Origin of the sequence: Paenibacillus sp. P36 (genome assembly GCF_045866505.1) — a bacterium.
GTDB lineage: Bacteria > Bacillota > Bacilli > Paenibacillales > NBRC-103111 > Paenibacillus_E > Paenibacillus_E chondroitinus.
On record NZ_AP038372.1, the window covers coordinates 7,001,795 to 7,059,465 of the forward strand.

A 57,671-nucleotide genomic window follows, 5' to 3' on the forward strand; every position below is an offset into this window, starting at 1 on the left:
TGCCGCCTGCCTAGCTGCCTGCTCTTGAATGAGCTCGTTAATCTTCAGAATGAGCTTATGGTAATGCAAGCCCAGCTCTCCTACCTCATCGGTACCAGTTATCGGGGGCAGCTCGATGTTGAAGTTACCGCTTCTTACCTGTTGCATCGATTCTCTTAACGCCTTAAGCCTGCGCAAAATTATCGCCTGCATCGAGTAAGATAGCAGTACGAGAAATGCCACTAATAACGAAATGAGTACAATATAAAGAACTCTCGAATGGTTAATGCCTTCCATCGTGTCCGAAAGACTAACCATATTGACCAGATGCACGTCGATCGAAGGAATGTAGCTCTGAAATGCCAAGTAGGACTGCCCATTAATCTTGAACTGTACCGTCTCGATATCTGTATTACTCGTCAGCTTCACGCTGTTCATCAATTGCTCCACACTGTGCTGTTCGAACACAGGTGATTCCTTCAAGCTGAATACCCGTCCGCTCCTTGCTACTACAATCAGCTGGGAGTTCTTGTCCTGCACACTACTGAACGTTCGAGAGAAGAAATCCGACAGCTTCATCGATATCTCTAGAATCCCGTTATGTGTTGCGTTGTCTGCATATTTAAATTCCTGCAAGTACGTCATGAAGGGCTCATTCGGCGATGGTTCGGATGGCATACCGGTGAGGGAGACGTTCTCCTGTATCTCCCACCAGGGCAAACCGCGCTGCTTCATCACCTCATCATGCCAAGGCTTGTCCTTAATACGTGATTCCTGTAGAATGACTGGCCAAATCTCGTTCACATAAGGGTTGCCCGTGAACAACCGGACATTCGCAATTCGTGGATTGTTGAACAAAAAATATTGAAAGTTGTTGACAACATCAAGCTTAATATGAAGAACACGCGCTGTATCCTGAATTTGTTCAATTTGCAGATAATTGTTCATTTCCCGATTGGATAACGCAAGCTGATCGGTCCATCCCATCAGCTCCATGTTATTCTCAATGTTTATTTTCTCGAACTCCAGCACATTCTCGTTGTTCTTCGTCAATTCTTCCATTGCCTTGGTGGACTCTTCATTGAGGGTATACCAGGAGAACAGAATAACCGGTATGAAGATAACGAACACAAATGACAGAATCAGTTTGACTTGAAGCGAAAGCTTAAACGTAAATACACGTATCCCCAATAACCAACGGATTGCCGCGAATCCCATTTTCCTGTCTCACATCCTGCTGCTTCCTCTATAAAATTATTGATTGAGCGCCGACTTCAGCTTCTGTACATTTCGTTCATAGGCTGCTTGGCGGCTAGCTACAAGGGCTCCATACTCTGGATCCTTGGTAATACTTTTCATGAATTCGGTGAATAGCTGATCGAATTCAGCATCCGACTTGGACATCAGCAGCTTCGGCAGTGTCTCGGCCCAGAGCCTCACGTTTCGGTCTTCCGCAATACCTTCCTTTGTCGTCGGGTCCGGGTCCAGATTGTCGAACTCAGTCATGCTGATCGTCTTGCCCCTCGTCCAATCGGCAATTTGTTTGGTAGGCTCAGCATCCATTCCCGTCATCCATGCTAGATTCATGTTCGTATCCATTAACATCCAGTACATATAAGAACCGCCATATTTGCTATCGAATGCTTTGCGGTCGGTGTTGAGCAGATGCATGACCTCCGGCAGGAACTGATCTTTGCCGTCTATCGTATCGTAGGTAATGCCCTTCTCTCCTAAGTACAGATCCTTGTTTCCCTCTTCGCTGAGCAAATAGCTGAGAAAGGCAATTGCCCGTTTCTTATCCTTGACATTCTTCGAGATGAGCGTCACCGTCCAACCGGAGACGCCATTTCCTGCAAGTGTTGGCGCATCATGCACATCATTCGCAGGACCATCAATCGCAATATACACCTTATTCGGGTCCTTCTGATACAACGCTTGATTAATCTCTGTAAAATCAGACCACTGATACAGCATGGCAAAATAGCGCCCTTGCGATATTTTTTCATCCTTTTCCAATCGTTTTTCGTCAATGTAGACATCTGTCGGCATCAGTCCGTCCTCATTCGCTTGGCGGAACACCTTCAGCCATTTCAGATAGGTTGGATCGCTTCGGCGGTCGTAAAGTTTGCCGTTTTTCTGCTGCGGAATGGCTAGGAAGTTCTGAAGATACGTATCCAGCGAAAAGTTGCCGGTCTCCGTAAATTCATGCAGGCCGATCGGAATGAGCGGCTTGCCGTCCACTTTCGGAAACTTCTCCTTCGCAGCCTTCAGCGCGCCGAGAAACCCTTCCGGCGTGCTCATATCCGGCTTCCCAAGTGCTTCATACATGTCTTTCCGAACAACAAAGGTCTGATTAGACGTAATAAACTGACCATATTTCTGATAATCCGTAGGGGATGAAGATGCATTCGGATAGCCATAAACATTGCCATCAGCCTGTGTATACCAGCTAAGCTTTGCAGGGTCTGCAACTTTAATGAAATAAGGATCATACTGATCCGCTAGCTTATTCAATGGAAGCACCATATCTCCCTTGATCATCTTCAACACGGCATCTTCGTACCAGCCTAACGTGATGAAGTCAGGGAGCGTCCTTGCTGCCATCATCGTGTTGAGCTTCTCGCTGGCGTCACCAGCAGGCATGATAAAGTTCAAGCTGACGCCCGTCTTCTTGGTTATATAATCAGAAACGACGTTCCCTCCCCATTTGCTGGTGAACCAATCAAAATTTATGTACCAGTCAAACGTAATCGGTGTCGTGTCCAGCTTCCAGGCAGGCTCATCCGGAGAAGGCTTCGTTTGAGAAGCAGCACCTGCCTGCATAAGATTGGCGTTCGATTTCGTATGATTCTCAGGAGTGTCATTGCTCGATGTGCCAGTGTTCCCATAACAAGCCGCTAATGTCCAACACATCATCAGAGCAAGTAACAGCATTGCTGATTTACGCATTTTATCCATTCATAATTCTCCTTCGTCTGTGCAGTGGTGTACTTATTATCCTATATAGGAAAGTGGTGATCTTGTTAAACGCAAACAAGCTCTCAGCTGCGCAAAACCCTCCTGCTAGTATAAAGGTTACTGAAAGAAAAAGAAAGAAAGCTTACATTTTAGGTAAGGTTATTTAGGTTTCCTAAACCGCCAACGCAATAAGCGAGCACGACAAGGAAATATTCCTTCGTCTTGCTCGCGTTCGTTAGCTATGATGTTCTAATTCTTGTCCTACTTCTTCATTATTGCAGCACTGCTTGGGCATATGGATTCATCTCTTGAATGAATTTGCGTACAGTGGGCCTCATAGTAACGGAATTAAGATATGCAAGAGATATATCCCAACATGGAACATTGCCTTCTAATTTTACAATTCGCAAAGAATCGTCCCTTAGACTTTCGAGCAAAGATGTTGGTATAAGAGCTGCTCCAAGCCCATGACGAACCCCATGAATCAATACTGAAATGGAGGACGTTTCTATTATCGACTTCAAGGTAAACCCATAAGAGAAACAATACATTTCAATTAATGATTTGTTTTGTTCTCGAAACATGATCGAATTCATTTGATTCAAGGATCGAAAAGGAATCGAAGATTTATCGGCCAAAGGATGTTCTGAGTGAATCAATAGCGCCATTTCTTGTCTATACAAATGAGTCGAAATGACCGAAGCATCAGAAATCGGATTTGCAGTGATTCCAATGTCCACCCTTTGCTCCAAAACTTTATTCTCGGCATCCTCTGCAGCGATAATTTCCAATAAAATATCCGGGTACTTTTCGCGAAATCTCATGAAATAAGGAGCTAGATATCCAAACTCAGCAGGACAACATCCAATAGAAATTGTTTCTCTAGATATATTATTTCGGCCATATATTTCATTTCGCGCCTCTTCAAGAAGATTCATAATAGCGTTCCCCTTATTCAAGAGAATTTTACCCGCTTCCGTTACTTCAACTCCCCTACTTACCCGATCGAACAATGGAATATTATACTCATCTTCCAAAACTCGAATTTGCTGGCTTAGTGTAGGCTGAGTCACACCTAATTCTTCTTTAGCTTTGGTGAAACTTCCCGATTTGCATATTTGAATAAAATATTCAAGCTGGCGAAGCTCTATATAAACCACCCCGATCATCCCACTTGCGTATTTTGCTTACTGGACTTTATAAATATTATATCAAGTAACCTGTCATGTGATATATCCGCTAGATTTCAGGTGAAGGTTACTAGATTTTAGGGTTGGTGCGTTGGGAACATTATCTGTGTAGTCTGAAAATATGAAGAGCCCGCTTCTCGATACGAAGCAGGCTCTTCTTTTACTAGTTTTTTTATAAAATCGGATTACTTCTGAAACATCGCTCGCGCAAACGCTGCTTCGAACAATGCTGTTACTTCGAAACGATGCCGCGATACACCCATGGCTTGAACGGCTCCAATTCGCGTACTTGAATAGGAGACAAGTTCTTTTCTATTTCAGCACGATTGCTTTCGAACCATTCTGGCAGCATTAATGCCTCGCCTAAGCGATCTTGAGGCTCATCCTTAGCAAAACCTGGCGGGTCTGTCGCGATTTCAAACAAGATCCCGCCTTCTTCCCTAAAATAAATGGCATGGAAATACTGCCGATCAATGATCGGTGTAGGGTGGAAGCCCCAATTCTCAACATGGCTTCTCCATGCTTCGTGTTCTTCATAATCCTTGGCTCGCCATGCAATATGATGAACCGTACCGGCTCCACTTATGCCCCACCCCATTGCCGCAATGTTTACGTCAATAATATTACCAATTCTCCCCTTTGATTTATAGCGAATAAAGTCTTCTGTTTGTTCCACCTTTTGAAGACCTAAAACCTGCTCTAGTACTTTCATCGTTTTTTCAGGAGCGGTACTATAGAGGACAGCGCCGCCAAAACCTTTGATTGCTTTATCTATTGAAACACCACCGAATGACCACTGACTCAAATCCCCTTCCTCGCGCTCCACAATCTCAAGCTGTAAGCCATCCGGATCTGTAAATGTTAAGTAATACTCATTAAACCTCGTCTCCAAAGAATAAGGAACATGAAAGCTTTCAAGGCGCTCTTTCCAAAAATCGAGTGCACCTAAAGGAACGACATATATTGTTACACCTACCTGCCCTCCACCAATACGCCCTTTATGACCTTCATACGGAAAGAATGTAATTATGGTGCCTGGACTTCCTGCTTCATTACCGAAATATAAATGGTAAACTTCCGGAGCGTCAAAGTTGATCGTTTTTTTTACAAGTCTCAGACCTAGCACCCCTGCATAAAAGTCCACATTTTTTTGTGCATTCTTTACAAAAGCCGTTATATGGTGGATCCCTTCTGTATGTTTTTCCATTTTGCAAACACTCCTCGCATAATCCTTAACTGTTTATGTTTTAGCATATTGAAATTATTATCAATGAACAATTCCATTATTTCTATATCATGCATAGTCATTAGCTATATCTTCAAGGGCAAAGCTAATATAAACAATTTCTATATTAGATATAGTCAGATTCATATTGATAGTTGCCTATCTGTGCTTATAAGATGTTGTATAAACTTCCAATTGAAAGAAGTTTAAGTTTTAGGATAATTCCCGGCCGGATGAATTGTTCTTATAACATTAACAAGGGGGAAATTCTATGGGCGTACGTTTTTTAAAAATGGCAGTCGTTTATATTTTGATTGGTATTTGCATCGGTATTTACATGGGTGCAACACTTAACTTTGCACTAACAAGCGTACACGCTCATACAAATCTTTTCGGGTGGGCAACATTGGCTCTTTGCGGATTTACGTATCTTCGTTTTCCAAAAGCAGCAGAATCTCCTCTAGCGAGGTGGCACTTCTGGTTGCAAGGCATCGGCCTGCCCATCATGCTTATTACCCTCGCTTTAATGGCTCATGGTTACGCTCCAGATTGGGTTACAACGTTAAAGCGTATTGGAGAATCTGTAGCTGGAATCGGTATCTTGATATTTGCTGTCAACGTTTTTACTAACGTGAAAGCAATGGACATTCATAATAACCATACGCATGATGTTTCCAAGTAATACTCAGATACGTTCTTATATAAGGCGGAGAGGTGATAATTAATGAAGGTAAAATGTCTGGCTATTTTGTTTTCCACTATATCTATGCTCTTGGTATCTGCTTGCTCAAAACAAGAAACCCTTGCTTCAAATTCGAGCGCTTTGAGCACCTCAATAAATGACGGTGAACTGCTGTACAAAAAAAGCTGCATTGCATGTCATGGCAACAATTTAGAAGGTGGAGTTGGACCGAAATTACAAAAAATTGGTTCAAAACTGAGTGTTGATCAAATAAAAAACCAAATTATAAATGGTGGCGGTGGTATGCCTGCTGGAATCCTCAAAGGGGACGATGCTCAAAAAGTAGCCGTTTGGTTAGCTGAACATAAATAATCCAATTAAAAAATCTGAAGAACAAGGGGGTAGGATCTTGGTTAACGAACCGTTGTCCAACTCGTCAAATTTCTCATTCATTACCGCCGTCCTTTTCTGGTGTTCATTAGTTGTAGTATCTTGTGTGTATTTAACAATCCCGTTAATAACGGTTTTTGCAGACGTATTCAAGGTGTCGTCTTCTCAAGCTGCTTGGGCTGGCAGTGCCTTTTCGTTTGCTTTTGCAGGTGGAGGTCTGTTCTTTGGAGTTTTATCCGATCGTTTTGGGCGAAAAAAAATGATGTTGTCAGGGTTACTATTGCTAACTGTCATAACTCCTCTAATCGGAAGTGTCAGCAGCTTTTCTTGGCTTGTTGCCCTTCGAGCCATCCAGGGTTTAGCTGCATCCATGTTCCCTCCGTCTGTCTTAGCCTACGCCATGGAAATGTTTCCGATAAAAAGAAGAATAACCATTATTGGGTTCATCAGTACGGCATTTTTAATGGCAAGTATCGTTGGACAAATATATAGCAGCTATATTGTTTTATTCTTTAGTTGGTCTTATATTTTCTATATTCTTTTTGCGGTGTATTTAATATCGTTTATCTTGATTACCTTTATTGCAAAAGATGCAACACTGCAATCCGATGGCAGCTTCTTTTCTGCCTTTTTGCGAATAGGCCATATTTTTAAAAAGAAGGGTTTGCCACTTTGCTACATTATTTCTGCTACGCTCTTTATTTCGCTTGTCGGTTTTTTTACGACACTTGGAAGTTACCTAAACAGTTCGCTCTTCGGATTAAGTCATCAAGATATTCTATGGGTACGTGTGGTTTGTATTATCGGAATGCTAATAGCACCATTTGATGGAAGATTGGTTGCGAAATTTGGAATCAAAAACGTTTTATGGTGTGGATTGATCTTTGCTGGAATCGGCTTGGGATTGTTAGGCCTCTGGCCTAACCTCATTTTTTTAGTTTCGATGAGTGTCGTGTTTATTATTGGAATTGCTGTGGCTCTTCCCGCACTGATCTCACTAATTGGTCACATTGCGGGGGAAATCCGGGCGATCGCGGTTTCGTTCCACATGTTTATGGTGTTCATAGGTGCATCACTTGGGCCGATTCTCTCAATTTATCTGATCAATCATGGAGGCTATTTATTCTCTTTTGAAATATTAGCTGGACTGTTGTGTTTGAGCTTGATTGTCCCCTTTTTTATTCGTTTAGAAGAAACTCGCAGTTAACCAGCATCGTCCCAAACAAGACCAACGCGAACTCTGAGAATTGATTCGGTATCGTATCCGGTAATTCCGGTTCACCATGGCTCATCGTTTGTAAACATATATTACTTTGGAGGTTTGTACATGGAAACCAAAAATGGCCATTTAACTACAAGTTGGGGCGCTCCCGTTGGAGATAACCAGAACTCCATGACTGCCGGCTCACGCGGTCCAACCCTTATTCAAGACGTCCACCTTCTGGAAAAGCTTGCTCATTTCAACCGGGAACGCGTCCCCGAACGTGTTGTGCATGCCAAAGGTGCCGGCGCACACGGATATTTTGAAGTAACGGGCGATATTTCCGCCTATACAAAGGCCAGCTTTTTGTCTGAGGTTGGCAAACGTACACCCGTATTTATACGCTTCTCCACGGTAGCAGGTGAGCTGGGATCGGCAGATACCGTACGTGACCCGCGTGGCTTTGCTGTAAAGTTTTATACGGAAGAAGGAAACTATGATTTGGTGGGCAATAACACGCCTGTCTTCTTCATTCGGGATGCCATTAAATTTCCGGATTTCATTCATACCCAGAAACGCCACCCTCAAACTCATCTAAAAAACCCCAATGCTGTTTGGGATTTCTGGTCCTTATCTCCCGAATCCTTGCATCAAGTCACTATCTTGATGTCCGATCGTGGTATTCCTGCGACTCTGCGTCATATGCATGGCTTCGGAAGCCATACGTTTAAGTGGGTCAATGTGGACGGTCAAAGCATTTGGGTCAAATATCATTTTAAAACGGAACAAGGCGTGAAGAACCTGAATGTCGAGCTGGCCGCCAAGCTGGCCGGTGAAAACCCAGATTATCATATCGAGGATTTATTTAATGCCATTGACAAAGGCGACTTCCCCGCATGGAAGCTGTATGTACAAATGATGCCGATGGAAGATGCCAAGACCTATCGTTTCGATCCTTTCGATGTAACGAAAGTGTGGTCGCAGAAAGATTACCCTCTTATCGAGGTTGGACGCATGGTCCTCAACCGAAACCCTGACAATTATTTTACCGAAGTTGAGCAAGCAACCTTCTCCCCTGGGGCGTTCGTACCCGGTATTGAGGCTTCGCCGGATAAAATGCTTCAAGGCCGTTTATTCGCCTATGCCGATGCTCATCGCTATCGGGTCGGCACGAACCATAATACACTGCCTATCAATAAACCTATCGTAGAAGTGAATAACAACCAGCGTGACGGACAGATGCGTTCCGATCGTAATGGGGGAAATTTGATAAACTATGAACCAAATAGTTATGGCGGAGCTGCCGAATCTGAAACGTACAAGACAGCCCCGTTTGAGATAACCGGTTCAGCTGATAGCGTCCCATATGACCAAGATGATCATTACACACAAGCCGGCGACCTGTATCGATTACTTAGTGTAGAAGAACGCGGACGATTAGTATATAACATAGTAAATGCTATGAAGCCGGTGGAGAAGGATGAAATTAAACTCCGCCAAATCTCTCACTTTTTTCAAGCAGATCCCGAATGGGGGCAAGCCATCGCCAATGGGCTTGGTTTGAGAGTTCCACAACTGACTTAATACGATCCGTCAAAAATAGAGCAGTTCACACAGCAAATGATAGCTGGGGAACTGCTCTTTTTTTACTGAAGGAATTCTCCATTAAACGAGCCAGCTAAATGTTCGGCTCTTCTTTCTCGTGCACCAACTTTAATGGAGTTACGTCATTACCTTCAGGGTCGACAACAGATAAGCTTAACATGGTAGACAAAGCTTGGCCTCTAATAAGCTGCAAATACTCTTGACGCAATGCTGCTTGTTCAGATTTCTCCTCTTTTGTCAAACCAATTTCGCGTTGTTTCCTGCTTAGCTGGTTGATACGATCAAGAATAGGGATCATTTTCTTCACCTCAATGACAAAAGTTTCTAATATTATAGGAAAAGACCTTCAAGAATCGTAGCTTTTTAAGGCCGCTCTCTTTCAGGTCTTCCGTTAATCCATTATTCTTTAGAAAGATTACAATTATCCTAAGTAAGATTTTAACATCCATACATGCTTTTCCAGGGAGCTATGAATCGACAATAGCATATCACTAGTTGTCTCATCACCTTCACGGTCAGCAGTATTCATGCCCTCTTTCAGCTCACTCACTATAATCCCAAAATCAGCTACAAGCGTGCGGACCATCTCATTTGCATTCTCATTGCCTGCTGCATCTTTTAATGAAGTTTTTTCGATAATTTCATGAAGTGTCGCTACCGGACTACCGCCTAATGCCAGCAGACGCTCGGCAAGATTGTCCACATGAAGTGCAGCTTCCGTATAAAGTTCTTCGAACTTTAGATGTAAAGTGAAGAACTGCGCCCCTTTAACATACCAGTGATAGTTATGAAGTTTGGTGAACAACAGACTCCAGTTAGCGATTTGAATGTTAAGCACTTCCGTTAGTTTTTCAGTCATCAAAAAACTCCTTTCGAATTTAGCAACATTACCAACTATTCGCTTAGGCTATACGAAATATAGAATGATCGATATTGATCTTTTAATCTAAGCTCGAGGAGCGCTTTCAAACTTACCTTTATGAGTCAAATCGCAGAACGGTTTTTGACTGGATAAACCGCACCGGCAAAGAATAAAACTTTCCTTGGTTTCAAAACGGTTGCCCACCGCATCCACCATTTCTACTTTGCCTGTAATACGCAATGGCCCATTATCGTTTACTTTGATCGTAACTTCAGACATGATGATCTCGCCCCTATTGGATTATTTTGGTGAAACATACTTAGAAAACGAAGCAATCCAGGTCACAGAAGCCACTGCCATGGTGATGGTTGCATCCATGATGATGGTGTGCCTTTTGAGGTGCCTGAACCCCCGCTCCGCCTCCTCCGTAATTTGTTCCATTGTAGTAGCCTCCAAAGATATTATGCGGAGACCAGTCTGGACTTGCTTGGGGAGCCGGCGGCGACAAAGGCTGAAATTCATTAGTACCATAGACAATTTTGCCTCCTACAACAGTGAAGACAGCTTCAATTTTTTTAATAGCTTCTTCGGAAACAAGAAAGAAGTTATCAGAAAGTATCGAAAAATCGGCATATTGACCTTCTTTAATTTGCCCTTTCACATCTTCCTCTTTTGAAAACCATGCATTTCCTGCTGTATACATGCGAAGCGCTTCATGCCTCTCTACACGATTGGAAGCAGGGTACAAGATTAGCCCACCAAGTGTCTTGCCCGTTACTAACCAGTATAAGGCAACCCATGGATTATAACTGGCTACTCTGGTTGCATCTGTCCCTACTCCAACACGCAAGCCAGCTTTAATCATCTTGGTGATCGGAGGCGCATTTTCTGCTGCTTCGGCCCCGTATCGATCGACGAAATATTCCCCCTGAAAAGCCATTCGGCTTTGAACAGCGATCGAACCGCCTAATGCGATGACGCGCTCCAAATCCTTCTCCTGGATTGTTTCAGCATGGTCCAGAATCCAGCGTAAGTCTTTAAAGGGAACCTCTTTGTTCACGCGTTCAAATACATCGAGAAAACGTGTGATAGATTCTCCGTAAGTGGCATGAAGACGAAATGGCCAACGCTGCTCTACGAGATGCTGGGTTACTTCGAATAGTTCATCTTCCAGTACAACGGGAAGTTCCGGACGGGGTTCAACAAAATCTTCGAAGTCCGCTGCGCTATAAACAAGCATTTCACCAGCACCATTATGACGATAGTAGGAACTGCCTGTGTACGGCTGCGTCGTAGCGGTCCATGCTTTAAAATCACTCAGTTCATTCTTGGGATGCTGGGTGAATAAATTATACGCCGTGCGAACCGTAATTTCTCCACGTCTATCAAGCTCATCAAATACCTGATAATCGTCAGGGTAGTTTTGAAAGCCCCCACCAGCGTCAATAACGCTTGTAACTCCGAATCGATTCAATTCCCTCATAAACAATCGGGTTGAATTGATTTGATCCTCGTATGAAAGCTTCGGTCCCTTCGCTAGGGTCGCATACAAAATAGTAGCATTAGGCCTAGCGATGAGCATTCCTGTCGGATTCCCTTGGCTATCCCTTTGGATTTCTCCACCTGGCGGATTCGGCGTATCTTTCGTATATCCGATGACTCGTAATGCTGCTTTATTCAAAAAAGCCTGACGGTAAAGATTGAGAATAAATACCGGCGTATGCGGAGCAATTCGATTGATTTCATCCAAAGTTGGCATTCGACGTTCCGCGAATTGAAATTCTGTCCAACCGCCAACAACACGAACCCAGTGGGGTGCTGGCGTACGATCCACCTGCTTTTTCAGCATCCGCAAGGCATCCGCAACGGATGGCACGCCATCCCATCGAAGCTCGAGATTATAATTGAGGCCGCCTCGAATAAGATGAATATGAGAATCATTCAAACCTGGAATCAACATTCGTTTATTCGCGTCCACAACCTGCGTGGTAGGTCCAGCATATTTCATGATCTCGGCATCGTCCCCCACGGCCAGGAATTGGCCGTTCTTCACTGCAATGGCTGTTGCAGTTGGATTAGAATCGTCCATGGTCACGATATTGGCATTATGAATGACTAAACTTGCTTCAACAATCCTTGATTTCTCAGACATGATTATGTTCTCCTTTGTTATTTAATGGGAACTAGGCTTGCTTCAACAATCGTCGGTTTCACAGACATTATTTTGTTCTCCTTTGTCATATATTGGGTTTACTTACGGCTTAACCAAAGTTGTATCCAAGGCATCAAACGTTGTCCTAAAAACATTCCTAAGAGACCAAGTAATCCCAAAAAAGGCGGCGCTGGAGAGGGGATCTTCAGCGATTGAAAAACAACGCCAATGACGATACCCGTAGCTAAAGCGAGAAGCATTGAACCCCACATACTAACTTTCCTCCTTCAATCCAGTCATTAATGATGTTTTTTGTTCAATCATTTACTTTCTATTTAAGTTTATAAGTCAGGATTTTTTCTATCAATAAGGCTTTCTCTATACCAGCCATAGAAATCACTTATACATTATTTTTATTTTTTCTTTATAATCTATAGTTTTCACCTATGGGATTTATAGAAAAATGAAGATTGTTCATCCTTTTACATTTCAATAGACTTGTTACATGCAGCAGGTTCGGGTTCTCATATTTGTGGATCTGTTGTAATCAATCATAAATAGAAAGTAGGGATTTTTACATGTTTAACGACAAGTCCGATTTACTAACTGCTGAGAACTCCGCTATCATTCTAGTAGACCATCAGCCTCAAATGCTTTTTGGTGTACAAAGTGCCGATCGCCAAACGATTATTAACAATACGGTTGGACTGGCTAAAACAGCTAAAGTTTTCAATGCGCCAATTATTCTTACAACAGTTGCTGCTGAATCGTTTTCTGGTCCTATTCATCCGCACATTCAAGCTGTATTTCCTGATCAAAAGCCGATTGACCGAACAACAATGAACTCCTGGGAAGACAAAAACTTCGTGGAGGCCGTGAAGAAAACAGGTCGCAAGAAGCTGATTATGGCAGCTCTGTGGACAGAAGTTTGTCTTGCTTTTCCTGTAGTTTCAGCCATCAAAGATGGATATGAAGTATATATCGTAACGGATGCTTCAGGCGGGACGACGACGGAAGCACATGACATGTCCGTTCAACGCATGATTCAAGCAGGAGCCATTCCCGTGACCTGGCTGTCTGTTCTTCTTGAGTATCAGCGCGATTGGGCGCGTCAAGAAACGTATGATGCCGTTTTGGAGATTGCTTTGCAACACAGTGGCGCCTACGGTGCGGGTATTGTTTATGCTCAAACGATGTTTGGCGGCCATGGAGGGTAACCTATCCATTCCAAAAAAAGATAGTCAATTCATTTTGACTGTCTCAGCCTAACCAAAACCAATTCGAAAGGAAATATGAAACATGGCTAAATTAACAGTAGGAACAGAAAACGGGCAACCCATTGAACTATATTTTGAGGATCTTGGTGCAGGCAAACCTGTCGTTTTGATCCATGGCTGGCCGTTGAGCGGGCGCTCGTGGGAGAGTCAAGTTCCAGCGCTCATTGATGCAGGTTACCGCGTTATTACATATGACCGCCGTGGATTCGGGCAATCCTCCCAACCGTGGACCGGTTACGACTATGATACGTTTGCGACGGATCTCCATAAGCTGATCGAGTATCTGGACCTTAAGGACGTGACACTGGTCGGATTTTCGATGGGTGGCGGAGAGGTTGCCCGTTACGTTGGCACATACGGAACAAGCCGTGTCAAAAAAGCCGTGTTGGCCGCTGCAGTTCCGCCGTTCTTCTACAAATCCGCTGAGCATCCGGAAGGTGGTCTGGATGAAGGCACCATTCAGGACTTCCAAGACGGTTTGAAAAAAGACCGTATCGCCTTCCTTGACGGCTTCACTCACAATTTCTTTAAAGCAGGGGATAGAACCGACCTGGTCAGCGAGTCCTTCCGTGTTTACAACCTTGATATTGCTACTTACGCTTCGCCAAAGGGGACGCTAGATTGCGTTGATGCCTTCGGCCGGACGGATTTCCGTGGCGATTTGGCCAAATTTGATATTCCATTACTTGTTATCCATGGCGATTCCGATGCGATTGTGCCGCTTGAAGTAAGCGGTCAACTTTCATACGAAGCTGTTTCAGGCAGTCAACTCGTCGTAATTGAAGGTGGACCGCATGGCTTGAACGCGACTCACCCTGAACAATTCAATACCGCTTTGATTAACTTCCTTAAAAACTAAATTATATGAAGAGGCTATCCCAAAAGTAATAATTATAGATATTCGGGACAGATCTCATTGTAAAAAAAGTGAATATTTGAAATGAAAAAGGGAGCTAAGCGGCTATTTGCGCTTAGCTCTTTCGTTTTTGGCATCCACTACTGCTTTCTTCATCAGATTGTAGGCAATCGAAAGTCCCCCGACCTCCAGACTTACTTTGGGTAAACCTCGAAGCAGAAACCTTCTGAATCCACGGTTATTCTAGTTGTGGTGCAAAGCTCTAATTCATGATAACGTTATAAAAGCACATTCTGGATGCTATGCTCAGTATCGGGTCATGTCTTAAGTCCAGTAGATTTTTTAGTTTCTTAACTCGCTCACTTTGCATGTAATGATTCCGTTAGGTTCTATAGCTGGTAGAATAAATCAAACAATTTGAAAATAAAATAGCCGGAACCCTTATTTGGAGTCCCGGTCTTATAAACACTAAACAACTTCATTCAACCGCCCATCCTGAAACCGCACTACCCGCTTCGCCTGCTGCGCAATCGATATATCATGCGTAATCAAAACAATCGTCCTGCCTTGCTGATTCAACCTCTTAAAAATCTCCAAAATCTCAACACCCGTCTTCGAATCCAGCGCTCCCGTCGGCTCATCCGCCAGTATTATCGCCGGATCTCCGGCCAAAGTCCGGGCAATCGCAACTCGCTGCTGTTGACCGCCAGAAAGCTCCGAAGGCACATGCTTCCTGCGATCCACCAAGTCAACTGCTTCCAATGCCTGCATGACAAGCGGCTCCCGCTCCCTCCTGCTCATGCCCCTGTAGATCAGCGGAAGCTCCACATTTTCATACGCATTCAGCCGTGGCAGCAGGTTAAAGTTCTGGAAGACGAAGCCGATCTTCCGGTTCCTTATTTCAGCTAACTGTGCATCTTTAAGCCGATTAATCGCTTTTCCGTCCAGCACATAGTCCCCATCATCCGCAACATCCAAGCAGCCCAAAATGTTCATCAACGTCGATTTCCCCGACCCCGACGGGCCCATGATCGCCACGAACTCGCCGTTATCGATCTCTAACGAAACATCATCCAACGCACGAATCGTTTCCCCGCCCATCACATAACTCTTGCTCACATGCTCAATCTGGATTAAGGTCATCCTCTTCGCCTCCATTATCTGAAACCAAATAAATGAAGTATGCGATTCTTTAGACACGCTCGACCGACCTTACCGCTTACCGCTTCGCCTTATAAAACTCATGATATAGCTTCATCAGCGCTCGCTTCTCAATCCGTGATACATAGCTGCGGCTAATGCCCAGCTCCTTCGCTATCTCCCGCTGCGTCCGCTCTTCCCCGCCAAGCTCCAAACCAAACCGCCCGACAACGACTTCCTTCTCGCGATCATCCAAAATCTCTAGGTTCCGATAAATCTTGCTCTTCTCTATCTTGAGCTGCACTTTATCTACGACATCGTCGGCTTCCGTACCGAGGATGTCAATCAAAGTAATTTCATTCCCCTCTTTGTCCGTTCCGATGGGATCATGCAAGGACACATCCTTGCGCGTTTTCTTCAGTGACCGAAGATGCATAAGTATTTCGTTCTCGATACAACGCGCTGCGAAAGTCGCCAGCTTTGTCCCTTTGTTCGGGGAAAACGACTCGATGGCTTTGATCAAGCCGATCGTTCCGATCGAGATCAAGTCCTCTAGATCTTCTCCGGTGTTGTCGAATTTTTTGAGGTTGTGGACACGAAGCAACGTAAATCCCTCTGCATCGCAATAAAGAGCCGCCAATTGGCAGCTCCTTACTCATTATACTGCTCGAATATAGGTCAGATTATCTGGACGCAGTTACCTTACAAACACCATGATAAGCTAGCAAATGATAATATGGACCATTCATATCACTACTTAATCGCCATTTGATGTCACTAATTAACGCATAGGCATGTTTGGCCTGTACCTGATCATATGCCTGAAGCAACGTGACTTCCTGCTCACACCTTTTCATACACTCCATCAGCAGCGCATGTCTATTTTCCAACTTCGTCATCATTAGCATTCGATACCTAAAGAACATCTCCGTATGCACTTTGAAGACCTTAACTACCTGTATCTGAAAATCTAGACAAGTCCTCAAAGTCGTATAGTCCGCTTCAACAAGCTCACATTTGCATTGCTCCAGGATTTCACTCATTTTTAAAATATGAATAAGGGCCTGTTCTTTCTCAGCAAGGATAAGCGATAAATTTTCTTCCGTAGGCTCTAAAATCCATTTCCGTTCCTGACCCGCTGTATTATAAGGATGATCCATATAGGCCAATTGCCATTCATATCTTTCTATAGAGCCAATAAAGGAGGAATGGAAATTATTCACGACAGATTCATTGGCATACTGCGCTTGTTCCGCGACTTTCTCTGACAATTGGAAAAATTCCAACATCTGATCAGGGAATCCCTTTCTCTTACACATTTTCCATACATCGGCGAGCTCTATATTCATATCCCAACAGGTTTTGAAATAGACGTCATATTTAATTGACTGTACGCCCTTCAATACGGCATAATCCCCGATAAATCTGGTGTTCGGTCCTAGGGCATATCCCCGTATCCTGCACATGAATCCGCCTATTCCCTTGTCATAGTAATGCCTCATGCGATCTGGTATGAATTGCAGCGCACAAGTGATCCATCCAGCCCAATCCCCTCTGTACTCGCCTCCGAGATCGAACTCTACCCATTCCCTGCCTGGAGAAAGCCTGCCTGGGAGTGTTGCTGGAGAATGAAACCGATAAAAATCCTCAACCTGCATTTTACTTCTTGAGTCACAACGTTCAGGTAATCTACCCAGAATATCTTCATATACTTTCTCACAGTCAGGATGATGGGTAAAGCTGGAACAAATAATCCTCGCATCACTTCTGCCTGCTTCATCCATAGCCTCAAGGGCTTTATCATACATCTCAAGGAAAAGCTCCCCAATCGACCTTGTATCAGACTCAGGACGATAGCATTGCCATATTTCCATAGCTTCGCCTGTCCATAGTTCAATACCGGAAAGGGATGGGAAATCCTCCATAACTTCTTTGATTTTGGATTTGTAGAATAACCAAGTATCCTCACTATCTAGCCGCAGCACACATAGACCTGTGTCCGGATTGCGATAAAACATGTCAGGGTGTATCTTTAGAAGATCTTCAGGGATGTTAAACTCGGTGCAGGACAGGTAAAAATCCATCCCCCAATTTTTTGCCTCATTAATAATCGTACAAAGGCATTCCTTAGCAAGCTTAATCTTGCCCAGCTGATCCTCTCTTTTCAGAATCGGAAAATATCTAAAATCAAGGAATTGGTACCAGCTCATGCTGATCCAACTATCGATCCACATCAAATGATTCACGCGTTTTCTGACTAAAAGTTTAATTAGGTTGAGATTCTCTTCCAAGTTTTCCACCGATGTCATTGAAGGACCCCAATGCCGCTCGACGCCTCTTTTTTTAATATCAGGTGATGAGGTCATATTTAATCGAGGTAACCGCACTTCACCATTCAGAACATAGGTTTGATCAAGAATTTCACATATGCCATATAGGATAGCTTGTTCACTTGCACCGGATAGATTGATATGATAATAGCCATCTTTCATTACCGTAAAAATCACAAACGTCTGTTCACAATGATCTTCTATTACTTGTGGTTCAAGAATACGAATTCGGTTACCTTCACTCGATTCCGTACACATTGTAAGGTTGTCTACTCGATACTCGTCTCGCCATTCTTCGATCAACAACCCCACTGCATTGTTCGTAATGATGCCGCTGTTATAGCAAATCTCAATACCTAACTGACAATCACCATGTTTTGTAATATGCAAATCCATCTTGCCGTTTCTCCATCCTTTCGAAGCTAACTATCCGGCAATAAGATAATTTTACCTGTAGGTTCAATTACAGGCAGCCTGACGGTAACTTTGGTTCCTTTACCCGCTTCACTAACGACATCCAGACCATAGGGCGATCCAAATTGTAGTTTTAAGCGCTTATTAATATTGCCTAGTCCTATGCTTTGTTTGTCCGTTCCTGACAGTTCTACATTCTCGTCTTCTCGAATCCCTTTACGTAGTTCGGATAACTGCTTGTCCGTCATTCCGACGCCATTATCCTCAATATCAATTTGCATATAACCGTGTTCAGAAATATGACCGCAAATAAACAGACGTCCAACCCCTGATTTCATTTCCAGGCCATGATACATCGCATTTTCAACGATCGGTTGAAGAATCATTTTCAATGATTTCATTTCTAAGAAAGCCTCATCCATCTCGATTACAATATCAAATTTTCCCTTGTACCTGATGTCCATAATTAACAGGTAATCTTTAATACAGCTCATTTCGTCCTTGATACTTACGATTTCTTGGCCCTTAATGCTATATCTGAATATGCGCGACATCGCAGACGATATACTGACGACCTCACTCACATCATAGGCCAAGCCGATACTGCTCAAGCAGTTCAACGTATTATATAGAAAATGAGGATTAATTTGGCTTTGCAGCGCCGACAGTTTCGCTTGTTTTTTAGATAACTCAGCTTCATAGAGGGACGTTTGATTCTCAACAACTTCTCGCGTCATCGTCTCTACGTTATCTAGCATTTGATTAATATGTGTTGCAATAATTCCGACTTCGTTTGTAGACGGAATTTTTAACCTTTGCTTTAAATTCCTTTCACCGACATGCGATAGGAATCTCACGATCAACATGATAGGACGTGTCGTATTGTACATAAACATACTGCCAATAACCGTCAACAAGATAATCATAAGAATGCCCAGCCAGATACCTAAGGAAACGATCGGCTTCATATCACTTGTTAGCTCAGCAATCGGGAGAACGCTGATGACCTTCCAATTCACACTATCAATTCTCTTATATTGGACAAGCGATTTTTTACCCTCATAAACAATTTCATCTTTGGCTGTACTACTTATGCCTTCCTGCCAAAAAACAGGCTCGTAATAGTCACCTGCTTTAAGACCTTTATTGCTTACAATCACCCGATTGTCAGAATCAAGGATCAGAAAGAGTGAATTCTTCGTTAATTCCGTTGTGTTTACTAATTTCTCTAATTCCCTTGTATCAAGAAGAAAAATACAATTGCCGATTTTTGAATAATCCCCCGTAGCGTCAAATGAAGAAAAAATAGGTGAAATATACGAATAATAATAGAACGCATCACTGTTATCTCTCACAATCGATGAAAACACAGGTTTAATAAACTCTTTGCTTCGAAAATTGTACATGTTCCCCAAAGTTTTCAATATATCATTGTTGTAATGAAGATTGTCCGAGATCTGCCTGTCATTATTATTTAAGAGAAGAATGCTATAAATATTTTGATTGGATGACCTTGTATGCGTGAAAATTTCAGAGACATATTCATTTAATTCCGCACTCCGAATGCTATTCGTCGACACCAATAATTCCTGTACATACTTACTATAACTAACCGTGATTGAATCTCTCTCTACACTCTTAGCAATCGTATCTACATTTAGCGCTACCTGTTCCATCATATTACTCGCGTACTTAGCCGCACGTTCCCGAGTAAGCGAATTGAAGAAAACATTATACATGCTTTGCATCAAGATCATCATAATGAGTGCAATCAGGATTAACAGCGATATTTGGTGCTTAAGCTTCAGATTACTAATTAAGCGCATTCAAATCCCCACTCGTTTTACGATATTTGGCAGGTGTACACCCTAAATTCCGTTTAAACACTTTATTAAAATAGAAATAATCACTATAGCCTACACTTTTGCATACATCTGCAATAGACAAGCTACTATTCTGGAGCAATTCAGAAGCTTTTTTCATACGCAAATCCGTCATATATTGGGAAAATGTCATACCTGTAACCTTTTTAAACAACTCACAACAATAGCTCACATTAATGAAAAACTTCGCAGATAAATCCTTTAGAAACAATTCTTCATGAAAGTGTTTATTGGTATAATGCAGCAGTTCCATAAATTTATTATTGGCATCACCAAGCTGCTCTAGGTCTGGATAAGAGAGTTGTTCATACACGTATTCACTTAATGATTCTAAATTCATGAATTTTTCTTTCATTTCACTATAATCTAGAAATTCAAAGTCCAGTAAGCGACTGCTGTTTTCATCCTCTTTTAGCGAAAGCATAACAATCTCATTCCATAAAAACACAGCATCTTCAATGCCTAATTGGTTTACGCTAAAAAAAGTCTTTATATCGGATGACATATCCTTCATGTTCTTGTAATGAACACGTTCAAGTGCTTCAATCATGCCTTCAGCAAATTGTTTAACGAGACTTTTCTTACTCTTGCCATATTGTGAAATTCGCTTTGACGGGTCTACAAAACAATCATTACTCGCGATATCCGACGTTTTCAGAAGCATGGATACATGATCAGACCCGTCACTGGATAAACTAATCCCAGCCCTGTCAACGACATGTTCTTGCGAGGTCAGACTGCGATAGACCATCTCACTTTTATCTTCATCACTATTAATAATAAGCACACATTTTTTAGGGCCTAACTTCAAGGATGTGAGCTGCGACTTACTCCCTAATTCTAATAAAACCACATCATCATATTCCGCATTTTTAAAATAAACCGTTACAACCTGATATCTTTTGTAGGCTCTATGGCGCAAACGGGTACTCAAAATTGCCTGATTATCCTTGAATTCTTCCAGCAAGGACATATAGAAGTTTAAATCATTTGTGCTGCGTTTGTTCTCTAACTTTCTATAAAGCTTGTCTAACATTTCCTCGGCCTTTTGCATATCCAGCGGCTTTAATTGATAATCCATCGCACCTTCTTGAAGTGCATGCTGCACATAGGAGAACTCCGCAAACCCACTAATCACTATAAAATCAGTGTCTATACCTTGTTCTCTCGTCTTTTGCATCAGTTCAATCCCTGTCATGTCAGGCATTCGAATATCCGTAAAAACAACATCAGGATGTTCTTCATAAATCACTTCTAAAGCTCTTGCTGGTTCTGTCGTTTCACAAATAATTTTAAATCGCTTCCCGTTGCGCTCGATTAATTTACGAATACCGATCAAAGCCCAAGGTTCATCATCAACAATGACCACACGATACATACAGGATTCACCACATTTCTGCCAGTAATAATCTGTAAAGGGAACTCTTTATCCGTGGACAAAGAGTTCCCTTTTCTTGACTTATACTAATAATAGCATAACCAGTTTTATTTAATTTTAGAATTTTTCTTCGCAGAAGGTAGCAATTCTGGTGCCATTTTCAGTTGTTTAAAATCTTCTGGAGATAACATCTTGTCTTTATTTTTTTGGTAGTAGTCGTTGTAGAACGCATCCACATCTTCACCGCCGGCTTTTTTCCAAAGCTCTTTCGCATCTGCTATAGCTTTCTCAGCTGTCAGATTTGGTTGAGCAAGTGCTTTTAAGAGATAATCGTCTACAGCTTTGGTTCCATTCGCTTTCTTCAAAAGCGTATCAGAGGCAAGTGCAGGCAGTGTTTGTTGCCATTTTCTTGGATCAATCGCATCTGGCTTATTAACAACTTGCGCCATCTTAAAGTACAAATCTCCAAACTCCTGTAGGACAGGGTCGCTCGATTTGAGATACGAATTGTAATATTCATTGGCTAAAGGACTGATTCCAGAACCTAAGTTAAAATCGAAGGTTCTAATGATACTGTAGTCTGCAGCATAATCATACTCAATTTTATTCTTGGCCGGATCTACAACAACAACAGTTCCTTCTGCATCCCTTTTTTTGTAAACGCCATCAGGTCCATTAACTAAATAGTCGGAGACTTTCGGATCGTTTAGCCAGTTAATGTACCTAGCAGCAGCATCAGGATCCTTGGTTGCTGCATTAATAAAACCTACAATGGAAGGACCTCCATTGATATAGCCTTCAAAAGTTCCATACTTTGTCGCAGGCAAATCAAAGGTATCCAGTTTAGCATTCGGGTTAGCCTTTTTGAAATTCGCAAATGTTGGTGAATTCAGTTGACTAAATTTCCCTGTCAAGAAAATACCGATCTTTCCATTCGTGAAATCCGTTAGTGCTTTGTCGCCTTTATCAAGTAAGAAGTCCGGATCTACAACCTTTGCATCGACAATTTGTTTCGTGAACTTCAACCAATCCTGGATTCGATCCCATACGAATGTCAGCTTGCCATCCTCAACAGCATATTTCTCCGGATTACCGAAGCCAAACATGTGAGAAAGCACTCTTTGGGAATCCGCGTTTAACGTCAATCCATAGGTATCATTTTTGCCATTCCCATCAGGATCTTTCTCTGTAAACGCTTTGGCTACAGCAAGCAAGTCTTCTGGTGTCTTTGGCATAGGAAGATTTAACTTCTCTAACCAATCTGCTCGAATGATTGCAGCATGATTAGGCGATACAGGTGATACAGTTCCGACCGTGTATCGTTTCCCATTAACTGTCGTGAGTTTTTGAAGTGCTGGATATTTATCTAAAGTCTTTTTATAATTGGGCATTTTCGCAAGCAATTCATCTGTGATTTCTAAAGCTTGTCCCTTTGAAATAAAAGGCGTCATATCTTCATAGTTGGCAACAACATCTGGACCTTCGCCCGCAGCAAACAGCATGTTCATTTTCTGTGGAGCTTCTGTTCTAGGTACTACGATGAATTTCACTTCTTCAAACGGCGCATTTTCTTGAATCCACTTTGTCCAACGGTTATTATCATACGTTCCTTCGGAAGCTGGAATAAGTCCGCGATCATAAACCATCACCGAAACTTTACCTTTTTTCACCTGACCACTAGGCGTTACACTTGCAGTGCTGCCCTTTTTAGGCTCATCTTTCGTAGAGCTACATGCCGTGATTGCGATAGAAGCTGCCATAACCAGCGATAATGCAACAAGACCTCGTGATTTTCTTTTCATACACTTATTACCTCCCCTTTTTTTCAAAAAAAAGATCGAATCGAAATGAAATCGCTTTCGATATATGTGAAGAATACGAAATAAATATCGTACCCTTTACAATCAACAAGTATTCCTCAATCATAGCCACAATACCCTTGACCTAACCTTTAACCGACCCTAGCATAACACCTTTAACAAAATACTTTTGCAAGAATGGGTAGACAGCAAGCATAGGCAATATCAACACAACAACACCTGCGGACTTTACGGATTCCGAAATGACCTCACCTGAACCCGCTACCGCACTTAGATCTTGACTCGTACCAAGTTTTATCTGCTCTAATTGGAAAACCATCTGCTGTATGAGCACTGGTAAGGTATATCCCTTCGAATCATTGATAAACATCAGTACTTTCAAGAAACTATTCCAGTACGTAACTCCATAAAAGAGACACAATGTGGCTATTACAGCTTTGGAAAGCGGAAGATACATCTGAAGTAAAATCCGCCATTCGGAGCAACCATCGATTCTAGCTGCTTCTTCTAACTCTTCGGATATATTCTCAAAGAAAGACTTCATAATCAACATATTGTAGGGACTAATCAGTGTTGTTAACCAAATAGACCAATAGGAGTTCATTAATCCAAGCGATTTCACCAATAGATACGTTGGAATCAAACCGCCGCTAAACAACATCGTAAAGACGATTAGAAAGGTTACTTTCCTTCTAGCAAACAATTTCCTTTTGGATAATGGATACGCACAGAGGATCGTGAAAATCATACTAAGCGCAGTCCCAACTACCGTAACAATGACGCTATTCTTAAAATATTTAAATAGATCTGTGGATACAATCAATACTTTATAAGCTGCTGGTGTAAATTCAACCGGCCACAAGAATACTTTGCCTGCTTCAATAGCCGAACCGCTGCTGAATGAAGTCGCAATAATATAAATGAGCGGAAGTAAACACGACAGCGATATGATAAAAAGCACAATGTTATTAATTTTGTAAAAGGCTTTTTCTCCCGTCGATATTTTCATGTCCTGCCCCTCCTTCATAAGTCTAATTTGTTAGTTGATTAAAATAGTGCGTTCCCTGACATTTTGGCTAATCGATTCGCCACAAGGACAAGGATCAGACTAATCACAGAATCGAACAATCCCATGGCCGTCGTTACACTAAATTCGCCTTGTTGAATACCCATTTCATAAATAAAGGTGGGCACGACATCCGTCATATTTTTCACAACAGGATTCTGCAGAACGAAAATACGATCAAATCCAACTTCCATAATTTTTCCCGTTGCTAAGATAAACGTTAGGACAATGGTTGGGTACAAACTAGGAAGGGTAACTTTCGTAATCTGCTTCCACTTATTAGCGCCATCGACAACCGCCGCCTCGTAATACGTAGGATCTATGCTCGAAAGCGCTGCCAGATAGATGATGGCATTAAAACCTGCATCCTTCCAAATTCCGCTTCCCAGGAAGATGGTCATCCATGCGGTGTGATTAAACAAAAACTGAATGGGTTCCCCGCCAAAATATGCAATAATAAAATTAATTGGACCATTTTTAACAGAGAAAACGTTAATAATAATACCACCTACGATGACCCATGAGAAAAAGTGAGGCAAATAAAGAACCGTTTGTGAGGCTTTTTTGAACCATTTCATTCTTATCTCATTGAGCAGAATAGCCAATACGATTGGAAATGGGAATGAAACAAGGACGGATAATAGACTTATCACTAACGTATTTCTGATAATTTCAAGCGTATGCGGCTGTGCAAATATCATCTTGAAATTTCGAAGCCCTACCCAATCACTTCCGATAATGCCGTCCATAAATCGATAATCCTTAAAGGCAATCACCGTGCCAAACATGGGCACATAGCTAAAGATTATAAAAAACAATAGTGGCAGAGACAACATGGTGTACAAGGGTACGTTTTCTTTTATTCTGATTCTCCTGTGTAGTTTCTCACTATTTGTCATTCGGTTTCCTCCTGAAGCTGCTTCACAATGTCATTTGATGTTTTTATTGTAGGGCATTCATGCATCAAGAAAAATGTAATAATCTCGTCTCTTTTATGTAATATGTTCGTAAATGGTATTCCCGACAAAAAAAAGAGCCAGCTAGGCTCTGTCTTTTTTTAGTTATTTACACGTCACACGCTTAGCAAGTTGTGCAGGAGAAACCAACCCGGAGGTCATTGGTGTGAGGTGGACTTGGAAGTGAAAATCCTCCGCCTTCAACACATACTGCGGAAGAACACCAGGACCACAGCTGGCACTGCCGATGCCGTTCTGCGCTAGATCGAGATGCAAGAAGATGCGGTCACGTTCCTTTAAATCAAACGTATGCTTCGCTTTCTCTAGGTCTTCACTGGTATAGCGACGAGCTGTGAATTCGAACTGCGGCGAACCTGTCGCCAACAGACCAACTCCTTGTTCATTCGTCATTGCGAGCCAGCGTGTATCCGAGCGGTTGCCATTTTCCTGCGGTACGATGTATTCGGTGAACAGCTCGCGTACAGTTCGTCGATAGATTCCAAACTTCGCGGCTTGCTTCGAATCCGCATACGTTTCACCGGGGCCGCGGCCGTACCACTCCGCCTGCTCATAATCGTTCGGCAGCGCCATACGAAGTCCGATGCGTGGAAGCGTCTCTGGAGCGCCGCTGCCCTCGATCGATCCGTTTACGGAGATCGCCACGTCCCCATTGGCAAAAATCGTATACGTGTACAACGTGTCTACCGACCATTTTAGGATCGGTGGCGCAACACGTACTTTGCAGGTAATCGTGACAACCGTTGAGCTGTCATTTTGATTCCAGTCCACACTCATGACGCGGTGCTGCAGCCAGTGCAGCCCACTCTTCTTCCACACGACCGTCGCGCGTTGGTCATTGTCGATGTAGGTCCTCCAGTCGCCGATGGGTCGCATATCATTGTCCGTGGGAGCCCGCCATAGATCTAGCCTCGGTCCTTCCTCCAACAGGCGGAATCCTGCATGTCTCCAGTTAGCAATAACGCCATAAACACAATCAAACTGAAGTTCAAAATCACTTCCCTGTACGTCCAACATCACACCGTTCTTAGTAACAGATAATGGCGCGTAGTCAGACAATTCAACGGTATGATTAAGCTCCGACTTGTTGGGAAGTTCAAACTGAGCCCACGCAACCTCAAAACCAGCTTTAGCCCAAGCTGTATCCGCAGCAAGTAAAATGCTGACATTCAACCAGTAATCGGTTGCAGGCTGCAATCGCTCCGGCAGCGTATAGTTGATGTTCACGTTGCCCTTACAGCCCGGCGCAATCTCGGGCAGTTCTCCTTTACCCGAACATACAACTTCGCCGTCGACCACGACATCCCATACCAATTGTAGATGCGCCAAATTCACGAAATCGTATCGATTCGTCAGCATAACCTTCCCAGCCTGCAAGTCCATCGCTTCGATGATAACGGGTTCCATCACTTTCTTGAGTTCAAGCAGGCCTGCAGAAGGCACACGGTCTGGGTTAACAAGACCATCAATGACAAAATTCATATCGTTCGGAGTTTCTTCAAAATCTCCTCCATAGGCGAAAAATTCCCTACCGTCAGCTGTCCGCTGCCGGATGCCTTGATCAACCCATTCCCACACGAAGCCACCCTGTAACCGCTTGTAGGTATAGAAGACATCCCAATATTCCTTCAAGCCGCCCGGCCCATTGCCCATGGCATGCGCATATTCGCATACAATATGAGGTTTATCCAGACCTTCACGCGCGCCAAGCTCGTGAAGCTGCCAAATCCTGTTGTACATCGTGCTGTAGACGTCTGCACTCACGGCTTCTCTATCTTCCGCATAGTGCACCAGACGTGTTGGATCGTGCTCCTTGGCCCAGTTGTACATCGCTACGTGATTACAACCGTAGTATGACTCATTGCCCAGTGACCAGAGGATAATGGAAGGATGATTTTTGTCCCGCTCCATCATCCGTTCGATTCGATCCAGATAAGCCGCTTCCCACTCAGGGTCATCACTTAATTGATTCGAATTGTCTGTCCGATGGAAGCCGTGACACTCCAAATCGGCTTCATCAATAACGTATAGTCCGTATTCGTCACACAAATCATAGAAGCGTGGATCGTTTGGATAATGGGAGGTACGGACCGCGTTAATATTGTGCTGCTTCATCAGAAGTACATCTTGTAGCATCGAATCAAAAGGTATGGTTCGCCCAAGGTCTGGATGATGATCATGTCGATTGACCCCCTTGAACTTAATTGGCTTCCCATTTACTAATAGTAAGCCGCCACTCAATTCAACACACCGGAATCCAACGCGTGCGGACGAAATCTGTGTAGTTTCACCAGTAACTCGGATCAATAGCTTGTATAAGTATGGATCTTCCGCAGTCCATTTCCTAGGATTAACGATAGGAAGCTTATACACAGTCTCTTGCTCCTGCTTCAGCAAACCGCCTGTTACGACTCCCTCTGCATAGCCGCCTTCTACTGCTTTCCCGTCCGCATCAAGTAGTTGGAGCTCGATACGAACAGCTTCTTTGGCTTCGTTTCTACTTCGCAACTTCAATTTAACTTCAAGAGAGGCATCGCAATATTCGCTGTCAAGTATCGTACGAATAGAATAATCGTATAAGTGTGTCTGTGGTGCAGCTGTCATATACACGTCGCGGAAAATACCACTTAGCCACCACATATCCTGATCCTCAATATAAGAGCCGTCCGACCACTGCATGACACGAACCGCAAGAACGTTCGTCCCCTCGTGAATGATGTCCGTGATATCGAACTGCGAAGGCATACGGCTGCCCTTACTGAAGCCAACTTCCTTGCCGTTTACCCAAACGAAGAAAGCACTGTCCACGCCTTCAAAATGTAGCGTAATCTGCTGTCCGCTCCAGCCAGCCGGTACTGCAAATTCTCGGCGGTAGGAGCCTGTTGGATTTTCGGTCGGCACTAGCGGCGGGATAACCGGGAACGGATACACAACGTTCGTATAATGCGGTTTGCCATAGCCGTGCATCTGCCAACAAGATGGTACTGTAAGATCATCCCAGTCGCTCGCATCGAACTCTTCTAGGTGGAAGCTCGAAGGAGCATGTGCAGGTGTCGGAGCGTAATGAAATTTCCAATTTCCATTTAACGGCGCATAATAAGGAGATAACTCCCGTTCATTACATAAAGCACTCTCATCATCTGCGAACGGTATGAATGCAGTTCTTGCTGGCAGCCGATTCCGCTGCATCAGTTTGTGATTTTCCCAATCGTTCCTCATATTCAGTACTCCCATCTAAGTTGAACTATTTGGTTTCAAAGACTTAATATCTCTTCAATTTCCCTCAACTCTTCCTGACTAAAATCCAGATTATTTAAAGCAGCAACGTTATCTTCGATCTGACTTACTCTACTTGCTCCTATTAGAGCCGATGTGACACTTCCTTCTCTAAGCACCCAAGCGATGACCATTTGAGAGAGGCTTTGATCACGTTCTTGCGCAATAGCGTTCAAGCGTATGATCTTAACCATGACCTCTTCCGTGATAGCATTGACACTTAAAGCTCGACTTGCGCTTGCAGCCCTTGAATCGGCAGGAATTCCGGTGAGATATCGACTGGTCAACAATCCCTTTGCCAAAGGTGAAAAGGCTATGGAACCCATGCCTTCCTCTTTCAGTACATTCTGCAGCTCGTTTTCTATCCATCGATCAAACATATTGTACTTGGGTTGGTGAATCAAACAAGGTGTACCCAGTTCCTTCAAAATGCTAGCAGCCTGTTTGGTCTGATCCGCGTTGTAATTAGAGATACCTACATACAAGGCTTTTCCCTGTCTTACTGCCAAATCAAGCGCACGCATCGTTTCTTCCATAGGTGTCTCTGGATCACATCTGTGAGAGTAGAAAATATCAACATAATCAAGTCCCATTCGCTTAAGACTTTGGTCAAGACTGGTTATCATATGTTTCTTCGAGCCACCGTCTCCATATGGGCCTTCCCACATTAGATGGCCTGCTTTAGTTGATAGGATCAACTCATCCCGGTAAGGTTTGAAGTCAGCTTTATATAAGCTGCCGAAATTCTCTTCGGCAGATCCTGGAGGCGGTCCGTAATTATTTGCTAAGTCAAAGTGGGTAATGCCTAGATCGAATGCACGGCGCAGCATTTCACGTTGGGTCTCTAGGGCATTTACACCGCCATAATTTTGCCAAAGTCCGAGGGAAATAGCAGGCAATTTGAGGCCTGAGTTCCCACACCTTGTATACTTCATGTTGGAATATCGTTCATTTTTAGGTACATAATACATACAATAACCCCCCCATTTGGGGTAGGGAACTCTTTGTCCTAAGACGAAGAGTTCCCTATCCCATTTCTTATTCCGTTTATAAGACAAATTCATTCTATGGTATACTTTCATCAATAAAAATGTACTAATCTCGTATCTTTTATGTCATATATTCGTAATTTAAATAAGGTGCAGGCAAAAAACGATCAACCGCTCTTCACCCACACCCAACACATCACTACATGTCTATTTCACTCCATAATCTTCCATTTTTGATTATCTCCGCCATTATCTGTCCACTGGGTAAGCTGAGCTCCATCTGCCGTCGTCCCACCACTATCCAATGCTTTACCGCTCTTACGATTAATGAGTTTCGAGTATCCATCTCCAACGTCAACGATCTGCCATTGTTGATTGGTTCCTCCGTTATCTGTCCATTGAGCGACTAGAGCTCCATTGGTTGTTAAACCGCCAGTCACTTCCAGAACTTTTCCACTTTTGAGGTTGATGATCTTATAATACCCGCCGCCAACATCGACAAGCTGCCACCGTTGATTCTTGCCACCACTATAATCCCATTGCGATATTTTTGCTCCATCCGTTGTAGAACCACCGAAAACTTCAACAGCTTTACTTGAATCTACGTTCATAATCTTCTTAGTAGTAGGATTGGTGTTAAAAGTAATATTCGAAGTGTTCGCACCGATATCAATTAGCCCCTGGGAAGCATTCGTGATTAAGTTACCATTCATTTTTAAATCGGTGATGCTTACATTGGAAACTTTGCTAGAACTGTCGTAACCTTGGATAAAGGAATGAAAATTTCTGGTATCCTCAAAGCTAACGCGAGTCAGTTCTATATTGCTGACGGGGCCAACCTCGCTACCACTATATTTGGCCGTCCAGACAAGGAGTGGAGATGTTCTAAATTGACCACTGGTTCCATTATTAAAAATCCTTTCCGTACGGATGTCGATAAAATGAATATCATCCCATACACCATTTCCTTGGTCATGATCCACACTGACGCCACGATACCCCTGAATCACGTCAATATTGATAAACCAAACATCGCTAATCGATGCATTTCCTTGCATACCTACCTTCGTACCTGCAGATTCGGTAAAAGCAACCGAATTCTTGTATACAACATCGGTCATTGGTTCTTCCGTTGATGCTTTCGCATCAAATACGTCATCACCGGTATAGGCGAAGCATTGATCCACAACTGCATGGGAAGTATTAACAAGATCGAAGCCATCACCATGAATCCAGTTGACGTTATTGATAATCTTCACATTATTGATTTTGACATTCGTAGCGTCCTGAATTCTAAAATTCCATGTTGTTCCATCTCTTAGTGTGATACCCTCGAAGGTCAGGTTATCTGGCTTTGTACCCGATGCGTCTTTGTAAGAATGGATGATATATTCTCGATTCGGTCCACTATCGCCCGTTGTAAGTGTAGTCCCGTTTGAATCAATCATCCCTCTTCCTTTAATAGCTACATTAGATGCCCCTACGATACGGATGTTCGCATTGGTAAAAATGGTGTTAGTGAAATCATAATCATTTACATCTGATGACCCGCGAAGGATGGCACCAGCAGCTAAATAGAGTGTGACGTTACTTTTAAGTTCAATTTGGGAAAATTTATAAATACCGGCTGGGAAATAAACGGTTCCGCCTCCGGAACGAGCATTCGCATCATTGATGGCTTGTTGGATTTTGGACGTCATTAAATTGCCGCCTGTGTTATCTACGCCTGCGTAATCCATCATGCTTTTCACGCTGCTTCCATTAGGCGTTGGCGCATCTGTTTCCACAGGATCAGCCATGATCACAAGATTCTCCAGGTTGTTGATCTTGATCACTAAGTACCGCGATCCAGCTTGGGGAAGTGTGAAAGTTAAATCCTTTCCGCTTACCGTTGCCTCGATGCCGTAGCTATGAGGACTAATATTATAGGAAGTGATATTTTCCGAAGCGGTTACTTTAAATGTGCCAGTTCCGGAATAAGACAACTGAGCAAAGGAATAATCAAACTGTCTGGCAACCCTGATCGTAGTCGAATCAACCTTCAACGTGTAGGCCGAGCTTGTACCGAAGTGAGAAGGATAAGTCACGACGTTAGCCGCCGCCGATGCAGGCTGAGACATATTAACAGTGAAGCCAAACATTAGAGCAACAACCAAGATAACCTTCGCTAACAAATTTCCGATTCGGCTTTTACTAAAATACATGATTACTTCGCCTCCAGATGATGCTAGATGTATTCGTTCATCTTTAAAAATAAGTGTGGTGTGGTCTACTGCGCAAATAACTGGAACTTCTGATTGTCTCCGCCATTATCTGTCCACTGAGTGAGTTGCGCTCCGTCATCTATCGACCCACTGCTATCTAATGCTTTACCGCTCTTGCGATTAATAAGTTTAGAGTATCCATTGCCTACATCAACGATCTGCCATTGTTGATTGGTTCCGCCGTTATCTGTCCATTGAGCGACTAGAGCTCCATTGGCTGTAGATCCGCCAGTCACTTCTAGAACTTTTCCACTTTTAACGTTTTTAATTTTATAGTAACCACCGCCAGCATCGACAAGCTCCCACCGTTGATTAGTTCCAGCATGATAATTCCATTGCACGATCTTTGTACCGTCCGTCGTACCACCACCGAAAACTTCCACAGTTTTACCTGAGTTTGCGTTGGTAATCTTGTAATTCGTGACCGCCGTGTTAAACGTAATGTTAGTTGTGTTTGGCCCCATATCAATGATCCCCTGTGTAGGGTTTGTGATCATGGTACCGTTCATCTTCAAATTCGTGAAGTTTACATTGGAAACCTTACTTGTGCTGTCATAACCTTGGATGAAGGAGTGGAAATTACCGAGATCCTCATAGGTAATACGAGTCAATTCTACATTGCTGATAGGGCCAACCTCCGTTTTATACTTGGCCGTCCAGATGAGAAGCGGAGCCGTCCTATATTGGCCGGAAGTTCCATTATTAAATATCTTTTCCGTCCGGATATCGATAAAATGAATATCGTCCCATACCCCATTGCCTTCGTCATGACTCAAACTAATGCCCCTATAGCCTAAGATCACGTCGATATTAATAAACCAGAGATCCGTCAACGAGGCATTGCCTGCAACCCCTGCCTTCGTACCTGCAGATTCCGTATAGGCAACCGAATTTTTGTAAACGACATCCGTCATTGGTTCTTCTGTCGATGATTTCGCATCGAATACGTCATCCCCTGTATAAGCAAAGCATTGATCCACGACAGCGTGGGACGTATTGACGAGATCGAAGCCGTCTCCATGGATCCAGTGGACATTATTAATAATCTTTACATTCGTGATAGTCACGTTCGTCGATTCCTCAATATTCATGTTCCAGGTTGTTCCATCTCTGAGGGTAATACCTTCGAACGTGAGACCACTCGGCTTTGTTCCCGACGAATTCTTATAAGAACGGATGATATTTTCACGGTTCGGTCCACTATCGCCTGTTGTAAGCGAGGTTCCATTGGAGTCAATCATCCCTCTTCCTTTGATTGCTACATTCGATGCCCCTACGATACGGATGTTAGCCTGTTTAAAATTAGTGTCAGTGAAATCGTAATCGCTTAACGTCGTTGACCCGCGAAGTATCGCACCTGCTGCTAAGTAGAGCGTGACATTACTTTTGAGCTCAACCTGAGAGAATTTATAGATACCAGCTGGAAAATACACCGTACCTCCGCCAGTACGGGCATTGGCATCATTGATAGCCTGTTGAATTTTGGACGTCATGAGATTGCCGCCCGTATTGTCTATGCCTGAATAATCCATGATGTTTTTCACGCTGCCGCCATTGGGTACTGGGGCCCCGGTTTCCACGGGATCTGCCATGATCACAAGGTTCTCCAAGTTATTAATCTTGATGACTAAGTACCGCGATCCAGCTTGGGGAAGTGTGAACGTTAGATCCTTGCCGCTTACACTTGCGGTAATGCCGTAACTATGAGGACTGATATTGTAGGAAGTAATATCATCTTTGGCTGTTACTTTGAATGTCGCCGTACCGTTATACGATAACTGAGCAAAGGAATAATCGAACTGCCTAGCAACCCTGATCGTAGTCGAATCAACCATCAAAGAGTAGGCCGAGCTTGTACCGAAGTAAGAAGGATAAGTCACGACGGTAGCAGCCGATGCAGGCTGAGCCATTGTAAATGTGAAACTGAAAATGAGGGCAGCAGCAACAATCATTTTCGTGAGCAAATATCCAATTCGCCAATTCTTGATTTTACTAACACGCATTCTTATTTCGCCTCCAGTTTACTTGTAGTTGCGTTCATTCATCACGTACACGCTAAGCTGCGAATCTGTCATCCATGATGGTTAACAGAAACCACCTCCTTCTACAAAGTAAGCGCTTGCAAACAACTCTATTTTATGTCCAATTTTTACGAATAAAAAGGGAATAATATCGTTTCTTTTATGCACAAAATTCGGTGATCGTAGGGCATATAAAAAAGAGAGCCCGCAATGTATGCGTGGCCCTCTTTGATCTAAGACAAAGAAACAACCTTTTTCGAATCCTGCGATTCGAAAGCAGCTAGAATAACCGCGAGCGACTTCAATCCTTCTTCACCGGAAATACTTGGTGGAGTATTCGTTACGATGCTTTCCACGAAAGCATCCATGATACCGCTAGACACTTGCTTCTCATTCGTCGCCATCGCGCCAACCTGATACTTCTGGGCGGTGCCGTCACGAAGTTGCACAATCACTTGATCAACCGGATGCGTTCCGATGTGCATAGCGCCATTCTCGCACCACAATATGGTGCTATTATCGCCGCCTTTATAATACGTCCAGCTGGCAACCAACGTGCCGATTATTCCACTCTTCATACGCAAAACGCAGGTCGCGTTATCGTCTACATCGGTTCCTGCTTTGTGCAGCGTGCTGACGAAGGCAGCAACTTCCGCCACTTCGTCGTCAAGCAGCCAACGAATCAAATCGGATTTGTGCACACCGAGGTCGCCCATCGCACCCATGATCGCATCTTCCTTGCGGAAGAACCAACTGTCGCGACCATCGATACTCCAACCTTCAGGTCCCCCATGACCGAAGGACGTACGGAAGGAAAGGACTTTACCCATTTTACCTGATTGTAAAATTTCCTTAGCCTTTTGATGAGGCGGCATCAGACGTTGGTTTTGACCCACCATCAAAAACACACCGTTCTTTCTTGCCGCTTCAATCATAGACAAAGCATCGACTTCGTTTGTTGCCATCGGCTTTTCCACAAGCACATGTGCTCCTGCATTCGCTGCGGCAATTGCATAGGGAGCGTGAAGCACGTTCGGCGTACATACGCTAACGGCATCCGGCTTTTCCACCTTCAGCATTTCTTCATAGCTTGTGTAGGCTCTACCGCCGTGCTCTTGTGCATAGCCTTCGGCTCTCTCTAGAATCAGATCGCAAAAGCCTACCAATTCAACGTTCGGATTCGCTGCATATTCTGGAATATGTCTCTTCTTGGCAATGGACCCGCAGCCCACAACCGCTACTTTAATTTTGCTCATGTCTGGTTCGACTCCTTAAATGTGTTTATTTTCAATTAAAATTTGGATAAATAGTTTTGTTTCAACCAGTTGTAGCTGGTAGCAACACTTTCAAGCGGAGGGTTCGCGCAACGATCCTGCTCAACAACAATCCATTCTACACCAGCGTCTGAGCCGGCTTGGATGACAGATGGCAAATCGATTTCCCCTTCACCCAATTCAACCGTGTTGATTTGCCCGTTCACTTCCCCTTTGAAGTCTTTCAGATGAAGCAGCGGAAGGCGGCCTGCATAATTCGCAATATATTGCAGTGCGTCCAAACCCGCGAATTGAATCCAGCCTGCATCCAGCTCCACTTGCAGAGCCGCTGGCGTAGCGGATGCATACATGGCATCGAATACGTATTGATCGTTTATTTTCATCTCAAATTCAAATGCATGATTGTGGTAAGCGAATTGAAGCCCTTTCTCCTTCACCTGCTGCCCTGCTTCCGCAAAATAAGTGAACAAGCTTTGCCATGCTTCAGGTGTTTGACGATCCTCCGCAGCAATATGCGGACAAATGAGATAAGACGCATCAATCGCAAGCAAATATTCGATTTCTTTATTCAAATCGGCCTTCATTTTGGCAAGGCTAACATGTGCACCGATTGCTTTTAAGTTCAATTCTTGCAGCAGATCCTTCAACTTTTCCGCAGACATGCCACCATAACCAGCAAATTCCACTCCTTCATAGCCGAGTTCAGCCACCCGCCGAAGTGTACCGGTAAAATCCTTAGCCAAATCCTCTCGCACAGTAAACAACTGCAAACCGATACCCATTCTTCTCATCACATGTGTCCCTTTACCGTTAGATCTGATGCCTGGATGCCTACAATGATTCGTGTATCCAAGTTATTCGTAACGACATCTCCACACAAGTTTAGATCGTTAAACGTAACATTAGTTACATCATTCGTATCACTTGAGCCATACATATGTATGGGGTTAAACGCCTCTTTTTCAAAATAAGCGCTATCAATATAAACATTCTTTACTGGTGCTGTACCCGCTTCTATTTCTACAGGAATACTTTTCCCCATGGAGGTAAATACGTAGTTTTCCACCCTTGTATTTACAAAATGAATATCACTCATCAACTGCTTCCCTGAGGTTGCTTCTACCACAATGCCTCGTCGTGCCTGAACGACGTCGTTATCTTCAAACCAGACGTCATACATGGGACTGTGTGATTGCAAACCCGCTTTGAGACCCGCACAAGATGAGAATACAATATTGTTTTTGAACCGAATATTATACATGGCATAGTCAGTTATCGTTGATTTTGCACAAAGAGCATCATCCACGGTCATGACAAAGTTCTTTTCTGCTAACGCGTTCCTAGTTCCGCATAAATCGATACCATCATTCATAATTTTATACTGCTCGGCATTTTTGTGATTAATAATCTTAACATGTCTTACCGTAAATCCTTCGCCACCTTGAATACCATTAATCGTCCACGTGGTTGAGTCCTTGATGATAATGCCCTCTATCGTAACATGATCGGAAAAGTTACCTACGATGACGTTTCTTCTGTATCCGAGATAGGTCGAAGATGTACGATCCTTATCCATAATCGCTATACCACTTGCGTCCAGCGTGCCTCGTCCTATTATTTTGGCATTAGGTGCATGGTCTATCCGGATCATGGGATCAATAAATACTTTACCTTCCCTACTAGTCGTATAATTATAAAGGGTTCTATCCGGATTTGACTTGATGACGGCCCCGCCTTGAAGATACAAGGTGACATTGCTCTTGATATATAGAATATCCTTTACTTTATATACACCAACAGGAACATAAACGATTCCCCCACCTGCTGCAGAGGCATCATCAATAGCCTTCTGTATAAGATGGGTAACATCGCTCGTCCAGGTGTTGTCTGCCTGATAAGGTGCATTAATAATATTATAGATACCTGTCCCCGAAGATGAGGGAGCGTTGCTTTCCAAAGGGTCCCCCATAACAACCAGCTTCTCCAAATCATTGATCTGTATGACCAAATAGGATGGCTTGGTCGAGCTACTGTCGAGTCTGAAAGTCAGTTGATTCCCACTTACTTTTCCAGTAATCCCCATGCTGTGTGGGCTTATATCATAACTTGTGATTGGCTGGCTTGCTGTGACAGTTAGTGTGCATATCCCCGAATAGGAAAAATGAGCATAATGATAGTCCAAAAAATGTTCAACAATGACAGCATTCAGGTCTACATGTAACTGAAAATCCGAGCTTGTTGTCGTATAAGTTGGCTTCAAGTAAGTAATCATAGCAGCAACACCTCTCCATTATTGTTATATGTTGCTAGACATGCGACTTAATAATTCGTTGCACATTCTCTCACTTGGCGGATGAGGTCAGGAAGATTCAGCAATACATCACCATCGTACCAACCTTTCCACTTCCCTTTCTCCGCATGCATACGGATAATTGATGCCTGTTGAAGTTCCGCTGCTGCCTCCAAGATTCGGCCACGTACGTTCTTTTCCCTTGTAGATTCGTCAAGTGCAATCTCCGCCGCAACAGATAAATGATGGACCGTCCGATATAAAGCGCGGATAAGAGATAGCTGGACGATCAGGTTGGTCGTAAAGAACTCTCTACGCTCCTCGTCCATTTCCTGTAAAGCCTGATGAGCCGTGTCCAAAGCAATGTCCCACTTCGGAAGGGCATCCCCAGTGGCATTTTTATAATAGCTTATGAAATCCGCTGTTTGCTCGAAAGCCAACAGGGTTTTGTTCTGGATCTCGTCTTTGGTAAACGATTGACCATTCAGGATAGCAACCAGCTTAATCGTCAACCTGCGGCACATGCCGTCCATTAGGAGCATACGACCAGGATATCCCTGGTTGTCTAATGCGTGAAACGCGCCGAAATAAGCTTGATAAGCGAGCTCAGCTGCCTGTCCGCCTTGATGACCGTAATGTTCGACAGACCAATCTTGCAAGTACGCTTCTGGTTGGTAATTCCCAAAATTCCATCCGATAGCAGCCGTATATTGGGTCCCAAGCAGCATTTCTCTGAGGTTCGTTACATTGACTACAAGGTAATCTGTATTTCCTTGTTGAACAGCTGCTTGCAGATTGTAATAAATTTTCTGCGGTGAAGTCCCCTGGACCTGATGGGGTCCGCAACTCCAGAAGGCGACATGATAATAAATGCCGTATGGCCTATCCAGCTCCCGTTTCACTTCATAGAAGCTGTCACCTAACATCTGAGTTGGCCCGAAATCCGCATGGATAATGATCGTTTCTTTCGGGAAGGATAGATGTCCTCCCTTCAGAAGCTCCATACCTTCCATCCACAAGGTGGCTGTAGAGGCGAAGTCGTTGTGACCTAGCGCTTCGGCGATAATCTCGTGTTGCTTGGCAATGGCACCAGCGATTAACTGACCTCTTCCACTTGCTGTTTCCGGCGCATAGGGATCATCTGCCCACACGGGCTTATCACCCATGCCACGAAGACCAAGTTGCCAAACCACATTGTCATATCGCGCCCAACGGCATGCATAAAGCCGCCAAACCTCCTCATACTTTTCGGGATTTTTCTTATAAGATAGGGGCTCAGCGTCTCCCCTTTCTTGCCAATAGTGTCGGACCCTTTTGGGAAATACCCCTAACGGCTCAATATGATGTTGGGAAATTAGTAGTCCACGCTCCGACACCCGCCTGACCAAATCCTCATCGGATGGATCGAGGATATCCAACAAGGAGCATGGGATCAGCAGATTTTGTTTGAGCCGAAGTGCAGTCTCCATAATTGGTTCCAAAGCATTCGCATAACCCGCATGCTTGGTGAAGGCATTATTCTGAAAGTCTTGATCGAATTTTCCAGTCCATCCTAGTAATAAATCCTCATCATTGATGAACCAGCCTCGATAACGGAACGTTGTAGGTCCATCCGTCAACGAAATGTTGCCCAAATCAAGACTTTCCTTGCGGGCAGGTGTATGGCCTGTCCACAGATACAAGGGATTCACACCCAAAACGACTCGACTAAATTCGTAAATACCATAGATCGCTCCTCTGGTATCACTGCCAGCTATTATGAGATGTCGCCCTTCTTCCCCTAAACTCTTGACGAAGTAATGCTCCGTTTTTCCATCGATATCACTTATATCTATCTTTTTCTTCTTTAAGAAATCTGAAAAAGCAGAATTACTTAAGCTTCCTACAAGAATGGAAAAGCCTACTACATCCGAAAGGTACTTTCGGCAATCTGCCTGAATATCCATCACATGGCTCAAATCACGGATTAGATCTTGCAGTGCTAACCCAATGCCTTTATGTTCCTGAGCGTCTATCCTGATTTCCACTGTTTCTTTTGCTTGTAAAAACAATATGATACACCTCTCTGCTTCTCTTGCTATCATTTCACACTTGGCTACAGCCTTTTTTCAAAATTAGTATGATTACTATATCGCATAAGTTCATCAAGAAAAATGTACTGACTCCGTTTCTTTTATGTAATATTTTCGTTTGTGCGTTCACTAAACTCCCGCCAGACATATCAAAAAGCAGTACGATTTATTTTTAAATCGACTGCTCTTCTTAATTATTATGAAGCAATTTACAACATCCTCCTTCTCCATAGCGCAAAAGCGATCCAAATAACAATAACTAAGGCTATTACTAGTGTAATAATCCATGAGAAGGGATCTTTATCAGCAATGGGTAAGGTAACATTCATACCAAAGAAACTAAATACAAGTGTAGGCAGAGTTAAAAAAACTGTAAATAACGTAAGAGTTTTCATTGTCTTATTTAATTCATTTGATATTAGTGAAGAATACGACCCCGTTATGCTGTTCAAAATTCTTGTATATAATTCTGTGGTTTCGATTGCTTGATTATTTTCAATTTTTAGATCTTCAAGAAGATCTTTGTCATCCTCATATAAGGTTAAGGATTTGGTACGAAAAAGTTTGGTTATAACATCCGCATTAGCCTTTAAAGAAGTGAGAAAATAAACTAAGCTTTTTTCAATCTCCATTAGGTCATAGAGCTGCTTGTTTGTTAATGAATCACGTAAATGACTCTCTATTTTAAGACGCTGTTTGTTGAGCAGTTTCAATTTTTCGATATACAGAGTTGAAAATGACAATAATATCTCTAGTGCAAAACGATTCCTCATAGAGGTGTTAACGTTTTTCTTGATCATATTTTCTAAAGAGTTACTCGATTGGTTACAAATCGTAACGATGTAGTCCTTTCCTACGATTATTCCAATAGGAATTGTAATATAAGACTCAAATGGATGATTATTAACATCTATAATTGGAAAATCATTGATAATTAGTGTGCAATCCGCCTCTTCATCATATTGAATCCGTGCACTTTCTTCTAAATCTAACGGATCTTCTAAAAATTCAATTGGGATATTGCATAGCTCAGATATCTCTATAAGATCTTCCTTTAATGGGGCAATAATGTTTATCCAACAATCTTTTTCGAAGTGCGCTATCTTTTCCAGAATTCCATCTCTAGAGGATTTGTAAGTAATCAACATCAGTTATCCTCCTTTCTTAGGTACTCTAGGAAAGCTCAATAGTCCGGGCCATAAAGCCCGGACTCAGACTTTCACTAATCTTTCGTTGGAATCACTGGTACCAATAGAAAAGAATCATACTTTCCACCTGTATAAATTGAATGAGTCCCTTTATTCACTGTTTCCGTGTGCCCATAACCTCTTGAAACTGCACCTGCTGGGAGATCTTCGATAATGATCTCGCTGCCTTTTATGACTAGCACCAGACTTTCACCACTTGATAGGAAAATACTCGCAGGCAATATCTCAATTTCTACCGGCACAATCTCGCCTTTATTTACTTTCAATAATCTCTTATGCTTCAGTACCGGTTGATAAGGCGTAGATCTCTCAGTATCCAACTCTCTATGGGAAACCCTCAGCCAACCACTCGACACCTGACCGTTTTCAAGATGGTTAAAATCAGGCAGGTACACTTCATTGCCGCGTTTGTCGTACTTCTTAATGCCGACAAAAATATCCATATCATCCGTGTCGTCGGTTGAGACCCAGAGTTTGAGCTTCATATTGCCGGTTAGCTCGATGTCCCTGTCAGCGGTAAATGTAAACTTTACCTTATTATTTTCTGTTTGACCGGGCTCGGCATTGTAGGCAAGTTTGGTTTCGTTCTGAACAGGCGTCTGTTGCAGAAGCGTAGCTTCGCCATTCAGATAAAGTTCGGTATATTGAGTTTTGGCTATTGGCCATTCATTCGCGCTGCGAATATGTCCCTTATAGAATTTCTCTCTGACCTCGTAGCGTACCCGAGGCGTTTCCCTCCAATCATTCTCAATGCCTTTCAGGAAGTAATCGAAGAACTCCTTCTGCAATTCCAACGATTCACGCAGATAGTAGGTTTCCCACTCCTTGCGGCCATGGACTACCAGCCACTTGTCTTCGGATGAAGCTTGTTTAAAACCTTCAAAGGTGCCGCGGGAATGCAGGCCATGAGTCGACCAGCTGGCGCAGACCAACATAGGTACCTTTATATCAGACAATTTGACCTGTCTTTCTTCCCAGTGCTCATCGAATAATGGATGTTCTTTTTGCGCCGCTACCATTCCTTCTATGTTGTTATTTGGCCAACGGGTATGTTGTAACTTCTCGAACTCAGCTGAGAAAACCGTTTCCGGTATTCCACCGTGAAAGTACCATTCCCGGTACAAATCAGAAGTCCCTTCCCACGGGATGATCGCCTTCAGATGTGGCGGATTCATAGCGGTCACCCGCCATTGGGTCATGGCCAGATAGGACACCCCATTTAGTCCCACATTGCCATCGCTCCACTCCTGAACGCCTGCCCATTCGATGACTTCATAATAATCTTCCGTTTCCGTTTTCGTCCAAGGATAGAGGTCACCTTCCGAATTTGAACTACCCCGCGTTGCGATTTTAATCAATACATAATCGTTTGGCACCCAAAAACCGGGATCAGGTGACTCAAATGGCGCAAAAAGAGAGGTAACGATAGTACCTACCGTCGGCCAGACTTGACGAAAAATATCATACGGGGGTAAGCCATCTTTATTATAAGGATCCATACTCATTACTGCTGGGAACTTCCCGGGCTTATCTGGACGGAATACATTGACGTAGATTGTGATTCCATCCCGCATTTTGATCGGAACATCTCTCTCCATGATCATCTCTTGATTTCCATAATGCGCAGTAGTCATGACTATTTTGTTCAAGCCTGGTTTTGTGTCATTGGGGTGTGTCGGTTTCAGATCAGGTCTTCCTAAGAATTTGTTCATTTAACATTACTTCCTTTCACTTCAAAGATTACTACAATCCGTATGCTTTCATTTAAAACAGTATCCCCAACTTTGCATATTTGAATGTCGAGTTTTGCATAGCGTATATCTTCGTTAAAAAGTTGCCTGTCACCCTCCTAGATGTTAAATTATAACGAACAACGTGTTGTTTATTACACTTCAAATTATAAAATTGCTATAGACTCTGTTCAATAATTAAAAATGGCAAATGTGTTGGTTACGGAACACCTTTAATAAATGTGTTGGTTAAAATTAAGGAGGAATTCACTTGCGCAATAGTAACCCTGATTTACGTGTCATTCGGACCAAAGAATCCATTCGTGACGCACTCGTAGAATTAATAGATGAAAATGGTTTTGATGCTATAACGGTTAAAGACATTACAACAAGGGCGAGAATTAATAGAGGCACATTCTATGCACACTATCAAGATAAATTTGATTTAATGACAAAATGCGAGGAAGAAATTATGCTTGATCTGTCTAAACTTACAAAACAAAACTATCCGAGTGTTATTGCCGCCCTTGAAATTGACTCTCAGACTTTGACACCATTTTCCTTTACAGTTTCATTGTTTGAGTATTTACATATACATAGTGGATTTATGAAGGCTGTTTTAGGTCCAAGAGGGGATTTATCATTTCAAACAAGATTAAAAAAATTCATGTGGGAAACACTTTATGGAAATAATCCTAATGCATTTGTAAAAGAAGAAAATCTCCTTGTTCCAGAACGATATTTAGCTTCTTATATGGGATCTGCAATAATTGGGGTAATTCAACAATGGTTGGAAAGCGGTGGGAAAGAGTCTCCTCAAGAAATGGCTCGTATCTTAACGACCATGTCGGTTAATGGTCCCTTCTTTGCAGCTGGTTTAAAAAAATAATTTTCAATGGATATTGGACATTCCCTTAGGAAAAACTGATACTGTTCCTGAATTTTAATAACACTTAACGAAAATCGAGTAGGCCCATGCGCAATTGCATGGGCCTATCACAGATCCCGGACGTGCGGGTCACCGCATCCGACTCCCCCAGTGTTATTCCCCTTGGGGATGAAGTTCTTTGTAAATGGGTAACTCTTTGTTATCCCACCCTCGTCCTCGCATTTCACGGTGAAGTTTTCTCACTTCCAACTGCGTAGTTGTACAGAGCTCAGTCGTCATCTTATCCAGGCATCTAAGTCTCGAAATCCATTCCTTACCAGTTCTCTTCGGAAGCCATTGGTGGTATTTGGACATTCCCTTTTCTTGCAAAGTAATCCTACTTCGTCAGCCAACATGGTTTGCCGCCTGTTCTGGGTTATGCCTGAGCATCCTCCTCACCTATCCTCACGGACTAAGCACTATGCGTTAGCTATGTACTTCCGCCACCTTGCAATGTACTGGAGACTTTCACTCCTTAGTCGATTGCGCTGCCAAGCGCACATGAAGCCCGCTCCAGCCTTCGTAAAGGCTGGGCTAGGGCTTTAAAACCAAAGACTTGCTTATTTTAGGGTATCCAGGAGGCTCTTAAACTCCGGATTAGTCTCTAGAACGTGAAGTACAATAGTTAACGCTTCGGCACGGGAAGCCTGCTTAGCTGGAAGAAACATACCATTCCCTACCCCGTTGATGATGCCGGCTGCCGCCGCTTGCCCGATCTGCTCCTTATTCCATGTGTTATCCAGATCCGAGAAGCTGGAGGACGCAGCATTAACGCTGTCCAGGTTAATGATCTTGGAAATCATTGCAATAATCTCCGCACGACTGATTTCCCGATCAGGCAGGAATGTGCCGTTCTCATAGCCGGAAATTATACCTTTTTGCTCCAGAGCGCTAATGGAGGTTTCGGCCCAGTGACCGGAAATATCACTTAAGGAGCTTCCGGCAGCCTTGCCTGCAAGGCCAAATACCTTGGCAAGAACCGTAGCGAACTCCGCACGGGTGATACTTCCATCCGGGTGGAAGCTGCCGTCCTGATATCCCGTAACCAATCCTAACTTCACAAACATACCAATTGTGGAGTCAGCCCAATGAGAGGAAGTATCCGTAAATTCCAACGGAGCCGGAATAGACTTGGCTTTCTCAACCTTTTGTGCGAAGCTGGTTAGCAAACTGGCAATATCAACGACATTGTCCATGAATTGCACTCCCGGCTGAACGGGTTCTGGTGTTGGTGTTGGTGTTGGTGTTGGTGTTGGTGTTGGTGTTGGTGTTGGTGTTGGTGTTGGTGTTGGTGTTGGTGTTGGTGTTGGTGTTGGTGTTGGTGTTCCTGCTCCTGCTCCTGCTCCTGTTCCTGTCCCTGGATCTGGATCTGTTCCTGGATCTGCTGGTGTTCCACCTTTTCCAGCAAGTGCTTCTACTGCTGCTTGAATTGCTGCTGTTGCTTCAGACACTTCCTGTTGTGTAGCATTATCCTTTGCAGCTACATCTTTTCCTGCATTCAATTGAGTTACTAATGCTGCCCAGCTGTCTGCTGTATAGTCTGCTTCTTTTAATCCTTCTACATAGGCTATTGCTTCATTCAGTACCGTTTTATCAACAACTTCTGGATCTACAGCTACAAGTGCTTCTACTGCTGCTTGAATTGCTGCTGTTGCTTCAGCCACTTCTTGCTGTGTAGCATTCTCCTTTGTAGCTACATCTTTTCCTGCATTCAATTGAGTTACTAATGCCGCCCAGCTGTCTGCTGTGTAGTCTGCTTCTTTTAATCCTTCTACATATGCTATTGCTTCATTCAGCTCCGTCTTATTATCAACTCCTGGTTCCAAGGTGTCAATTGCTATCGGTACCTTCACATCATTGTAAGTAAAATCGCTGATTTTGATATCAATTGCTGTTTGTCCCCCGCCGGAACCTGCATAGAAACCTACAGATAGATTTGCACTTGCTGCCAAATTTGCATTTGTAGTAGTTCGGGGTGTTCCTTTGTCCGAAATGGCTGTCCAATTTTCACCATCATAGCTATAGGAACAAATAAATGTATTTCCGACTTTTTGAATTTTAACGTAAACGTCCTTATTATAATCTTCATCTGCGTTGTAATATTCAGAGGTAGCTCCTGAGGTGGTTGACATGACGCCCAACGCCTGAGGGTGACTTCCCATGATGCCACTGTGATAACGCCGTCCTGCTGCTACCGATAAGCTATTCGGATTCGCTTTATTAAAGACTGTGATAAATCCACCTTGATAATTGGCCTTAAGACCACCGGAAATCTTAGCTGTGATAGTAAAATCTTTATCGCCTTCCGGTACGTCCATAGCGAACATATTTTTCCAGTTATTAGCACCAAGTACTCCCGTTTCTGTTGAAATTGTTGCAGAATCGGCATTATTGATAATAACATTTTCATTCCGATTAAGGATTGTCCATTTATTACTATCAAGAACATACCTTGGAGGTGTAACTGTTACTTTAATTTCAGCTTTTACAGTTTTGTTGTAAGCAGAAGCCACCGTTACTGTCGTCTTACCTTCAGCAACGCCTCTAATTACACCGTTCTGATTTACAGTTGCGATGGATTCGTCTCCAACACTCCATATTACATCTTTAAATTCTGCTTTTCCTGGACTGAGTGTAACTCCAACCGGATTAGATAAATAACCTTTTTCTACTGTCACTTCTGTCGGATTGGCAACGATTGAAGTGATGCTATCCAACTCTGCTGTTGGAACTGCACGTAAGGCATATCCGCCGCCGTAAAGTACATTGATGTCTAATACGGTTTCGTTTGTAACATTCGGGATAATTTTCATATCCACGTCTTGTCTGCCGTTTTCTGTGTAAAGCAAAACTGTATACGTTTTACCTGCGTCAAGGGATTTTAATGGAACTTTCATCGTTCTTGGATTCACACTGATTCCAGAAACATACCAGTTCGTTCCGGCTTTTCTAGCTATACTCAGATACTGGCCAATCTCACCGTCAAGTAAATCTGTTTTATCCCATTTTTTGGGGTAATTTTTATAGTAAGACATTCCTTCCGGAATACTTCTATAAACATCCGGCGCAGAACCCATACTATGAATTCCGTCTTCAATCAACGCTGTCAATGCGAACTGGAATCCCATAGTCGTCTTGTTATAATCCTTAGATCTAATTTCTTCCGTAACCTCTGCTGGTCCAATTGCTGCTCGGATAAACGGAATCATGGTGTACTGTTCCGCAGTAATACCTCCTGCTTCCTGTCCACGGATGGCTTCATGTCCATATACGTTTGGATAAGTACGAATTTCACCAGTTGGTTTATTTGCACCATGTGCAAGAACCATGAGCTTGTACTTCGCTGCATCTCTATATAGATCATCATAAAGCTGCATATTAGCCTGACCTTCCCCATCAAAGAAATCCGGCTTAATGCCTACGATACCTTGTTCAGACCATTCTTTGAAGTGCTTGTCGCGTTCTGCCTGTGTATCAATATCGCTTACATGTACCCAAGCCCACAATCTAACTCCTTTTTCTTTTGCTAACGCTTTTACTTGCGGCCACCAGTCACGCACACCAGTCACGTTTCCACGACCGCCCAGAGCCCAGCCTTCATCAAGGATATAATAATCCCATCCGATTTCAGCTCCAAAGTTAATCCAGTTTATATGTGTTTCAGCTTTCGACTGATCACTGATGCCACTTCCCCAGTTAGCTACCCATGACCAGGAAGATAAACCTGGATCTACCCATGATTCATAGTCATATTTTGCGTAATCTGCTGGGGTGCTCAGGTTTTCAATCATTGTATTTTCGACAATGTCTTTGGGAGTACCTGTGATTGCTGCTCTCCATGGAGATTTAAAAGGCGTCGTTGTCACTACAGCCTTCGTCCCTTGTGTCTTAGAGAATGAAACATCTAACATTCCGTTTTCTTTTACTGTAAACATAGAACCCGTGTAAGTTCCGTTGAGGTCTGCTTCTGAGAATAGCGTCCAGACACCATTTTTTCCATATAAGAATGGTATGGAGGGAGTAGAGCCCGCTGCTAATCCTTCAGTTGTCGTTTTTGTATACTGACCTTCATAGTTCCATGTAGCTGAAGTATAGTTCATCCAATATACATCTGCTTCTTTTGGAAGCTGTAAGCCTGAAACTTCATCACTGATTTTAATCTCTTTTGCCCCGTCTGTGCGGACAGCATATCTGTATGCCGAACCATCATCATAGGCACGGATTATCAAATCAAATTCAACAGAATTATCATTTTTCCTTGCAAATGTAAGCGTCTGTTCCTTATAGTGATTTGTATATTCGTCACTCTTACCAGAAAGCACCTTATAGCTTTCGTTGATTTCTTTCACTTCTGAAACTTTTCTTACTACAAGGCCACTCGAAAAGTCACCTAAGCTGGTTACTAAACCAAGTGGTGATGTATCAATATTTTGTACACCATTCTTTTTTGCAGTATATTGAAGAACGCCACCTGTGATCATTTCTACCGTCATCTTGGTATTGCCATCTGGAGATGAAAGTTCCCATGATTCTTCTGTCTCAATATCTCCAACTTGAATGGCCAGCGCAGCTGTTTTTGTCACTTCGCCCAATGTTGCTTTGGCAGTAATGACTACATTGCCGTTATGTACACCCGTAACAACACCGTCTTGACTAACCGTTGCCACATCTTCATCACTGCTTGTGTAGACGACCGAATTAAATTCTGTGATTTCATTTCCATCATAATCTGCACCTGTCACATTAAGCGTTTGTTTATGTGCAGCACCTACACCCATTCCTGCTTCACCAGAAAGCACAACGGATTTTAATGCCTTTGAATTTATAGCGAAGGGCACCGGTTCACCACCGATTCTCAGATCAGAGAACGTAATGTTTGTAGGTGTATTCCCGCCACCGTTTGCTGCAGCAATTCCCAAATAAATCTTCTCAGGATCAATGAGCGCATTGCCCTTATCTATGAATTCATAATTTTTGCCGCCAGTGGTATCAATAATCTGATTCCAATCTGCTTTGTTGTCACTGTACGCCGCTGCATAGAAACCAGTGATTCTTCCGTTCTGCTTCTGAAGTTTCAGATAGAACTCATTGCCGATGCTTGCAGCACCTTCATAATACTCGCCAGGCGTACCACCATTCTGCATAACGCCCATGAGCATGTTTGTTCCATATGTTCCAGCAAGAAATCCATGAAATCTGCGGACCACACCAACGGCATTCGCACGGTTTTTTCCGCTTGCGATCATCAGTTGAGCCCCCTGATAGTTTGCCGTAAAATTCCCATTTACTTTTACAGTAAAATCATAGTCCGTCTGGTTTGGAAGCTGATAGTAAAGAATGTTTTTCATTCCCCCTGCATCATTAATTGCTCCACCTTCCGTTGTGATCGTAACACTTCCATTCGCATTAACAACAAGCTTTCCTGCTGTCGGATTTTCTACTTCCCATGCACTATCCAGCACCATGCTTGCTGGTCCCGCAGCTGGCTGCACCGCCGCAAGTCCCATGTTTACCCCATTCGGGTCAGATACATAAGTAGCTTCAGACACCGATGAAATTTCTGGTATCGTGACGTTGTTTTCATCAGAATTATATTGGTCTTGTTTAAATAGGGGTTGTTCAGAATTGGCATAAGCGGCATTCGGCAATCCAAATGGCAGACTGACAATAAGCAAGCTCATAATTAAGAATAGTTTTACCGCAATTTTCGGTGTAGAACGTCTTTTTTGCAATGTTACTCCTCCTCTTTTTCTTCAGGTCCGTCTCCCCCGTAATGATAACGGAATCTCTGGGATTACAATAATTTTCATGCCATTCGTACAATGTGCGTTGAGGCATTTCGCGCTCTTGAAACAATGTCCCCACCCTTCATCGCATAGTCTTCCAATGGCATCAATAGATAAAGGATAACATGAATGTTGGCGCTTCCATGAGTCTCATAATTAATATTGACTTGTCCATTTTTATGGTCAATAGACTTCTTTTATTATCCATTTCTTTTCAACATCTGTTTATATTCAGTAGGGGAATGTCCCTCAATTTTTTTAAATAAATTCGTAAAATGACTAGGGTTGAAATACCCGACAAGTTCCGCCGCCTCTTGTATCTGGACAGGTCCTTCTGCTAGAATTTCCTTGGCCTTGTTAATACGAAGTTCAGTCAAGAAGCGCATAATCGTAAACCCCGTTTTCTGATGAAACACGGTACTCAAGTAATTCGGCGTGACATGAAAATGCTCCGCAATTAAGTTTGTACCGATCTCGTTCCTATAATTGGACTTCATGTATTGGATAACTTTCTGCACAATGTCCTGGGATGGTTCATCCTTGTTCATTCGTTGCAGCAATCGTTCACCATGCTCCTTCAAAAGCACAATACACCGAGACATGGACGTGCAAGACTCAAGCTGAATCCGCAGCGTTGTTGTTAAATAAGTGCCAATTGATTCCATAATGCCGCTACCTTCAAATAGACGTTCACTCGCTGCAGCGTATTGCTTAATCGCAAACAACGCATCCATATACTCTGAGTACCGATTCTCGCGGTAAGCCTTAACCAATCTCTCCATTCTTTTGCACAGTTCGTGATGTTCACTACTAAAGTGCTGAAACGAATGGCTGTTCCACATTTTACCCAATCCCTTCAAGATACGAAGAATACTGCTCTGCATGATGCGACTCACATATTGATTAATATCATGCAGTGGTAAATGCTCCTGAGAAGAAATGACCGTTAGCTTCAATTCAGAAGTATTCCAGCTATCAATGATTTGTTGCAGTCGCAAGATAAATTCGTTCCAGCTTTCCTTGTCTTTGACACTGTACCGAAGGCCTCCAACGATAGTAAACTGACCACTCGGGAGGGCAAAGCAGGTAAGCAGCACTCCCTTTGCCGTAAACTCTTCTACAATACGGTTAATTGAGAGGTATACCTGTTTAGACAGTAAGGATTCAGCTGTTCCTTCTAAAGAACAATCCCAAAAAACGACAGCCATTTGAACATGCATGTATGTATACTCGGCCTTAAAGCAAACATTATCCTGCTCAAATCCATAACACAGATTCTGCACTGAATTCGCGAATTGTCTTTGTTTGTCTACAACCCTTTCTTGAATAGATGCCTTTGCAGAAAGTAAAGCTTCCCGCAACTCCCCTAAACTAAGAGGTTTTAGCAAATAGTTAAGGACACCAAGCTGAATACCTTCTTGTGCATAAATGAACTCAGAATAGCCTGATAAAATAAACCATTCCGTGTGAGGAGCAACAACCTTACCTTCTCTAATAGCTTCAATGCCATTCATACCAGGCATCTTGATATCCACAAAAGCGATATCCGGACGCTGCGCTCGAAGGATGTCTAACAGTTCAGAGCCATTGCCCGCTACTCCGACAATTTCCCACTCACCTTCAATTTGGCGAATCATACTAAGTAATGTTTGTTGAGCTAAATATTCGTCATCGGCAATTACTATTTTCAATTGGATGCCTCCTTGATAGGAATTCGAATATGTATGCGCGTGCCCTCTCCAATCTTGCTGTCCAAAACAAATTCACCTTCCGGATATGCAAGCTTCAAGCGTTCTTTAACATTAGTTAGACCTACACTTTTCCCTGCTTTACTTGCATCAAATCCAGCACCATTATCCGCAACCGAGATAGATAGTGTATGATTGTTCATCACATGAACATCGACGTTCAATTCCCTTTGCTGATTCAGAGGTTCAATCCCATGAATAATACTGTTCTCAACAAGTGGTTGAAGTAATAACTTTGGAATAGGAACACTCATGCTATCTGTATCATATCGAATATGGTACTGCAAACGATCTTGGAACCTGAGCTGCTGTAATTGGCAGTACCAAGCGAGAAAATCGCACTCATCCTTAACACAAGTCCAGTCTCGCCCAGCAAGAATATACCTAAGCATTTTACTGAGGTGAATAATTGACTCTTCCAGTTTCTCTTGCTCTCCAATCCGATTAAGACCAATAAAGCCATTTAAGATGTTATAAAGAAAATGGGGTTGGATTTGAGCTTGCAAGGACCGATATTCTGCTTGCTGTTGATTAAATTTCGCCTGATATTCGCGGACAATAAGCTCTTCCACTTGATTAATCATTCGATTAAACGCTAATCCAATTTGGGCTACCTCATCCGTCCCCCTAACTTGCAGACGTGTTTGCAAATTACCGATTTCCACTTTCTTCATCGTCCAGATGATTTCTTTAAACGGACGAATAATCCACTTTGATAAAAGAAAGAAGACAATGACAGTTAAGAAAAGTCCGCATACAGCGAACAATCCCCCGATAATGTACAACCACCTTAGCTGAGAGATAATTTCTGAATTTGGCAAAAAAAAACCAACTTCCAATGGGCTGTTCCAATATCTCGGCGAATAACCGTGTACGTATTTTCATCCTCTACTATCGAGACTGAGGACTCCCCTACGCTTTTACGCATTAATGGTGATAATGGTGCAGTGGAATAAACCACCTGTTGATTGTCATCGAGAACAGCAATGGTAGCGTTTACGTTAAATTGGAAATCTTGGATTAAATTCCGCAGCACCCCAGTATCTGCATCGGCAATAATAAAAGCGAGCTTTAACTCCGTATCAGGATCTCTTATAATCCTAGCTACAGAGAATACATCTGTCTCTAACGGCTGCTTCAAGTAGTCTTGTTTATGACTACCAATAAAGACGGCAGACCCCTCTGCTGCCAACGCTTTGCGGTACCATTCTGTGGTAGAAAAGGGATAATTGTTAACTGACGCTGTCAAACCTGTTGATTTGGCATAGATGGAGCCATCTGAAGTGACCAGTGTCGTTCCTGATATATCTTTTCTCGACATGCGAATAAAATTATGGAACTTTTCATTCAGCACTTCATCCATCTTCAATTTCTCGAGGGGGGAAAGTTGCGCTATAGGATCTTGTTTGGCTTTAAATTTAAGCGCCTTCATAATATCGCTGTCAAAGTACGGCGTTAAAGTGAGCCGCTCCAGTTCATTCAGATAGCTTTCAATGTTTTTCGTAAAGGCAGCAGCTGTGCTTTCGGTATATTGTGTTGTCTGATGCAGCAGCAACTTTTGAAAAAAGTTCGGTAGAAAGAATACGATAATAACCGTTGGAATAACAATCGTCCAGAAATACAGCATCATGAGCTTAAAGCGAAAAGAATCAGATCTCAATGCGTTCCTGCCTCCTAGCTTCTAGCCCTTTATTTGGAAAGTCGATTGACTTCTTGTTTCATAAGTTGACCGAACTTTTCTGGTGCTACATCGCCTGCTAGCAACTCAATTCCCAGACTCCGCATCACGTCCCACATCCCATTTGGCAAATAGATACGATCGAAATATGGGGTGACACGTACTTGTTCGTATAGCTTATAGAACGGTACAAATTCATGCTCGGGAGTTACACCCTTCAATCCTGGCGGAATTTTTACCACGTCTGCAATTTTTTTCATATTGGACGGCTTTGCGAATTCATTCACCAGCAGCTTTGCTTCGGCCAAATGTTTGGACTTTCTCCAGATGCCCATTGTGTTGCGTTCTCCGCTTGAAAAAGCAGGTTTTCCTCCCACACTTAATGATGGAACTGGCATAATACCTATTCTTGTTTTCGGGTTTACTTCATAAGCATCGTCTGCAAAAGAGGGAGAAGCGAATGAAAATGCGACTTTGCCTTCGGCAAACAACTTGGGCAAGTCGCTGTATTTAGCCGTGAAAACATCTTGATTGATATATCCTTTATCGAACATTTCCTTCCATTTCATGGCAAGCAAATTCCACTGGCTCCAGTCCGAATCTGTCGCTGTCAGCGGGTATTTTTTAAAAACTTCTGACTTTTCAAATAGAGAGCTTGCGAAATAATCAAAATATTGCCCGATAGTCCATGAATCAATGCCGGAAAAAAAGAAAGGAACGACTTCTCCGTGGCTTTCTTTCACAATCTTATCCGCGGCCTTCATCAACTCATCAAAAGTAACTGGCACTTGAATATGATATTTTTCTAAAACATCCATGTTATAAGAGAAGCCATCCCTCGCTTCACTAATAGGCAATACATATACTTTCCCCTCGTCATCCGTTACAACCGATTTTATCGTCTCTGTCAACTGACTCGCCCACGGCTCATCTCTGAGATCCAGCAAATACTTCCCATATCGAATCTTGGCCCAACCATGCGTGTCGAAAATATCTGGCAACTCGTTGGTGGCAAGCTTAACTTTCAGAATCTCTTCATACTGAAAACCAGGAAATTGCAGTTCCACTTTAATTTCCGGGTGTGTGGCTTCGAAGGTGCGTGCAATCTCATAATACACGTTTTGTACTCTGACATCGGTCACATACATGTAGACGGATAACTTTACATCGCCTGAGGATGCGATCTTTTCACGATCCACCGCAGCGACCTGCTCCTGCTGATTGGATCGCCCAGTATCAGCTATTGTGCAACCCGATAGCATAAGAGAGATGGAAAGCAGCAAGTAGACGAATAGATCCACATATTTTCTCATCAAAAGCCTCCGAGGTTATTATTGAAATTGATAACGCTTACCTAATGCTGTTTGATAGATTAGTGCTCCTATTTCCTTTCGTAATCTTTTTATACGGTATCCAGACATATAAACCATCTGCCATTTCGTAGCCAATGTTGGTTTGATCCGGTATCTGTCCAGAGGCCAAACTATGAGCCACGGCATAGGTTGCTTTTCCTTGATTTACAGCATCATTCAGCACAGTTCCCAGAAGTGCCCCATCTTCCATCGCTTTCATAGCCGAGGCTGTGCCATTGACCCCAACAACGGGGATAAATCGATCGCCTGTTATAAAGCCTTTCTCTTTCAGTGCGTCAATCGCCCCAAGCGCCATATCATCGTTATTGGCAAAAACAGCCTCTATTCGATCCCCACATTCAGCTAGGAATGCCGACATTTTCGCTTCCCCTTTGGAACGCTCCCACATTCCTGTATCCTCAGCAAGCTTTTCCACCTTAATATCCGCATCTTCTACGGCTTTAATGGCGAATTTAGTCCGTAACTCGGCATCCTGATGGCCAGGTTCACCTTTCAACATCACATATTGCAGTACATTATCCTTGTTTTTATCCGCTTCCGGATGCGACTTAAAATAGTCAACGATCAGTTGACCTGACATTGTACCGGATTGTTCCGCTTTAGCGCCGACATAGTAAACCTTGTCCCATTTTCTCATAGCATCTGCCACAGGCTCCCGATTAAAAAAGACTACTGGAATGTTAGCTTCTTTTGCCTTTGTAATCATGGCGGCTGCTGCAGTCCGATCTACTGGATTAATCGCGAGGGCATCTACCTTTTCTTTCACAAATTTATCTATTTGATGATTCTGAGTTGATTGGGAGTTGCGGCTATCTGCGAACTCGACGATGACATCTCCATCAACTGCTGCAAGTATGCTGTTTCTCACTTCTGTCATGAAAGTATCATCAAACCTGTAAATTAAGACTCCAATTTTTAAGGGAGGTGTCGATATCGTTAAATTTAAATTCGTAGCAGGTTGTGACACAATATGAATTGGAGCATTAGGATCATCTGATCGCATGATGCTGCATCCGTCCATCATAAGTAAAAGTGCAGTTGCAAGGATGCATGATTTCACTCTCTTATTCATCTAATAATCTCCATTTTTAAAAAATATAAATATTCCCATTATCCTAGAATATTTATAGTTCAATGTACATGCATTTTTCTCATATCCCCTACTCTATTTTTAAGGTTCTGGTGACGGTGTAAGCAATGTCTCATTGGAGTCAATCATCCCTTTGCCTTTGATCGCTATATTCGATGCCCCTACAAAGAAGTAAGCGCTTTCAAATAACTCTATTTTATGTCAAATCTTTGCTAATTGAAATGGAATAATATCGTTTCTTTTATGCACTAAATTCGTTGATGGTATGTCATGTAAAAAAAGACCCCGCATACTCTCCCATTTTACCTGATTGCAAAATTTTTTTGGCCTTTTGGTACCGAAACTTCGTGGAATGTATATCAAAAATAAACCGGGACCCCTTAGGGCCCCGGTCCTCATCCTATCAAACCTCACTCAACTTCCCATCGCGAAAATGCACTACCCGCTTCGCCTGCTGAGCAATCGCCAGGTCATGCGTAATCAAAACAATCGTCCTGCCTTGCTGATTCAAACCCTTAAAAATCTCCAAGATCTCAACACCCGTCTTCGAATCCAGCGCTCCTGTCGGCTCATCCGCCAATATAATCGCCGGATCTCCCGCCAATGTTCGGGCAATCGCAACGCGCTGTTGCTGACCGCCAGAAAGCTCCGAAGGCACATGCTTCCTGCGATCCACTAAGTCAACCGCTTCCAATGCCTGCATGACAAGCGGCTCCCTTTCACGCTTACTCATGCCCCGGTAAATAAGCGGCAGCTCCACATTTTCATACGCGTTCAGCCGTGGCAGCAGGTTAAAGTTCTGGAAAACGAAGCCGATCTTCCGGTTCCTTATTTCAGCTAGTTGTGCATCTTTGAGCCGATTAATGGCCTTCCCGTCCAGCACATAGTCCCCATCATCCGCAACATCCAAGCAGCCTAAAATGTTCATCAGCGTCGACTTCCCCGACCCCGACGGTCCCATGATCGCAACGAACTCGCCGTGATCGATATCTAACGAAACATCGTCCAAAGCGCGAATCGTTTCCCCGCCCATCACATAACTCTTACTCACGTGCTCAATTTGGATTAAGGTCATCCTCTTCGCCTCCATTATCTGATCCCAAATAAATGAAGTATGCGACTGCTCCGACTGACCGACCTTACCGCTTCGCCTTATAAAACTCATGATACAGCTTCATCAGCGCCCGTTTCTCAATCCGTGATACATAGCTGCGGCTAATGCCCAACTCCTTCGCAATCTCCCTCTGCGTCCGCTCTTCTCCGCCAAGCTCCAAACCAAACCGCCCGACAACGACTTCCTTCTCGCGATCATCCAAAATCTCTAAGTTCCGATAAATCTTGCTCTTCTCTATTTTGAGCTGCACTTTATCTACGACATCGTCAGCTTCCGTACCGAGGATGTCAATCAAAGTAATTTCATTCCCCTCTTTGTCCGTTCCGATGGGATCATGCAAGGACACATCTTTGCGTGTTTTCTTCAGTGAGCGAAGATGCATAAGTATTTCGTTCTCGATACAACGCGCTGCGAACGTCGCCAGCTTTGTCCCTTTGTTCGGGGAGAACGACTCGATGGCTTTGATCAAGCCGATCGTTCCGATGGACTTGACTTGAAGAGAACATACTCATCATCAAACATTGCTTCGGCGGCTGCAGCCTGAGCTAAGGCAATAATTTGATTTTTTAACCAATTACTCGTGGCGAAAGCGATTTCTATTGAATTGGAGCTTTATTTACATTATGTTTGCTTTGACTCTCTTCAACTATTGCATTTAAAAGTCTCCAACTGGCGCGTTAACCGACAATAGACGCTAAGCTCTTGTATACGAAATAAAAAGACCGCCAGTGTACAACATCTGACGGTCCTTCGATTCCAATCACTTATGATACATCCTGTACATCATGACGGCAGCTTCCGCTCTCGTCGCGAATCCTGCAGGATTAAACAAGCCTCCACGAATCAATCCTTCCTTCAGTCATACGCCGAAATAAATGCTGAGCTGTTGTATCTGCATCTGCCGTGAGTGTTTGAGCCGGAAGCACAAACGTGTAACTTGTCGCGCCTTCTACGATCGGCACTTCAATCGGCAGTACTTTGGTGCCGGTGGCATCAGCCGTCAGCTGACCGAATCCATCTGCAATAGTTTTAGCGTCCACAACTACCTTCGCCTCGACTGTCTCCTTGACAAGTTGAGACTTCAGAGCAATATCATTCGTGGATGGTGTGTGTTCTCTACTTACTTTTCAACGGACACAGTTAGCATATCGCTGGCGGTCACGCCTGCGGCATTGAAGAACTCAACACGATACTGATACGTACCTATAACGCGACCTGTGATTGCTGTAACAACGTTTTGAGCACTTGGCGAGGATGCTTCCAGGCTTTTTGTATCAATGAGTACCCCATTTTCATAAAGACGATATCCCGTCGCATTGGTCCCCCACCACATGTTCGTGGTGATATGGTAGCTGCCATCTCGATCCCAATTATCTTGGGACAAAACAGGCTTTCCTGGGGAAGCATCTGTGATGGTTACAACGAGAGGTTGACTAGTTGTCGTGCCA

43 protein-coding genes and 1 pseudogene (2 of these 44 running past the window's edge) are annotated in these 57,671 nt (G+C 43.2%); 7 read left to right on the forward strand and 37 right to left on the reverse strand.

All coding sequences use genetic code 11. The annotated features are described in order from the left end of the window. The 4 genes from ACKTT9_RS30785 to ACKTT9_RS30800 form a co-directional block, all read right to left on the reverse strand. On the reverse strand, positions 1-1,197 hold the 5' portion of the coding sequence (locus tag ACKTT9_RS30785; protein WP_407868995.1) for a sensor histidine kinase. Its footprint begins 702 nt before the window's first position; only the first 1,197 of its 1,899 coding nucleotides appear in the window; the start codon lies at positions 1,195-1,197; its stop codon lies beyond the left edge, outside the window. A 36-nt stretch (positions 1,198-1,233) separates the two neighbouring features. Beyond that, positions 1,234-2,937: an ABC transporter substrate-binding protein gene (locus tag ACKTT9_RS30790; protein WP_407868996.1), complete on the reverse strand. Its 1,704-nt coding sequence runs from the start codon at positions 2,935-2,937 to the stop codon at positions 1,234-1,236. A gap of 272 nt (positions 2,938-3,209) precedes the next feature. Beyond that, positions 3,210-4,097 (reverse strand): LysR family transcriptional regulator, encoded by an 888-nt coding sequence (locus ACKTT9_RS30795; RefSeq protein WP_407868997.1) that lies wholly within the window; start codon positions 4,095-4,097, stop codon positions 3,210-3,212. Positions 4,098-4,359: 262 nt separating this feature from the next. Then, positions 4,360-5,334 (reverse strand): ring-cleaving dioxygenase, encoded by a 975-nt coding sequence (locus ACKTT9_RS30800; protein ID WP_407868998.1) that lies wholly within the window; start codon positions 5,332-5,334, stop codon positions 4,360-4,362. 289 nt (positions 5,335-5,623) lie between these two features. Between ACKTT9_RS30800 and ACKTT9_RS30805 the strand changes: the two genes are divergently transcribed. From ACKTT9_RS30805 to katA, 4 genes are all read left to right on the forward strand, one after another. Continuing rightward, a complete protein-coding gene (locus tag ACKTT9_RS30805) occupies positions 5,624-6,034 on the forward strand; it encodes a hypothetical protein (RefSeq protein ID WP_407868999.1) in 411 nt (136 codons plus the stop codon). 42 nt (positions 6,035-6,076) lie between these two features. Beyond that, on the forward strand, positions 6,077-6,406 hold the full coding sequence (locus tag ACKTT9_RS30810) for a c-type cytochrome (protein ID WP_407869000.1): 330 nt from the start codon (positions 6,077-6,079) through the stop codon (positions 6,404-6,406). A 37-nt stretch (positions 6,407-6,443) separates the two neighbouring features. Then, positions 6,444-7,631, forward strand: a complete 1,188-nt coding sequence (locus ACKTT9_RS30815; RefSeq protein ID WP_407869001.1) for an MFS transporter — start codon at positions 6,444-6,446, stop codon at positions 7,629-7,631. Between the two features lie 120 nt (positions 7,632-7,751). Then, a complete protein-coding gene (gene katA, locus ACKTT9_RS30820; RefSeq protein WP_407869002.1) occupies positions 7,752-9,209 on the forward strand; it encodes a catalase KatA in 1,458 nt (485 codons plus the stop codon). Between the two features lie 94 nt (positions 9,210-9,303). Here katA and ACKTT9_RS30825 read toward each other — a convergent pair whose 3' ends face one another. The 5 genes from ACKTT9_RS30825 to ACKTT9_RS30845 all read right to left on the reverse strand — a co-directional run bounded on the left by ACKTT9_RS30825 (position 9,304) and on the right by ACKTT9_RS30845 (position 12,516). Further along, positions 9,304-9,528 (reverse strand): DUF896 domain-containing protein, encoded by a 225-nt coding sequence (locus ACKTT9_RS30825; protein ID WP_407869003.1) that lies wholly within the window; start codon positions 9,526-9,528, stop codon positions 9,304-9,306. 123 nt (positions 9,529-9,651) lie between these two features. After that, entirely contained in the window at positions 9,652-10,089 is a 438-nt protein-coding gene (locus ACKTT9_RS30830) for a Dps family protein (protein WP_157319018.1), read from the reverse strand. An 87-nt stretch (positions 10,090-10,176) separates the two neighbouring features. Then, the gene (locus ACKTT9_RS30835) at positions 10,177-10,371 is read right to left on the reverse strand and encodes a CDGSH iron-sulfur domain-containing protein (protein WP_057305706.1); all 195 of its coding nucleotides are present in this window, start codon (positions 10,369-10,371) and stop codon (positions 10,177-10,179) included. Positions 10,372-10,411: 40 nt separating this feature from the next. Next, positions 10,412-12,244, reverse strand: coding sequence for an amidohydrolase (locus ACKTT9_RS30840; RefSeq protein ID WP_407869004.1), 1,833 nt, complete (start codon positions 12,242-12,244; stop codon positions 10,412-10,414). A gap of 98 nt (positions 12,245-12,342) precedes the next feature. Further along, a complete protein-coding gene (locus ACKTT9_RS30845) occupies positions 12,343-12,516 on the reverse strand; it encodes a DUF1427 family protein (RefSeq protein WP_157319020.1) in 174 nt (57 codons plus the stop codon). Between the two features lie 306 nt (positions 12,517-12,822). Between ACKTT9_RS30845 and ACKTT9_RS30850 the strand changes: the two genes are divergently transcribed. Both ACKTT9_RS30850 and ACKTT9_RS30855 read left to right on the forward strand, forming a co-directional pair. Next, a complete protein-coding gene (locus tag ACKTT9_RS30850) occupies positions 12,823-13,461 on the forward strand; it encodes a hydrolase (protein ID WP_127452523.1) in 639 nt (212 codons plus the stop codon). Between the two features lie 82 nt (positions 13,462-13,543). Continuing rightward, positions 13,544-14,380, forward strand: a complete 837-nt coding sequence (locus tag ACKTT9_RS30855) for an alpha/beta fold hydrolase (protein WP_407869005.1) — start codon at positions 13,544-13,546, stop codon at positions 14,378-14,380. A 465-nt stretch (positions 14,381-14,845) separates the two neighbouring features. On the opposite strand, the gene ACKTT9_RS30860 is transcribed toward ACKTT9_RS30855, so the two are convergent. The 18 genes from ACKTT9_RS30860 to ACKTT9_RS30945 all read right to left on the reverse strand — a co-directional run bounded on the left by ACKTT9_RS30860 (position 14,846) and on the right by ACKTT9_RS30945 (position 42,488). After that, positions 14,846-15,520, reverse strand: coding sequence for an ABC transporter ATP-binding protein (locus ACKTT9_RS30860; RefSeq protein WP_407869006.1), 675 nt, complete (start codon positions 15,518-15,520; stop codon positions 14,846-14,848). A gap of 76 nt (positions 15,521-15,596) precedes the next feature. After that, positions 15,597-16,157, reverse strand: coding sequence for an RNA polymerase sporulation sigma factor SigK (sigK, locus tag ACKTT9_RS30865; RefSeq protein WP_407869007.1), 561 nt, complete (start codon positions 16,155-16,157; stop codon positions 15,597-15,599). Positions 16,158-16,200: 43 nt separating this feature from the next. Further along, positions 16,201-18,243 carry a hypothetical protein gene (locus tag ACKTT9_RS30870; protein ID WP_407869008.1) on the reverse strand — a complete coding sequence of 681 codons (2,043 nt, stop codon included), beginning with the start codon at positions 18,241-18,243 and terminating at the stop codon, positions 16,201-16,203. A gap of 26 nt (positions 18,244-18,269) precedes the next feature. Continuing rightward, positions 18,270-20,087, reverse strand: a complete 1,818-nt coding sequence (locus ACKTT9_RS30875; RefSeq protein WP_407869009.1) for a sensor histidine kinase — start codon at positions 20,085-20,087, stop codon at positions 18,270-18,272. Further along, complete coding sequence (locus tag ACKTT9_RS30880; RefSeq protein WP_407869010.1) at positions 20,074-21,522, reverse strand: response regulator; 1,449 nt, start codon at positions 21,520-21,522, stop codon at positions 20,074-20,076. Before ACKTT9_RS30880 ends, ACKTT9_RS30875 begins: the two co-directional genes overlap by 14 nt. A 107-nt stretch (positions 21,523-21,629) precedes the next feature. After that, complete coding sequence (locus ACKTT9_RS30885; protein ID WP_407869011.1) at positions 21,630-23,324, reverse strand: hypothetical protein; 1,695 nt, start codon at positions 23,322-23,324, stop codon at positions 21,630-21,632. A gap of 142 nt (positions 23,325-23,466) precedes the next feature. Next, positions 23,467-24,351: a carbohydrate ABC transporter permease gene (locus ACKTT9_RS30890; protein ID WP_407869012.1), complete on the reverse strand. Its 885-nt coding sequence runs from the start codon at positions 24,349-24,351 to the stop codon at positions 23,467-23,469. Between the two features lie 38 nt (positions 24,352-24,389). Beyond that, positions 24,390-25,307: an ABC transporter permease gene (locus ACKTT9_RS30895; RefSeq protein WP_407869013.1), complete on the reverse strand. Its 918-nt coding sequence runs from the start codon at positions 25,305-25,307 to the stop codon at positions 24,390-24,392. 162 nt (positions 25,308-25,469) lie between these two features. Continuing rightward, positions 25,470-28,601, reverse strand: a complete 3,132-nt coding sequence (locus ACKTT9_RS30900) for a glycoside hydrolase family 2 TIM barrel-domain containing protein (protein WP_407869014.1) — start codon at positions 28,599-28,601, stop codon at positions 25,470-25,472. Between the two features lie 35 nt (positions 28,602-28,636). Beyond that, positions 28,637-29,629: an L-glyceraldehyde 3-phosphate reductase gene (gene mgrA, locus ACKTT9_RS30905; protein ID WP_407869015.1), complete on the reverse strand. Its 993-nt coding sequence runs from the start codon at positions 29,627-29,629 to the stop codon at positions 28,637-28,639. A gap of 230 nt (positions 29,630-29,859) precedes the next feature. After that, positions 29,860-31,851, reverse strand: a complete 1,992-nt coding sequence (locus ACKTT9_RS30910) for an RICIN domain-containing protein (protein ID WP_407869016.1) — start codon at positions 31,849-31,851, stop codon at positions 29,860-29,862. Positions 31,852-31,916: 65 nt separating this feature from the next. Continuing rightward, positions 31,917-33,914, reverse strand: coding sequence for an RICIN domain-containing protein (locus ACKTT9_RS30915; RefSeq protein WP_407869017.1), 1,998 nt, complete (start codon positions 33,912-33,914; stop codon positions 31,917-31,919). A gap of 251 nt (positions 33,915-34,165) precedes the next feature. Next, the gene (locus tag ACKTT9_RS30920; RefSeq protein WP_407869018.1) at positions 34,166-35,188 is read right to left on the reverse strand and encodes a Gfo/Idh/MocA family protein; all 1,023 of its coding nucleotides are present in this window, start codon (positions 35,186-35,188) and stop codon (positions 34,166-34,168) included. A 35-nt stretch (positions 35,189-35,223) separates the two neighbouring features. Beyond that, positions 35,224-35,997, reverse strand: coding sequence for a sugar phosphate isomerase/epimerase family protein (locus ACKTT9_RS30925; protein WP_407869019.1), 774 nt, complete (start codon positions 35,995-35,997; stop codon positions 35,224-35,226). Then, positions 35,997-37,478 carry a glycosyl hydrolase family 28 protein gene (locus ACKTT9_RS30930; protein WP_407869020.1) on the reverse strand — a complete coding sequence of 494 codons (1,482 nt, stop codon included), beginning with the start codon at positions 37,476-37,478 and terminating at the stop codon, positions 35,997-35,999. Before ACKTT9_RS30930 ends, ACKTT9_RS30925 begins: the two co-directional genes overlap by 1 nt. Positions 37,479-37,525: 47 nt before the next feature. Beyond that, a complete protein-coding gene (locus ACKTT9_RS30935) occupies positions 37,526-39,547 on the reverse strand; it encodes a glycosyl hydrolase 115 family protein (RefSeq protein ID WP_407869021.1) in 2,022 nt (673 codons plus the stop codon). 230 nt (positions 39,548-39,777) lie between these two features. Further along, entirely contained in the window at positions 39,778-40,716 is a 939-nt protein-coding gene (locus ACKTT9_RS30940) for a magnesium transporter CorA family protein (RefSeq protein ID WP_407869022.1), read from the reverse strand. A 74-nt stretch (positions 40,717-40,790) separates the two neighbouring features. Then, a complete protein-coding gene (locus ACKTT9_RS30945) occupies positions 40,791-42,488 on the reverse strand; it encodes a CocE/NonD family hydrolase (protein ID WP_407869023.1) in 1,698 nt (565 codons plus the stop codon). Between the two features lie 289 nt (positions 42,489-42,777). On the opposite strand from ACKTT9_RS30945, the gene ACKTT9_RS30950 reads away from it, so the two are divergent. Next, positions 42,778-43,395 (forward strand): TetR/AcrR family transcriptional regulator, encoded by a 618-nt coding sequence (locus ACKTT9_RS30950; protein ID WP_407869024.1) that lies wholly within the window; start codon positions 42,778-42,780, stop codon positions 43,393-43,395. A 599-nt stretch (positions 43,396-43,994) separates the two neighbouring features. On the opposite strand, the gene ACKTT9_RS30955 is transcribed toward ACKTT9_RS30950, so the two are convergent. The 10 genes and pseudogenes from ACKTT9_RS30955 to ACKTT9_RS31000 form a co-directional block, all read right to left on the reverse strand. Continuing rightward, complete coding sequence (locus ACKTT9_RS30955) at positions 43,995-49,166, reverse strand: glycoside hydrolase family 97 N-terminal domain-containing protein (RefSeq protein WP_407869025.1); 5,172 nt, start codon at positions 49,164-49,166, stop codon at positions 43,995-43,997. A gap of 254 nt (positions 49,167-49,420) precedes the next feature. Further along, a complete protein-coding gene (locus ACKTT9_RS30960; RefSeq protein ID WP_407869026.1) occupies positions 49,421-50,911 on the reverse strand; it encodes a helix-turn-helix domain-containing protein in 1,491 nt (496 codons plus the stop codon). Continuing rightward, positions 50,908-51,789, reverse strand: a complete 882-nt coding sequence (locus ACKTT9_RS30965; protein ID WP_407869027.1) for a sensor histidine kinase — start codon at positions 51,787-51,789, stop codon at positions 50,908-50,910. The genes ACKTT9_RS30960 and ACKTT9_RS30965 overlap by 4 nt, the downstream gene beginning before the upstream one ends. Further along, positions 51,759-52,628 (reverse strand): cache domain-containing protein, encoded by an 870-nt coding sequence (locus ACKTT9_RS30970; RefSeq protein WP_407869028.1) that lies wholly within the window; start codon positions 52,626-52,628, stop codon positions 51,759-51,761. The genes ACKTT9_RS30965 and ACKTT9_RS30970 overlap by 31 nt, the downstream gene beginning before the upstream one ends. Positions 52,629-52,657: 29 nt before the next feature. After that, positions 52,658-53,959 carry an ABC transporter substrate-binding protein gene (locus ACKTT9_RS30975; protein ID WP_407869029.1) on the reverse strand — a complete coding sequence of 434 codons (1,302 nt, stop codon included), beginning with the start codon at positions 53,957-53,959 and terminating at the stop codon, positions 52,658-52,660. Between the two features lie 37 nt (positions 53,960-53,996). Continuing rightward, positions 53,997-55,091 carry a galactose ABC transporter substrate-binding protein gene (locus tag ACKTT9_RS30980; RefSeq protein WP_407869030.1) on the reverse strand — a complete coding sequence of 365 codons (1,095 nt, stop codon included), beginning with the start codon at positions 55,089-55,091 and terminating at the stop codon, positions 53,997-53,999. Between the two features lie 421 nt (positions 55,092-55,512). Continuing rightward, a complete protein-coding gene (locus ACKTT9_RS30985) occupies positions 55,513-56,184 on the reverse strand; it encodes an ABC transporter ATP-binding protein (RefSeq protein ID WP_407869031.1) in 672 nt (223 codons plus the stop codon). Between the two features lie 64 nt (positions 56,185-56,248). Continuing rightward, positions 56,249-56,710, reverse strand: a pseudogene (gene sigK / locus ACKTT9_RS30990) (RNA polymerase sporulation sigma factor SigK); the annotation flags it as partial. A 337-nt stretch (positions 56,711-57,047) separates the two neighbouring features. After that, positions 57,048-57,263 carry a hypothetical protein gene (locus tag ACKTT9_RS30995; RefSeq protein ID WP_407869032.1) on the reverse strand — a complete coding sequence of 72 codons (216 nt, stop codon included), beginning with the start codon at positions 57,261-57,263 and terminating at the stop codon, positions 57,048-57,050. An 80-nt stretch (positions 57,264-57,343) separates the two neighbouring features. Further along, positions 57,344-57,671, reverse strand: partial view of a polysaccharide lyase family 8 super-sandwich domain-containing protein gene (locus tag ACKTT9_RS31000; RefSeq protein ID WP_407869033.1) — the end only. Its footprint extends 5,513 nt past the window's final position; 328 of the gene's 5,841 nt are visible here — the last part of the coding sequence; its start codon lies off the right edge, out of view; its stop codon occupies positions 57,344-57,346.

What these genes read in the sequence shown, in the direction of transcription:
- ACKTT9_RS30915 (WP_407869017.1), bottom strand. Translation starts at nt 33,914, where the DNA reads ATGCGTGTTAGTAAAATCAAGAATTGGCGAATTGGATATTTGCTCACG.
- ACKTT9_RS30875 (WP_407869009.1), bottom strand. Translation starts at nt 20,087, where the DNA reads ATGCGCTTAATTAGTAATCTGAAGCTTAAGCACCAAATATCGCTGTTA.
- ACKTT9_RS30985 (WP_407869031.1), bottom strand. Translation starts at nt 56,184, where the DNA reads ATGACCTTAATCCAAATTGAGCACGTGAGTAAGAGTTATGTGATGGGC.
- ACKTT9_RS30830 (WP_157319018.1), bottom strand. Translation starts at nt 10,089, where the DNA reads ATGACTGAAAAACTAACGGAAGTGCTTAACATTCAAATCGCTAACTGG.
- ACKTT9_RS30850 (WP_127452523.1), top strand. Translation starts at nt 12,823, where the DNA reads ATGTTTAACGACAAGTCCGATTTACTAACTGCTGAGAACTCCGCTATC.
- ACKTT9_RS30870 (WP_407869008.1), bottom strand. Translation starts at nt 18,243, where the DNA reads ATGGATTTGCATATTACAAAACATGGTGATTGTCAGTTAGGTATTGAG.
- ACKTT9_RS30825 (WP_407869003.1), bottom strand. Translation starts at nt 9,528, where the DNA reads ATGATCCCTATTCTTGATCGTATCAACCAGCTAAGCAGGAAACAACGC.
- ACKTT9_RS30925 (WP_407869019.1), bottom strand. Translation starts at nt 35,997, where the DNA reads ATGAGAAGAATGGGTATCGGTTTGCAGTTGTTTACTGTGCGAGAGGAT.
- ACKTT9_RS30900 (WP_407869014.1), bottom strand. Translation starts at nt 28,601, where the DNA reads ATGAGGAACGATTGGGAAAATCACAAACTGATGCAGCGGAATCGGCTG.
- ACKTT9_RS30800 (WP_407868998.1), bottom strand. Translation starts at nt 5,334, where the DNA reads ATGGAAAAACATACAGAAGGGATCCACCATATAACGGCTTTTGTAAAG.
- ACKTT9_RS30880 (WP_407869010.1), bottom strand. Translation starts at nt 21,522, where the DNA reads ATGTATCGTGTGGTCATTGTTGATGATGAACCTTGGGCTTTGATCGGT.
- ACKTT9_RS30805 (WP_407868999.1), top strand. Translation starts at nt 5,624, where the DNA reads ATGGGCGTACGTTTTTTAAAAATGGCAGTCGTTTATATTTTGATTGGT.
- ACKTT9_RS30890 (WP_407869012.1), bottom strand. Translation starts at nt 24,351, where the DNA reads ATGAAAATATCGACGGGAGAAAAAGCCTTTTACAAAATTAATAACATT.
- ACKTT9_RS30790 (WP_407868996.1), bottom strand. Translation starts at nt 2,937, where the DNA reads ATGGATAAAATGCGTAAATCAGCAATGCTGTTACTTGCTCTGATGATG.
- ACKTT9_RS30810 (WP_407869000.1), top strand. Translation starts at nt 6,077, where the DNA reads ATGAAGGTAAAATGTCTGGCTATTTTGTTTTCCACTATATCTATGCTC.
- ACKTT9_RS30980 (WP_407869030.1), bottom strand. Translation starts at nt 55,091, where the DNA reads ATGAATAAGAGAGTGAAATCATGCATCCTTGCAACTGCACTTTTACTT.
- ACKTT9_RS30885 (WP_407869011.1), bottom strand. Translation starts at nt 23,324, where the DNA reads ATGAAAAGAAAATCACGAGGTCTTGTTGCATTATCGCTGGTTATGGCA.
- ACKTT9_RS30845 (WP_157319020.1), bottom strand. Translation starts at nt 12,516, where the DNA reads ATGTGGGGTTCAATGCTTCTCGCTTTAGCTACGGGTATCGTCATTGGC.
- ACKTT9_RS30840 (WP_407869004.1), bottom strand. Translation starts at nt 12,244, where the DNA reads ATGTCTGAGAAATCAAGGATTGTTGAAGCAAGTTTAGTCATTCATAAT.
- ACKTT9_RS30940 (WP_407869022.1), bottom strand. Translation starts at nt 40,716, where the DNA reads ATGTTGATTACTTACAAATCCTCTAGAGATGGAATTCTGGAAAAGATA.
- ACKTT9_RS30860 (WP_407869006.1), bottom strand. Translation starts at nt 15,520, where the DNA reads ATGACCTTAATCCAGATTGAGCATGTGAGCAAGAGTTATGTGATGGGC.
- ACKTT9_RS30945 (WP_407869023.1), bottom strand. Translation starts at nt 42,488, where the DNA reads ATGAACAAATTCTTAGGAAGACCTGATCTGAAACCGACACACCCCAAT.
- katA (WP_407869002.1), top strand. Translation starts at nt 7,752, where the DNA reads ATGGAAACCAAAAATGGCCATTTAACTACAAGTTGGGGCGCTCCCGTT.
- ACKTT9_RS30930 (WP_407869020.1), bottom strand. Translation starts at nt 37,478, where the DNA reads ATGATTACTTACTTGAAGCCAACTTATACGACAACAAGCTCGGATTTT.
- ACKTT9_RS30975 (WP_407869029.1), bottom strand. Translation starts at nt 53,959, where the DNA reads ATGAGAAAATATGTGGATCTATTCGTCTACTTGCTGCTTTCCATCTCT.
- ACKTT9_RS30910 (WP_407869016.1), bottom strand. Translation starts at nt 31,851, where the DNA reads ATGTATTTTAGTAAAAGCCGAATCGGAAATTTGTTAGCGAAGGTTATC.
- ACKTT9_RS30835 (WP_057305706.1), bottom strand. Translation starts at nt 10,371, where the DNA reads ATGTCTGAAGTTACGATCAAAGTAAACGATAATGGGCCATTGCGTATT.
- ACKTT9_RS30895 (WP_407869013.1), bottom strand. Translation starts at nt 25,307, where the DNA reads ATGACAAATAGTGAGAAACTACACAGGAGAATCAGAATAAAAGAAAAC.
- ACKTT9_RS30920 (WP_407869018.1), bottom strand. Translation starts at nt 35,188, where the DNA reads ATGAGCAAAATTAAAGTAGCGGTTGTGGGCTGCGGGTCCATTGCCAAG.
- mgrA (WP_407869015.1), bottom strand. Translation starts at nt 29,629, where the DNA reads ATGTATTATGTACCTAAAAATGAACGATATTCCAACATGAAGTATACA.
- ACKTT9_RS30855 (WP_407869005.1), top strand. Translation starts at nt 13,544, where the DNA reads ATGGCTAAATTAACAGTAGGAACAGAAAACGGGCAACCCATTGAACTA.